Below are 57,671 nucleotides of genomic sequence, written 5' to 3' on the forward strand. Positions count from 1 at the left end.
GATAACGATAAATATAAATTCGACGTTACATTTCGGTTATAATTTTCGCCAGTTAGATAAACAGTCTGAATTGTAATTCCGATTACAAGTAACGAAACTATAAAGACGGATTTTCCTTTTAAATATTCCTTTTTATTTTTCAATCTGGTTTTTTTTCAGCTTGTGGCTAACGTTTTGGCTATGCGCTGTGTCCCGAAGGACATTGCGTATAGGTGTTGTTGTGTATCGTATTTCTATTTTCGGTTAGTGACATTGCAAAGTGAATTCAATTCTCCCTGATTTTTCATCATAAAACACATAAATCAAACCGACATCTCCCCACATAAGTCCTGCATTGTCTTCTGAGTCAATTTGAAATAAAAGTCTCATTGGGTTTCCTTCATTGTCTTTCGGTGTTGATTCTCCTTGACCCCATTTTGGATAACCTCCTAATTGACTTTGATAATCCTGCTCTTCTATTAATTTGGTCACGATTTGGTCATAACTATCCCAAGGTTCATCTTCGTTTAAAACACACGATAATTTGGACGCATTATTTCCAAACAAATCAACTCCTTCCCAGTCCGGTAATGTTTTAGTCTGTTTAAATTCTATTTTGCAAAATTTTGATTTTTCTACTGGTTTAGCAATAAATTCAGTTTTTCCTTTCTCAACTTGTTTATAGGTTTTTACTAACCAACCATTATCGTTAGTCTCCCATGGAAACTCTTCCCAGTCGTAGAAAAATTGAACTAGTTCTATGCTTTTAGGCAACTCCAGTCCAGGTGTATTGAAAACTTGAAAAATGAACTCCAAATGTTTTCCGTTTTTACCTTTAGGCCATTCTTCGCCTTTTTCAAAATAAGGATTCCCTCCAAAGTGAGATTCTAATTGAGAATTTTCTGGTGGTCTTGAGGCAGGTTGAATTTCGAGTTTGGTTGTTTGTCTTATTAATGGTTTAACCAAATTTTCTAAATCTGAAAAGGATTCTAAATTCAATTCATTTAGTTCTTTTCGATATTTATCAAAATGCGATTCAGTTGTAGGTTTGTCAATTTTACCACTAAATATTTTTTTCCAAAAGCTCATTCTTTATGTTCAGTTTTTATATGGTACACAACGTGTTTGTGTATGATTTTTTTGCGGGAAAAGGACGCGAGTACTTTTCCGTTGTTTCGGAAAGATAATTAATAAGATTGAATTTCCGGTGAGGAAATTCGGCCGCAATTAATTATACGCTTTGTTGTATGTTGTTTAATTCAGAGTAAATTTTATTTATATTAATTTCCTTATTCTTATGTCCAGCAGTAGAGATTTTAATTTTCGAATAATTATCAGATATCCAAAAATAGTTTTCAAGCGAAAACCAAGAAACAGGCATATGTCTGATATTAGAGATCCTTATTTCTTTAAAATTCATAACAGTTTCAGTCCCTTTTATTGATGGTCTTATGTGATTTATAATAATTTTTCCATTCTCATTGTCTAAAGAAATTCTCTCCAAGTGATTTCTATAATTATGTTTTAGAAATTCGAATAATTTTAATATCACAAAGATTAATATAAAAATCAATATCTCATTTATATTGGGTTTTGTCCAGGTCAAAATAGATATAAACAAACTAAATATTAAAACAGAGATAATAGCATTAATAAATATATCTTTAATTAATCTATTTGTGTCAATTTTTGCTATATAATTTTCAAATAGTGTTTTCATAGAAATTACATACAACGTTTACTGTATGGTTAGTGGCATGTTAAAATAACCAAACTTTCAGTTAATCACTAATTTTGTTAAAAAGGAAACACTTTTGATTTTATCAATTGATAGCCATTAATTATACAGATTGTTAGGCACTGGTTTTATTTCTTTTCTAACTTCTCTAATCTTTTTTGTAATTCAAGAAGTATTTTATTTTGCAATTTTAATTCTTCAATTTCTTTTTGTTGTTGGATTGTATAAAGTGTTAATTCCTCAATTTTTTGTAATAATTTCGAGTCCATTTTCCCTAAAAATATTCCGTTCTTTTCCACGTCTTTAGCACTTGGAATATCTTTTAAATGACCTTTTTCTTTGATGTGTTTTTCTACTTCTTTAAGTGTTGGTAATTTATAATCATCATAAAACACAAAATCAGACCAACCGGTTTCTACTTTAATTTCTTTTGCTCTTATGTTTCCATTAACAGCTAATTTCCAGATTCCAGGAGTTGTAGTACCAATACCAATATTTCGTGTAGAAAAATTAGTATATATAGCGATGTGATTTGTGTTTTGTGTATTCAGGGGTAAATTTCCTCCACTATATCCAGCGCTTATACCAAATCCGTCAGATAGATTAACTAAATCTGCATATGAACCTCCTCCTGTTGATAATTTTCTTCCAATTCTAATTCCAGTCATTAAGTTTGAAGTTTCATTAGAATGAAATCGACTAATATATTTATTGTCACTATATACAGAGAGTTTCATATCTGGATTTGTTGTTCCAATTCCAACAGATCCCTGATGATTAATCGTCAAACGATATTGATTTGTACCATCTCTTTGGTAAACCCCAAATTTACCTGAAGTCCCAAAATGTCCAATACTCCATATTCTGTTGCCGATAGTAGCATTTGTACTTTCAAAGTCCATCCATGTTCCGTTAGTACTGGTAAATCTCATTAACTGATTGCTAGGTGAGCTAATATGTAATTTAAAAATAGGATTTGTTATTCCTATTCCAACTTTATCTCCTGTATCACTAACTTGTCCCATAATTAAATTGCTTATCCCAATCAATGCAATTAATAAAATTCTTTTTCTCATTATAATTTTGATTTATAGTTATTTATGTTAAATTTTTGTGCTGTCTAGTCCTGAAATATGGCTACAGGTTAAAATTGATTTTTAAGCTGATAATTTATATACCATATTAGGTGTTTTATAGTCTAAAGATAAGTGTAATCTTATTTCGTTGTATAAATTAATTGCATTTTTTGCCGCTCTCTTTGCGTGACTCACGTTATCAAAGGTTTGGTCGAGATAAAATTCATCTTTTAAAATTCCATTTACGCGCTCTGCCATTGCGTTTTCGTAACAATGATTTTCTTGGGTCATACTAATCTCTATCTTTTTTCTTTTAAGTATTTGTGTGTACAGATTACTACAATACTGTATTCCTCTATCCGAGTGATGAATGAGTTGTTTAATGTCTTTAGCTTGATAAATAGCCTTATTAAGAGCTCTTACACATCCTTTTAATTCTAAACTATCACTTAGGTCGTAACCTACTATTTTTCTAGAATGCATATCAGTTATTAAAGCCAAATAGCAAAACCCTTTTACGGTTCTAATGTATGTGATATCAGATACCCAAACTTGGTTATTTCTAGTAACTTCCAGGCCTTTTATGATGTTGTTATATTTATAAAAACGATGATAAGAGTTTGTGGTTCTAGCACTTGTTCTCCTTCTAAGGGTTAACATTTGATGTTTTCTAAGCACATTAAATAAAGTATCTCTACCAACTTTAATATTAGCTTTATTAAAATCTACATTTAACGATTTCACAAGTTTTCTTACACCTTCTCTAGGAAGGGATTTGCGTCTTTTTTTAACGATGTTAATAATCTGTTGTTCTATTTTTAAACGTTTATCAGCTCTAGATTTGTATTTATAATACGCGTCACGTTTATGTCCAAAACAATGGGTTATAGTCTTTAAAGAAGCAAATCCCTTAGCTTTTTCTTTAGCTTTAATTAAGGCTTTATACTTAACTTTTTTTTTAGTTCAGCAATAGATTTGTAACCGAGATCTTCCGCCGCTACTTCAAGATAGGATTCTTCGATCATAGCATCCAGATCTTTTTTAAGTAGTAATTTTTTAAGCTGTTCTATTTCTTTTTGAAGCGCTTTAATTCTAGATATTTCGTCTTTAGTTTCCACTTTTACTCTGGTGTTCATTAAGTCTTTACGGTTGTGTTTTTTAATCCACTCATTTACTGTTGTAGGAGCAATGGAATAGAGTTTACAAAGTTCGCTCTTTGTGTGTTTTCCGATGGTAAGTTCGGCTAAAATTTTTAATTTAAAAGGTTCGCTGTAACGTCTAATTACTTTGTCATTTTTGTACATAATGTTTAAAATTATGTAGCCTTATTTTAGGACGGGTCAAGCTTACACACAACGTGTTTGTGTATGATTTCGTTGCGTGTTTCAGCAACTAATTTAGCAAATACAAACCGAATAGAAAATCCGTAAGGATTTTCGTAAGTAGGCGAGTACTAGCAATGAATTATACACGGTGTTGTGTGTAGTATTATTTATTTTCTATAGTAGGAATTAATCTGACAAGGTTATCTCCAACTGCTCTCATTACACCTACGAATTTCAGAGGCTTATCACTTTTACTTGTAAGTGTAAATTTGATAGCGTACCCAGGTGTAGTTGGTTCAGAGATATGAAAGAATAATCCGTTACATTTATAATCATCAGTAACATCTATATTTTCTAAAAACGCATTAGATGAAGGCATTAGGATTTTATTCGTGCAATCGGCTTTAATTTCATTTTTTTCGTTTTCTACTAATAAAATGTATTTTGAAATGGGTTCTATATAAGATTCTGCTCTAATTTCTAATTCAATTTGTTCATTTGGTGTTTTAACTGTAAAAGAGGCTCGGACATTTTCATAGACCTGATCTTTTAAAATGAATGTGTTTTCATTATTAATAATGTCTATTATCTGACGAAGCCCGTATTCAAGACCCTTACCATAAATGTCTACATAAATTGATTGAAGTAATATTGCAGGCATTAAGCAATCATCAAGTTTTACAGGAATTAGTTTTACTTTATTTTGAGTTACTTTATAAAGAGCATTCTGCCATTCAAGCTTGACCATTTCACTTTGAAGACTGTTTTTAGATACGAAAAAGAAAAAATATTCACATTTTTCTAAACCATCATTCATTCTGTCGATTATACCTTCTCCTGGTTGCATAGACCAACTATCGTAAAAGACTTTATCCATCCCAAAGACTTTTGCTAATTTAATAGCAATGGGTTCTACTATTGGTTTGTCCTTGTAATTATGGCTTAAAAAAATCATTCAATATTGGGTTTTAGATATTACACACAACGTTTACTGTATGGTTAGTGGTGTATTAAAGCTCTATAACTTTCAAGCAAGTAATAAACTTTAAAAAAAGAACTAACTTTAAAATTAGCTCTTTGTAGCCATTAACTATACAAATTGTTATAAGCTGTTGTTCTAGTTTTTCTTTTTTAGTTGTTCTTCAATTTTTGTCAATCTTTCCGCCAATAATTTTAAAGTTTCATTTTCTTTTTCAAGTTTTTCGTTTTTTGACTCAATACTATTCAATCTTTTCTCTTGCTCAATTGTATACAAAGTTAATTCCTCAATTTTTTGAAGTAACTGAATTTGAAAATCTCCAATATTAACTCCATTTTTCTCCATTTCTTTAGCTGAGGCAATTTCAGGTAAATGTTTTTTTTCTTTAATATGTTTCTCAATTGATTTCAAGGTTGGTAAATCATAATCTTCTTCAAAAACGAAATCAGCAGTCGGGGTATTAGTAACTTTTATTTCTTTGGATTCGATTTTACCCAAAACAGCCATGTTATTCGTAAATCTTGTTTTACCATCTTTAAAAATTCTCATAGTTGCACCCAAGGTACTCCCATTCGGATAAAAGTGAAGTCCTGAAGTTGTATTAGCTGCTATGGTTGGAATACCTGTGCCATACTTATTTCCCCAAGATAGATTATGACCATCTTTTATGATTATGCTTCCATTTACGTCTAATCTTTCTTTAGGGCTTGTTGTTCCAATTCCAATATTACCAATATATGAGATTCTCATACTTTCAAAAAACGCACCAGGACCATCTGTTCCTTTTGTGAAAAATGCCATGCCTACGTGATCAGCATCGCTATGTTCCCTTGTTGCAACAATTGACGCTCTTCTTCTACCTCCAGACTCCCATGTTATACCTCCAAAAAACTCATCATTATTTTTATAAGATGAACTTAATAATAGATGGTCTTGTGATTGAAATTCCATATTATTATTAAAAGCGTTTGAATTGTAGAGTTCTAACTTTTGTCTTGGATTACTTGTTCCTATACCTACATTTCCATTATCAGCTATTCGCATCTTTTCAGATAAAGTATTAAACCCGTTAGAGGTTTCAAATACAATATTGGTATAATCAAATGCCGCAACTACTGATTTTCTTGTTTTAACGCCAATAGATGCCATTGGTGAAGTTGTAGTATAGTAATTTATAAAATTAAGCTGACTTACATAACTATCATTATTTTTTTCAGAACCAGTAGCGGAAATATTTCCTCGAACATCTAAAGAACTATAAGGGCTTTTAACCCCTATACCTACTTTATTCTCTTTTGAATAAATTATATTTTGGTTGTCATAATTATGCTGAGCACTTATCCCTAAACTCATCCCTATCATAGCAATGACAGCAATTTTAATTGTTTTCATAATAATTTAAATTTATAATTGTTTTAATTTGTTTTCTTTTATGGCTTATAACGTGTTTGTGTATGATTTCGTTGCGTGTTTCAGCAACTAAATTAGCAAATACAAACCGAATAGAAAATCCGCGAGAATTTTCGTAAGTAGGCGAGTACTAGTAATGAATTATACATTTTGTTGTGGTTAGTTTTTATTTAGTTCTTTCAGTTTTATTAATGAAAACCCAACCATTGCTATTAAAACTAATGTTTGAGAAATTGCAAATCCAAGATTAAACCAGCCATAAAATCTCAAATATTCTCCCATTTCCAAAAGCGTGTTTTCAGAAGCAGATTCGGAATACATTCCAGATAATTTGTTTGTCAAAGGTGTTAGTATAAAAACAACTAAAACCAAAATTATTAACAGTTTCTTTGGAAATTCAGTTAGATAAATTCCAGATGTTTTTGCTATTGATTTTGTTTTGATTCTATTTAAAAGAAATAATGCAGTTAGCGAATAAAAAATCAAAGTTATTATTGGAAAAACGTAAGTCATTATATTATATGAAATTCCAAATTCTGCGAATACAAAATAAAGTAAGTGGATAATGAAGTATAATATTGATTCGACAGCAATGACAAAGACAAAACCAAAAATTATCCACAATATTAACAATATATTTTCTTTATTCATTTAGTATTTTATTTAGTTGTCGAAATTTAGATTATTATCCACTTTTACCATAAATGAGGTTTTGCAAAATATAGCCAACCACACCATAGAGTCCAAAGACAACTAAATAAAAGTCCGATTGTAAAAAATATAATTCGAAACCTTTTTAGTCCAATTTTGTTTTTCAGATAGTACCAATCAAACAATTCTAATAGAGTCCCTAATGAGTAAAAAATATTTGCTCCAATTCCCCATATTATAATTCCGATTGTGTCGTCTATAGTCCAAGAGTATTCTCCTCCTGAAAGGCCATCATAAATTGTAAAAAATCCGAAAAGTCCAACAGCGACATTGTAAATCCATCTTTTAGATTCCCACCATTTAATGTTCGATTTTAGTTCTTCTATTGTCATTTTCTCAAATTAACCACAACGTTTTGGCTATGCGCTGTGTCCCGAAGGACATTGCGTATAGGTGTTGTTGTGTATCGTATTTCTATTTTCGGTTAGTGACATTGCAAAGTGAATTCAATTCTCCCTGATTTTTCATCATAAAACACATAAATCAAACCGACATCTCCCCACATAAGTCCTGCATTGTCTTCTGAGTCAATTTGAAATAAAAGTCTCATTGGGTTTCCTTCATTGTCTTTCGGTGTTGATTCTCCTTGACCCCATTTTGGATAACCTCCTAATTGACTTTGATAATCCTGCTCTTCTATTAATTTGGTCACGATTTGGTCATAACTATCCCAAGGTTCATCTTCGTTTAAAACACACGATAATTTGGACGCATTATTTCCAAACAAATCAACTCCTTCCCAGTCCGGTAATGTTTTAGTCTGTTTAAATTCTATTTTGCAAAATTTTGATTTTTCTACTGGTTTAGCAATAAATTCAGTTTTTCCTTTCTCAACTTGTTTATAGGTTTTTACTAACCAACCATTATCGTTAGTCTCCCATGGAAACTCTTCCCAGTCGTAGAAAAATTGAACTAGTTCTATGCTTTTAGGCAACTCCAGTCCAGGTGTATTGAAAACTTGAAAAATGAACTCCAAATGTTTTCCGTTTTTACCTTTAGGCCATTCTTCGCCTTTTTCAAAATAAGGATTCCCTCCAAAGTGAGATTCTAATTGAGAATTTTCTGGTGGTCTTGAGGCAGGTTGAATTTCGAGTTTGGTTGTTTGTCTTATTAATGGTTTAACCAAATTTTCTAAATCTGAAAAGGATTCTAAATTCAATTCATTTAGTTCTTTTCGATATTTATCAAAATGCGATTCAGTTGTAGGTTTGTCAATTTTACCACTAAATATTTTTTTCCAAAAGCTCATTCTTTATGTTCAGTTTTTATATGGTACACAACGTTTAAGGATATGAAAAGTTGCGAATTTTAGTTCGGAAGTTTTCATAGCTTTTTTGAATATCAAATTTAGGAAAATATTTGAAACCAGTAAGAATGTAGCTATTTTTTATATGCATTGTTACCCTTTTTAGTGCTACACAAACCAAATGTAAAACTAGAGCCATACTAAATACTCTTAAAACCAACCGAGGCAAAACGCTAGCCTTAACTATTTAAACAGAAAACAACTTTAATTTTAAACAATCAAACCTGGAAGATATACTCAACTATAAAGCGTTTAGGTTGGTACATCGTTTTATTCACCACCACCTTTTTTGGAATAAGAACGAGGTAGAACGCTAGCCTATAATTTTTCAATTACAAACTACATATTCAATATTTTCAACATATTTTAAATGGACAAAGAACACTTTGGCGTTTAGTTCCCAAAAAAGGATATTAATCTAATAATTTGCTAAATAAGCGATACTTTTAAAATACTTTCTTGAGCTTTTAAGTAATCTCAAATTTCATTCAGCACTATTAATGGTAACTCGTTATATAGAGAACAAAGTTCTCATTTATTCGATTATTTTTCCGGATAAAAGGAACTTTTCTTCCTTTTTATCCCTATTTGCTAAAGATAATAAAATTGTATCTAAAGGACTTTTTATGTCTAATAAATCTTTTTTAGCCACATGCGTGTATATCATAGTCGTTTCTGGTTTTGAATGCCCTAGTAATTCTTGTATATAGCGTAAACCTATTCCATTTTCAAGTAGATGTGTAGCATAACTATGTCTTAGTGTATGAGGTGTAATTACACGTTTTATATTCGCTAGTTTAGTTGAACGATGTAAAAACTTACGAATGCTACTTGTTGAATATTGTTTGTTAGGTAAGCCTTCTACAAAATACCTTTCAGGAGTATAAGTTTTTATATAGTTTTCTAATAGAGGTAAAAAACTTTTTGCTAAAACTACATATCTATCTTTTCTTCCTTTTCCATTTTTAATAAATAATTGACATCTATTAATATGAATATCTTTTAATTCTAAAGAAATTAATTCACTTATCCTTAAACCAGCAGAATAAATTAATGCTAAAACGGCTCTATGCTTTAGGTTTTTGGTAACCTGTAATAAGGTGATTATTTCTTCTTGAGATAAAATAGAAGGTAAAATTTTACTTTTACTGGGACGTTGTAGTTTTAAATTATCAATTTTACATGAGGGATAAAAAATAACAAATAATTTTATAGCACTTACAAATTGCCTTTGAGAGCTAATACTGTAATTTAAGGGAACAAAAATATTTTCAATAAATAGTTCAACATCTCTATTTATAAGTTTTTTTATAGGTTTTGGTTCTATGTAATTAATAAAATCTGCAACGAAAGTGAAATATGTTTTTATTGTACTTTCACTATATCGTTTACCCTTTAAATATTGAACAAATTGCCTAATAAGTATTTTGTTTTCATAAGAAATATTTCTTTTTTCCTTTTTAGGTTTAATGGTCGGATTAATGGATAATGATGTGTCCAAAACAAAAGAAGCTTCATGTTTTAAAGCATGTTGAATTTCAGCTAGTTTCTTTTCTGAAAAAGAACAGAGCCAGGAATGAAGAGTTTTACTCCAGTAGTAACCATTAAGCTTTTTTAATTTTGAAATGATTAAATCTGAATAAGGAAATACAATAACTAAAACATCTTGTTTTTTATGTAAAACTCTTTTTATGGTAATAGAAATAGGGTAATCAGGTGTTTTTTTCATAGCATTACCAAAAATACGAATATTATATTAATACCATTTACCACTTTCTTTACAGTAAATTTAAATGCTATTATGTTATAATAGTAAAAAAATATTTTTTACTGTTAAAAATAAAACCCTCACAAAATTTGTGAGGGTTTTAGATATCTATAAAAAGGTAATACTTATTACATATTACGTCTATATTGCCCTCCAACTTTAAATAAAGCTTGAGTAATTTGTCCTAATGAACAATACTTAGTAGCTTCCATTAATTTGTCAAATAAATTTTCGTTTTGAATAGCTGCTTCTTGTAAAATAGCTAACTGTTCTTGAACTTTTCCGTCATTAGCTTTGTTAAGTAGCTCTTTTGTTTGAATTTGGAATTGCTTTTCTTCTTCCGTTGCACGAATAACTTCTGCTGGTTGTACGGTTGGAGATCCCTTAGAACTTAAAAATGTATTTACACCAATAATAGGGAACTCACCAGTATGTTTTAAAGTTTCATAATACAAGCTTTCTTCTTGTATTTTTGAACGTTGATACATAGTTTCCATTGCGCCTAAAACTCCACCACGTTCAGTGATTCTATCAAATTCTTCTAAAACTGCAGCTTCAACCAAGTCAGTCAATTCTTCAATAATGAATGATCCTTGTATAGGATTTTCATTTTTAGCTAACCCTAATTCTTTATTAATAATTAATTGAATTGCCATTGCTCTACGTACTGATTCTTCAGTAGGCGTTGTAATTGCTTCATCATATGCATTGGTATGTAATGAATTACAATTATCATATATAGCATATAAAGCTTGTAATGTAGTACGAATATCATTAAAATCAATTTCTTGAGCGTGTAAAGAACGACCAGAAGTTTGAATATGGTACTTTAACATTTGTGCTCTTGGGTTAGCATTGTATTTGTTTTTTAATGCTTTAGCCCATATTTTACGAGCCACACGACCTATTACAGAATATTCAGGATCAATTCCATTAGAGAAAAAGAATGATAAATTTGGTCCAAATTTATTAATATCCATTCCTCTAGATAAATAGTATTCAACATAGGTAAATCCATTGGCTAAGGTTAGCGCTAATTGAGTGATTGGATTAGCACCAGCTTCTGCAATATGGTACCCAGAAATAGAAACAGAATAAAAATTACGAACTTGTTTGTTTATAAAATATTCTTGAACATCTCCCATTAAACGTAAAGCAAATTCTGTAGAAAAAATGCATGTGTTTTGAGCCTGATCTTCTTTTAAAATATCTGCTTGTACTGTACCACGAACTTGTGCTAATGTAGTAGTTTTAATATCAGCATAAACATCGGCAGGTAAAACCATATCACCTGTTAAACCTAATAAAAGTAAACCTAAACCATCATTTCCTTCAGGTAGTTCACCTTGATATTTAGGTCTATCCAATCCTTTAGAATCATAAATTTCTTTAAATTTAGTTTCAACTTGTTTTTCTAGTTTGTTCTCTTTGATGTACTTCTCACAATTCTGATCGATAGCAGCATTCATAAAGAATCCTAATAACATTGGTGCTGGACCATTAATAGTCATAGAAACTGAGGTCATAGCATGACTTAAATCGAAACCTGAGTATAGTTTTTTTTGCATCATCTAAGCAGCAAATTGAAACTCCTGCATTACCAATTTTACCATAAATATCAGGTCTGTGACCAGGGTCATTACCATATAAAGTAACAGAATCAAAAGCAGTAGATAAACGTTTTGCAGGCATACCTAAACTTACATAATGAAAACGTCTATTTGTTCGTTCCGGGCCACCTTCACCAGCAAACATTCTTGTAGGATCTTCACCTGTACGTTTAAAAGGATATAAACCAGATGCATAAGGGAATTCTCCAGGAACATTTTCTTGTAAATTCCAACGTAATAAATCTCCCCAAGCTTGGTATTTTGGAAGTGCTACTTTTGGTATTTGAGAATGAGAAAGAGACTCAGTGTGTGTTGCTATTTTAATTTCTTTATCACGTACTTTAAACGTGTAAATAGGGTTTTTATACTTCTGTACTTTTTCTTGCCAGTTTAAAATGACTTCCCAATTATGAGGGTCAAGATTTAGTTTTACCTTATCAAATTGAGCTATTAAAAGCTTAATGAAATCTTGTTCATCGTTTTGAGTTTCTTGTAAAATTTCATCTTCATTTAATCCTGTTTTAATAATTTTAACATCCGAATTAACTATTGATTCTATAGTTTGATGAATACCATATAATTTTTGAGCAACAATTACTTGACTGTCAACTTTTTTATCATATGCTCTATTGTTTTCAGATATTTCAGATAAATAACGAACTCTACTTGGTGGAATTACAAATATCTTTTCAGACATTTCTTTGGTAATTTCCATATTAGACTTTAAATCTGCTCCAGTTTTTTCAACTAATTTATCCATAATACGTTTGTATAGCGTATTCATTCCAGGATCATTAAATTGAGAGGCAATAGTACCAAAAACAGGCATGTCATCCATATGAACATCCCATAAATTATTATTACGCATGTATTGTTTTTTTACATCACGTATAGCGTCTAAGGCACCACGTTTATCAAATTTATTGATTGCAACCAAATCAGCAAAATCAAGCATGTCAATTTTTTCTAATTGAGTAGCAGCCCCAAATTCAGGAGTCATTACATATAAAGAAGTATCTGAATGTTCAATAATTTCCGTATCAGATTGCCCAATTCCAGAAGTTTCTAAGATGATTAAATCAAATTCAGCAGCTTTTAAAACTTCAACTGCTTCATTTACATATTTTGATAAGGCTAAATTAGATTGACGAGTAGCTAATGATCGCATGTAAACACGGTCATTATTAATAGCATTCATACGAATACGGTCTCCTAATAAAGCTCCACCAGTTTTACGTTTAGAAGGATCTACAGAAATTAATCCTATTGTTTTTTCAGGAAAATCAATTAAAAAACGACGAACTAACTCATCTACTAATGAAGATTTTCCAGCACCACCAGTTCCAGTTATCCCTAAAACAGGTGTTTTAGAATTTTTGTTTTTTTCATGAATGGTATCTAAAGTTTCTTTAGCTACTTCAGGGAAATTCTCAGCAGAAGATATTACACGAGCTATGCTACCAATTTCTTTAGAAGCTAATTTTTTAACCTCTCCATTTAAAACATCACCAATAGCAAAATCAGAAGTTTTTACTAAATCATTAATCATGCCTTGTAAACCTAATTCTCTTCCATCATCAGGAGAATAAATACGAGTTATTCCATAATCCATCAATTCTTTAATCTCTTCAGGAAGAATAACTCCACCACCTCCACCAAAAATTTTGATGTGAGTAGCTCCTTTTTCTTGAAGCAAATCATACATATACTTAAAATACTCATTGTGACCACCTTGGTATGATGTCATTGCTATAGCATTTGCATCTTCTTGAATAGCACAGTTCACTACTTCTTCAACGCTTCTATCATGCCCTAAGTGAATTACTTCAACACCAGTTGATTGTATAATTCTTCTCATGATATTAATAGCAGCATCGTGCCCATCAAAAAGAGAGGCAGCAGTTACAATTCGTACTTTATGTATAGGTTTATAAGGAGTTATTTGTTCCATTCGTAAATTAACTTGAATTATTGGCATGCAATTTACGGAAATATTAAAAAATATTCCGATTTATTAAGAATAATAAGAAGGTAATTATAGGGAGAAAGTAATGAAAACTGTTAAACTTACTATAAAGTCTTTTTAAGGAGGAAATTTTTTAACAAGTTAAACGCTTAAAACTGGGGTTTTGATTTGTAACAAAAATTAAATTAAAACATCTAATATTTATATTTTGTTAAATTAATATGGGAATTTTAGAACAGCTAACAATATTTGTAAGTTTATTAGCCGCATTTGCAGGAGTTATGATTGGTTTTTTGTTTTTAACATTAAAAATAAAAAATCAAGCCAGGAATATTTTTTTAATTCTTTTTTTGTGGAGTTTAAGCATTGATATATTTAATGACTTTTTAAAAGATAAAGAGCTGTTCAATTTATTTAGTCATTTATCTATAAAACTAAATACATATCTATTCATAATTCCATCGTTATTTCTTTATTTGGTTACAATAAGTAAAGATAAAAAGGCTTTATGGTGGTTGCTTTTGTATGTTCCTGGAATATTTTTAAATCTTTTCTCATATAAAGATTCTGAATTAGAAGAGGTTTTATATGAGTTAGTATACTTACTAATAAACATACCTTTACTAATTATTAGTTTTTATAAATTAAGAAAGTTTAAAGAACGGTTAGAGAGTTACTATTCTTATGTAGAAAATAAAACACTTTCATGGATTAAAGTGATAATGATTACAATTGTATGCCTGCATGTATTTATGTTTGTTTGTGGCATGTTATTTATTAATGAAGAGAATCAGTTTTTAGAAAATAGTATAGATTTTATAGTAACTGGAGTTACTTTTTTTATTGTATACTGGGTTGGTTATAATGGTTTTCAACAAATAGCACATGTAGAAGAAGTTTCAGAAATCGAAATTCCAACAGAAATTATTAAAGGAAATATTAAAATTGATGAAAGTTTAGAAGATTTAAAGTATGTAGAACTTTGTAATGAAATACAAAAAGAAAAGTATTTTACGAATCCTAATTTGACCATAAAATTATTATCTGAGTTGTTAGCTTTAAAGGAAAGAGAGTTGTCTAGTTTAATAAATTTATGTGCAAAAAAGAATTTTCATCATTTTATAAACCAGTTTCGTATTACAGAATTTAAAAAATTGATTAATTCTGAAAAAGCAAAGCAATATTCTATACTAGGATTAGCTAAAGAAGCAGGGTTTTCTTCTAAATCAACTTTTTATAAAGCGTTTAAAGATTCAGAATGTGTTACTCCAAGTGAATATAAAAACAAATTAAAATCGGTTGCGGATTTAAATTAAACCTACTTTTATTAAAGACAAAGAAATTTAAATGTCGAATAAGTGATACTTATATCACTTGGATACTCCTTTTTACAGGCTTATCGAAAAAAATCCAGTTTCATCGTTTTAGGTGAAAATATACTTCTATTCCTAAATAGTTTTGTCATATAATTTAAAACTATATAACAAATGAAAATATGTTCAGATGTGTTATTTGATGTATTTACTTTTATAATTCATGTACTACAAAATAGTTATAAAGTAAAGGGGGTTGTTAAAGAGGAAATTTCAATAGAAAACTTATGGAGTGGTAATATAATATTGAATACTTCAAAAGAAATTGCAACATATAACTATGGGTTTTATATTATAAACTTAAAAAAAAGAAATCTATGAGTTATTGGTTACTTATATAGGTGTTAAAGTGTCCGGGTACGTGTTCTCGGACTGATTAAATCCATTTTTTTTATTGATTCAGTGTTTCTTTGCTGACTGTTGATCCTATGTTGTTACTTTAAAATATGCATTAGTAATAAGGAAAAATGAATATTAATTTAATATATAAAAAATGAAAAAAAAAGCAATAGTAATTATCTTGTTATGGTTAGGATGTGGTTCAGCATTTAGCCAAGAAATTTCAACTCAAATCATTGGGAAATGGAAGTTGAAAGAAGTTGGAATGATGGGGCAAAAAGGAAGCCCTTTAGAAGTTTTTGGAGTAGCAGAAGCGTATCAAGAATATACAAAACCAAATAAGTTTACGGGATTTTTAGGTGAAAAAGTTACGGGTAAATTTAAAATAGATAAAGCAGCTAATAAAATTGAAATCGATGTAAATAACGAAAGCACAATTTTTAAAATTAAAACCTTTACTACTAAAAATATGGTTTTGAATTTAAAAACTGAAGAAGGTGTTATTACTTTATATTATGAAAAAGTAACTAAATAATTTACTTCTATTTAGTTCAATCCTAAATTTAAATTACACTAGCTATCGCTATTTTATATAAAAATATAGCGTAGAGAATTATAACTATCAATCAACCAAACTAAATAAGTTATAATCGTATAAAAAACCTACTATGTCAATACTTAATGAAAACCCTTTGGTTTTACAGTTAATCGCCTATGCCTTAATTATTTTTTTCTTTTGGGGCTTAGAGCTGATTTTATTTTCTGAAAAAGTAAAAAAGAAAGCCTTGCATTCTTTGTTAAATGCAAAGTTTATAATTTTTGTGCTACCAGTTCAATTAGCACTTTCTACTATTGTTTTTATTGTTGCAAATTGGACACAAGATAAACAATGGGGGCTTGTTTATCAGTTACCATTAAATGAGTTCTCTATAGCTCATTTTTTGGTGGCTTTTATTTGTATAGATTTTTTTGACTATTGGTATCATGTAATGATGCATAGAGTTCCTTTTTTTTGGAGATTCCATCAAGTACATCATAGCGACATGGATGTAGATATTTCAACAACAGTAAGAGAACACCCAGGTGAAACAACAGTAAGAGTAAGTTTTTTAATAGGTATAGTTTTCATTTTAGGAGTACCAGTACAGTTCTTGTTAATTAAACAGTTTATTCAAAGTTTTATTAATTTAACATCACACTCAAAGGCTAAATTACCAGATCGTTATAATGCGATAATATCATTAATTTTTGTAACCCCAAATACTCATCATATACACCATCATTATGTATTACCACAAACTGATAGTAATTATGGAGACATTTTTTCAATCTGGGATCGTGTTTTTTCTACATTTAGTAAAATGAAACAATCAGAAATTGTTCATGGCATAGATACCAATATGAATGTGGAAGAAAATAAAGATTTCAAAAACTTAATAACTCGTCCATTTGATGGAAACAGGGTTCATTCAACAAATCCTATTTACAAAAAAAACAAATTAAAAACCGTAAAGTAGTTTTATAGTGAAGGGAATATTAACAATAGTATTTGTTCTATTATGTTCAACATTATGGAGCCAAACAAAAGTTAGTGGAGTAGTTTTAGATGAAAATAAAGAGCCTTTACCTTATGTGAATGTTTTTTTTAAAGGATCTACAACTGGTACAACCACGAATGAAGAGGGAGAGTTTTATATACAAAGTTCAAAGAATTTTTCAATAATTTCAATTGTTTTTTTAGGGTTTGAATCACAAGAAATATTATTAAAAAGTAAGATTAATAAAATCAAAGTAGTTTTAAAAGAAGATAGTACTACGTTAGATGAGGTTATTATTGTAAAACAACCTAAAAAAAGACTGAAAAAACAAAAGAACCCAGCTTTTCGTATTTTAAAAGAGATTTGGAGAAGAAAGAAAAAAAACGGACTTTCTTTAGTGAAAGCCTATCAGTATAACCAATACAGTTCAAGAGAATTAGGTTTTGGAAATATGGATAGTTTATTTATGCGTAAAGTTTTACGTAATAAATTTAATAAAATGAAAAACTATGTTCAAAAGAATTATGAAAATAACACCTATTATATTCCAGTAGAGTTAATTGAAAAAAGTGAAAAAGTTTATGGGAATAATTCACTGGGTAAAATACGGAGAGATATTGAAGGAGAACGTAAAATAGGAATCCATCAATTAGGAAAGTATGTAGATAGAGCAACTACTATTTTTAAAGAAATAGATGTGTATAATGACGATATTTATATTTTAGATAAAACATTTGTTAGTCCAATTTCTACATCAGGTTTTGGAAGTTATGATTATGTTTTGTCAGATAGCTCAATAGTAAGTAATAGAAAAAAATATACAATCCATTTTTTTCCTCGACAAAAAGGAGATTTAGTTTTTAAAGGTCACTTAAAAGTAGCCGATAAAAGTTTTGCTCTTACTTCAATTGAAATGGAAATATTAAAAAATGTTAACTTAAATTTCGTTAGAGATTTATCTATTAGAAAAACATTCCTTTTAAAAAATGACAGTATTTACTTACCAAAAACAAACACCTACAAAGGAGAATTTACTTTTTTAACAAAGAACAAAAAAGAAAAGGGAATATATTTAGTGAAGAACGAAAAGTTTTCAAAATATGTTTTTGATCACGAAAAATCAACTGATTTTTATGATGTTAAAATAGTTCAAAAAAGAGCGAATCAATATAAAAAAGAAGCTAGTTATTGGAAAAGAAAACAAGATGAAAAAATTAATAAAACATTTCAACTTGTAAATAAAATAAAGACAAGTGGTAAAATAAAAAAAATTACAGGAACCATTTATACAATATCAGATGGGTATTTTACACCAATTACAGGAATACAATTAGGTAACTTATTCACAACAACAGCAAAAAATGATATTGAAGGTGTACGTTTACGTTTAGGTTTTAGAACTTTTAAAACAAACAATGATTGTTTTAGAATTTTAGGGCATGGGGCTTATGGTTTTAAAGATAAAAAAATAAAGTTTGGTTTAGAAGCAAGGTATTTACTTTCGTCTCAGCCTAGAATTACTGTTGGAGCTGCTTACATAGATGATGTTGAGCAAATGGGTTTTACAAAGTTTAATGAAAGAAACTTAATACCTCAACCAGATAAAGGACCAAAAGCAATTTTTGTAAGAGGTGATAATTATTTTTTAGCAAAAGTTAAAAAGAAAATGTTTCGATTTGATGTAGAAATAGTAAACAACTTTAACATGGGAATTAAGTTTGCTCATGAAAAAATTATTTCAGCTGCCCCTGATCGTTTCTCAATGGCATTTTTTAATCAAAAAAATAACAAAACAATAAACGTAACTAATGATGTTTATTCTGATTTTTACATAAATTATCAACCAGGTAGAGTAACAGAAGGGTTTGGGGTAGATAGACAGCTAGGAACAAAGTTACACCCTAAGTTGTTAATAAATTATAAGAAAGCTTATAAAGGAATTTTTGGAGGGAATGTAGATTATGAAAAATTATCAATATTATATAACCATCCATTGCCTATAGGTAAGTTTGGAGTATTTGACCCAACATTAATTGTAGCTAAAACTTTTGGTAAAACACCACTTTCTGTATTAACAGCAGTACCATCAAATCAAACGTACTTTTTAACACCTAATACTTTTGCTTTACTAGATTATTATGATTTTGTTGCTGATAGTTCAGTTGAAGGTCATTTTGAACAACATTTTAATGGTTTATTGATGAATCGAATTCCACTAATTAAAAAATTAGGGTTGCGTAGTCTGCTTACTTTTAGAACTGTGTATGGCAGTATTTCAAAAAGAAATAAAAAAATAAATAGATCGTCAATTAAATATGTAGCACCAAACAGAAAACCATATTTTGAATACGGCTTTGGTATTGAGAATATTGGGTATGGTAATTTAAGGCCATTACGAGTAGATTTTATTTGGAGAGGAGATTTTAAAAATGTGAATGGTCCAGAGAGTCCAAAATTTGGAATAAGAGTAGGGTTTAAAACTTCATTTTAGAAATATGAAAAATAAAGTAAGTGTAATTTTATGGTTATTGGCTTTATTTATAGGTTGTAACGTGCTCGTAGCTCAAGAATATAAATATGATGTAAACGTTTTTGGAAAAACAATTGGTACTGTTATAGCTAACAGAACTATAAAAGGAACTAAGATAGAATATTCAACAAATTCATTATCAATAATTCGTTTTTTTGGAAAAAAAGAAATAAGTACTATAATGAAAACATTATATGAAAATAATGTTTTAAAAAAGAGTTTTTATGAAGTGAAAAAGAATGGAAAAATACGAGAGAAGTCAACACTAGAATATTTAAATAGTACATATAATATTATTACTAACGGAGAAAAAACAAAACATACAAAACCAATACATTTAAGTACTATTATGTTAACGTATTATAAACCAAAAGACAAAGAAAAAGTATTTGAAGAGGTTGGAGGTTTTTATAAAAAAATAAAAAAAATAAAGGTTAATGAGTTTGAGTTAATAAATCCTAGAAGTAGGCATATAGATACTTACATTTATAATGATGAAGGTATTATGGAAAAATGTATTGTTAGAAAAACATTATTTAATTTTGAAATGATATTAAAGTCAAAGAATAAGCAAAAACTAGTAGGTAAATTATAAATAACTTAAAAAAGCCCATAATTTACGCTCTTCTAAATAATATAAATTAGTTTCATTACAGTAAGCTTCTCGTTCAAAACTTAAGTTTTTATATGCTAAGTGTTTGTTTTTGTATATAATTAACTTAATTAACCATTCAATAGCGTAAAATAAAAAAAAGAAAATAATAAGTAATTCTTGTTGTTGTTTTAGATGAATTTTTTCATGATTTACAAGCTCGTAATTATATCTTAAGTCCTTCCTTTTTAAAAATATAAAAGGGTATAAAGTTAGACCAATAAAGCCTTTAGGTATTATATGTTTTGATATAAAAATCATGGTTGTATTACAACATTTCTTGAGTTTGTAAAAATAATGAATTTTATAATATAGCATAAAAATCTCAAATCATCTATGAAGTTGTTTTTTCAAGAAATGAAGTTACTATAGGATTTCTGTTATTTTTATTCCATATAATAGATAAAGTAGTGCGTTGTGAAATATTGGTAAGTTCAATAAATTTTACACCCATAGCATATCCATGTTGAAGAGATTTAGGAACAATAGATAAGCCAAAATTATTTTCAACTAATTTATATATTGAGGCAGCATGTATGGTATTATGAGAAATAATTGGAGTGAAATCACTATCATCAAAAATTTGCATTACCTTTTCATAATAAGAGGGGCTATAAGAGGGATCAAATAATATAAAAGATTCGTCTTTTAATTGGTTTAAATTTTTAAAAGTATCTGAATTAATTGGATGGTTTTTAGGTAATACTAAGCAGAAAGATTCTTTTAAAATAGGTTTAATAACTAAGCCTCTAGGTACACGATCTAATCTTACAAAACCAACATCAATATCTTGAGATAATAAGCTATCAATTTGTTTATCATTATCCATTTCTTTTAGTCCAAATTGAACATTAGGATGTTCTTTTTTAAAGCGAATTAACAAATTAGGAATAATCTCTTGCATAGCCGAACCTACATATCCAAATTTTAATTGTCCATGTTTACCTTCTTGTAATAGCTTAGCATAGTTTAAAATATAATCAAGGTTTTTTAGGTTCCTAGTTAATTCAGTTTTTAAATACATACCAACAGGGGTTAATTGTACTTTTCTATTGTGCCTAACAAACAGTTGTATGTCTAAATCTTCTTCCATTTGTTTAATTTGTCTGCTTAATCCTGGTTGAGATATAAAAAGGCGTTCGGCAGCTTTCCTAAAGTGTAAATCTTCAGCTACAGCTAAGAAGTAACGAAAATGTCTTAATTCTATTTGATAACTCATGGTTATTATTTAATGATAAAGATGATATTGTTGGTTATCAAAAATAAAAATAACTTTGTAGAAAATGAAATAAAAGACATGTTTAAATACGGAATAGATCAGTTAACGGTAAATAAAGTAATTGCAATTGCCGAAGGAACTTTAAAAGCAGGTATAACAGCAGAAGCTAAGAGCAAAGTAGATGTATGTAGGAAGAAGGTAGATACAATGGCAAATTCTGATGCAGCTATCTATGGTATAAATACAGGTTTTGGACCATTGTGTGATGTGCAAATTACACCTCAAGAAACGAGTAAGTTACAAGAAAATTTACTAATTACACATGCTGTTGGAGTAGGGAATCCAATTGATAAAAAGCTATCTAAGATAATGATGATTTGTAAAGTACAAGCATTATGTCAAGGATTCTCTGGAGTACGTATAGAAATGATTGAACGTATCGTTTATTTTATTGAAAATGATTTATTACCAGTTGTTCCTGAGCAAGGTTCAGTTGGAGCTTCAGGAGATTTAGCGCCATTATCACATCTTTTTTTACCACTATTAGGTGAAGGTGAATTTTGGGTTGAAGATACAATACAACCAGCTAAAGGAGTATTAGCTAAAAATAATTTGGAGCCTTTAGTATTAGAAGCTAAAGAAGGTTTAGGTTTAATAAATGGAACACAATTTATTTTAGCACACGCTATTTTAGGTTTAAAAAAGATGGAATACCTTTTAGATTTAGCTGATGTAGCTGGAGCTATGAGTTTAGAAGGATATTCAGGTAATGTATCACCATTTAAAGAAGAGTTACATCAAATTCGACCATTTAAAGGGAATTTAAAAGTTGCTGAACGTATGCGAATGTTATTAAAAGATTCTCAAAACGTAGAAGATACAAGTTTTCCTAGAGTACAAGACCCATATTCAATCCGTTGTATGCCTCAGGTTCATGGAGCTTCTAGAAATGCATATTTTCATTTAAATGATTTGGCAGAAATAGAGATGAATTCGGTTACAGATAACCCTATAGTTTTAAGTGAAACGGAGGCGATATCTGGAGGGAATTTTCATGGGCAACCTTTAGCAATGGCATTAGATTATGCTTCAATTGCAGCATCTGAATTAGGAAATATAGCAGATAGACGATGTTATCTACTTTTAGAAGGAAAGTATGGATTACCAAGATTACTTACCGAAGCCGGTGGTTTAAATTCAGGTTTTATGATTCCTCAATATACTACAGCAGCTTTAGTAACTGAAAATAAATCATTGTGTTTTCCTCCATCAGCTGATAGTGTTCCAACCTCATTAGGACAAGAAGATCATGTTTCTATGGGGAGTATTTCTGGACGTAAATTCAATCAAATTCTAGGAAACATTGATAAAATATTTGCAATTGAGTTTATGTATGCTGCACAAGCTATGGACTTTAGAAGGCCAAATACATTTTCACCTATCATAGAAGATAATTTTAAGTTAATTAGAAGTGAAGTAGCAAAGTTAGAAGATGATAGAGTATTGAAAGATGATATTAATGCATTAATAAATATGGTTAAAAATCAAAAGTTTAAAGTAGCTTAAAAAAGACATTATGATGACATTTAAAGAACAAATAAAACAAGGAATTCCTAGTGAATTACCAGAAATGCCAATTTATGATTCGTCAATAAATAGAGCACCAAAGCGTAAAGATATTTTAACTGCTGAAGAAAAAAAATTAGCGCTAAAAAATGCATTACGTTATTTTGATAAAAAACATCACGAAGTATTATTACCAGAATTTAAGGAAGAGTTAGAGAAATATGGTCGTATTTATATGTATCGTTTTCGTCCAACATACAAAATGCATGCTCGTGATATTAAAGAGTATCCAGGGAAATCTACTCAGGCAAAGTCAATCATGTTAATGATTCAGAATAATTTGGATTATGCAGTAGCTCAACATCCACATGAATTAATTACTTATGGTGGTAATGGTGCAGTATTTTCTAATTGGGCGCAATACCTATTAACAATGAAATATTTATCGGAAATGACCGATAAACAAACGTTAACTATGTATTCTGGTCACCCTATGGGATTATTTCCCTCTCATAAAGATGCACCTAGAGTAGTTGTTACCAATGGTATGATGATATCGAATTATTCACAACCAGATGATTGGGAAAAGTTTAATGCGTTAGGAGTTACACAATATGGACAAATGACTGCTGGAAGTTATATGTATATTGGTCCTCAAGGTATTGTTCATGGAACAACTATTACTGTATTAAATGGTTTTCGTAAAATAAAAAAAGAACCTAAAGGGAATTTATTTGTAACTGCTGGGTTAGGTGGTATGAGTGGAGCGCAACCTAAAGCAGGAAATATAGCTGGTTGTATTACAGTTTGTGCTGAGGTAAATCCTAAAATTACTCAAGTACGTTTAGATCAAGGGTGGATTGATGAAAAAATTACTGATTTAGATCAATTGGTTTCAAGAGTTCGTTTAGCTAAAGAAAATAAAGAAGTTATTTCAATAGCATATTTAGGTAATATTGTTGAAGTATGGGAAAAATTTGACGAAGAAAATATCCATATTGATTTAGGTTCTGATCAAACATCATTGCATAATCCTTGGGCTGGAGGATATTATCCAGTAGATATTTCATTTGAAGATGCAAATGAAATGATGGCAAATAAACCTGAAGAGTTTAAAGGTAAAGTTCAGTCAACTTTACGTCGTCATGCAGCTGCTATAAATAAGCATACAGAAAAAGGTACTTACTTTTTTGACTATGGAAATGCTTTTTTATTGGAAGCAAGTAGAGCAGGAGCTGATGTTATGAGTTCTAATCCAACAATTGGTCGTGAGTTTAAGTATCCTAGTTATGTACAAGACATTATGGGGCCTATGTGTTTTGATTATGGATTTGGTCCATTCCGTTGGGTATGTACATCAGGAAAGCCAGAAGATTTAGCAAAAACAGACGCTATTGCTTGTAAAGTTTTAGAAAAGATAAAGAAAAAGTCGCCTATTGAAATTCAGCAACAAATGGCTGATAATATTCAGTGGATTAAAGGAGCGCAAGAAAATAAATTAGTAGTAGGTTCGCAAGCACGTATTTTATATGCTGATGCAGAAGGAAGAATGAAAATAGCAGAAGCCTTTAATAAAGCTATTAAAAAAGGAAAAATAGGGGCAGTTGTATTGGGGCGTGATCATCATGATGTATCAGGTACTGATTCTCCGTACCGAGAAACTTCAAATATTTATGATGGGTCTCGTTTTACAGCTGATATGGCAATACAGAATGTAATTGGAGATAGTTTTAGAGGAGCTACTTGGGTATCAATCCACAATGGAGGTGGTGTTGGCTGGGGTGAAGTAATAAATGGAGGTTTTGGCATGCTTCTTGATGGTTCTAAGGAAGCATCACGTCGTTTACAATCTATGCTTTTTTGGGATGTAAATAATGGAATAGCAAGAAGGAGTTGGGCAAGAAATGATGAAGCTATTTTTGCAATTAAAAGAGCTATGGAAGTTGAGAAAAAATTACAAGTAACGCTTCCAAATATAGTAGATGACGCACTGTTTGAAAATATGTAACAGTTTCAAGAATTAGAGTTTCAAGTTAAGCAATTTTAACTAATGAATGCTATAATGCTTGAAACTCTAAATTCTATAAAAAATGAAACTATCTAAATTACTATTCTTACCTATCATAGCTTTACTAGCTGTTTCTTGTGTCTCAGTAAGAGTTACTACAGATTACGATACCAAAGTAGATTTTTCTAAATACAAAACATTTGCTTTTTATAAAAAAGGTATTGATAAAGCACCAATTTCTGATCTTGATAAAAAACGTATAATGCGTGCTATTGAAGCTGAATTAATAGCGAAAGGAATGAAGAAATCATCTTCACCAGATGTTCTAGTTAGTTTATTTACAAAATCAAGAGAACGAATTAATGTAAATGATAATCGTTTTGGAGGATTTTGGTATCCATGGTATTATGGACCAAGTCCAATGAGGGTATCACAACACACTGAAGGAACTTTATTTATAGATTTATTAGACGCGGGTAAGAAAGAGTTGGTTTGGCAGGGTATTGGTACTGGAGCTTTAAGTGTAAGTAACGTAGAGCGAAAAGAAGCTCGAATTAAAGAATTTGTAAAAGAAATAATGGCTAAATATCCACCAGGAAGCCAAAATAAATAATTTTTTTTAGGGGATGAAAGAGGAGTTTTGAAATGTTTCAAACTCCTCTTTTTAATTTTAAATTAATAGTTAACCTCTAATGAGTACATACTTAATACTTGTAAGTAATCCATTGTTTTTTTACACTTTATAGAATTTGGTTCAAAAATCATTGCGTAATAATTAATTCCTCCAGTATAAGGGTCACAGCAAGGAATACATCTCCAAATAGTGTTACAAGTATCATTTGCTAATTTTTGCATTTGTTGGGTATATGTATTCATTTTATCACTTCCACATATAAATGAATAATAACCATTACATCCATTTGGTAAATCGATGTAAGTTTGTTGCATCATATTATTTTGTGCAAAAGCAAAGGTTTCATTACCGTCATTAACAATCAATTCATTGTAATGTTTTTCGTCATTGATTACAAATGAAGCAATAGACGTTTTATCATCTTTAATAGTTATAATGTTTCCTTGTTTTTTTCTTGTAGCAATAGCTATTATTGCAATAACAACATCTGATTTAGATGCGTAATAACTTTCATAAGGCTCTTTTGATTTTTCAGTAAGCTTATTAAAGTTATCAATACCTATTAGCTTAATAGCTTCTTCTTTGTTAACCTTCTCTAACTTATTATTGTTTGCATCGTAGCTTTTTGCTAATACAGGAAATCCGTTTTCTTTCCATGTATCATAATTTTTTAATGCTGAAACTGGTATTCCAAAATGAAGTTTTGGTAATTGTTTTAAAATAGTTGTGTAATTAATATTGTCTTCAGGATAAAGAGAACTATAAGTATTAATAAATACCTCCTTTAACGATGATTTAGGTAAAACATCATCTTTTATCGTTTCTGCTCTGAAGATGATATCATCTTCAATTACCAATTTGGCATTCATTATAAAATGATCTTCAAAAACATTGTTACTTTTAAGTATAACATGATCTTCAGTAACAAAAGCTTGTATTTTTTTCCAGGCCTCTTCGTTTTGAACAACTTTATTAAAAGTGGCAGAAACCTTTCTTATAAGAGGAATGTTTTCTGATCGTTGTTGAACAGTTAATGTTTCTTTTTTTTCGTTATCCAAAACATCAGAGTCTGTTGTTTGGCATCCCATTATTAACATACAGTAAATAAAAGGTAATAGAAATAATTTTTTCATAATAGTATATTTTATTTGCTACGAATATTCCATTTTTAAATAAAACCTAAAGGATATTGTTTCCGTATGAATAAAAATTTTTTCCGAAAAGAGCTTTTTTTTTGTAACAAAATAGCTTTTAAAGCTTCTAACATAGAAACTGAATAAAACCAACTAAATCAGATAATTATGAGATTAGTTATAAAAAACTTAACTAAAACCTATAAAAACGGGGTAAAAGCTATTGATAATTTAAATTTAGAGATAGGAACAGGGATGTTTGGTCTTTTAGGGCCTAATGGAGCTGGAAAATCATCATTAATGAGAACAATAGCAACATTGCAAATTCCAGATTCTGGAAGTATTTCTTTTGATGGAATTAATGTGTTAGAAAATCAAATGGCATTTAGAAAAATGTTAGGGTACTTACCACAGTCTTTTGGAGTATACCCTAAAATGTCAGCTGAAGATTTGTTAGATTATTTTGCAACGTTAAAAGGAATTAGTTCAAAATCTGATAGACAAAAAATTGTTAAAGAGGTTTTAGAAATAACTAATTTATATGAGGTAAGGAAAAAATACGTAGCAGGATATTCAGGAGGAATGAAGCAACGATTTGGAATTGCTCAATTATTATTAAACAATCCTAAGTTAATTATTGTTGATGAGCCTACAGCAGGTTTAGATCCAGCTGAACGTCATCGATTTTTAAATGTGTTAAGAGAGGTAGGAACGAATTGTACTGTTATTTTTTCTACACATATTGTAGAAGACGTAAAAGAGTTATGTAAAGAGATGGCAATTTTAAATGGTGGGCGTATTTTAAAACATACAACACCTGCAGCCGCAACAAAAGTAATAGAAGGGAAAATTTGGACTAAGATTATTGATAGAGATGATTTAGAAAGTAATGAAGCTACTTTTAATGTTCTTTCATCTAATTATAATCAAGATGATACATTAAATGTACGTGTGTATGCAGATGAAAAGCCTACAGAAGATTTTAAGCAAGCAGAACCACAACTTGACGATGTATATTTTATTGCATTAAAAGATGATCAGCCAGTAATGGCGTAACTATTTAACGAAATCATTTTTTAACTCAAAAAATAAAAGTACATGTTTTTTACAATATTTAAGCACGAATTAACATACTGGTTTAAGAAGCCAGCAATATACATATATGCAGCAATCTTCTTTTTGCTGGCATTAGTCTTATCAGCAAGTTCAGCAGGTATTTTTGATTCTTTAACAGTGACTACGGGGTCATCTAAAATAGTAAATTCTCCTTCGGCAATTAACGGAATGTTTAACACATTGGCTATTTTCTTATTCTTTTTATTTCCATCTATTATTGGTAGTTCGGTATATAGAGATTATAAGAGTAATATGCATTCAATTTTGTATTCGTATCCTTTTAATAAAGCTAATTATTTATCAGCAAAATTTTTAAGTTCTTTTTTAATAGTGCTATTAATTATTTTAATAGCTGGTTTAGGTTTGTTTTTTGGTTTTCGATTACCAGGAACAAACTCAGAGATAGTAGGTGCGTTTAATTTTTCAGCATATTTACATTCTTACTTAATATATATTATACCTAATGTATTGTTATTTGGAGTAATCGTTTTTGGAGTAGTTACCTTTTCAAGAAACATTGCTGCAGGTTTTATAACGGTATTATTATTAATGTTTGTACAAGGTGTTGCAGATAGTCTTTTATCGAATCCAGATAATCGTTTTTGGTCAGCTTTATTTGACCCTTTTGGAGGACAGGCAGCAAATTATTATACACGTTATTGGACAGTCGCAGAGCAAAACGAATTAATACTTCCGTTTAAAGGTGTAATAATTTATAATAGACTATTATGGTTAGGAATTGCTAGTTTAATATTAGCAGGGGTATATAAATTATTCTCATTTAGTCAGAATGCATTCACATTTAGTTTTAAAAAGAGTAAAGGAGAGCGTATTATTAAGCAAAATTTTGGAGGAATTACTCGTATTGAACTACCAAAAGTAAATTACGATTACTCATTCATAAATGATATTAAAACTACTTGGAAATTATCAAATATAGACTTTAAGTATATAATAACAAGCTTACCATTTATCAGTATTTTATTGGTAGGGTTAATATTTATTTTACTTACAGCTATGGGGGCGGGAGAATTATTCGGAACTAAAACATATCCTACCACTTGGCAAATGTTATTAATTCCAGGAAATACATTTAGTTTATTTATAAATTTAATGACATTCTTGTATGCAGGTATGTTAGTTCATAGAGCGAGCATTGCAGGAGCAAATCATATTATTGATGTTACGCCGGTAAAAAACTGGGCTTTGTTATTATCTAAATTTGCAGCCTTATTAAAAATGCAATTGGTAATGCTAGCAGTAATAGTTGTTGCTGGGGTGTTATTTCAAATTTATAAAGGGTATTATAATTTTGAATTAGGACACTATTTCTTTGAGGTATATGCGTTAAAGTTTATTCATTTTGTAATTTGGGCTATGCTAGCTTTGTTTATCCAATCGTTATTTAGAAATCCATACTTAGGTTTATTTGTATTGTTGGTAATAGCAATAGGAATACAGTTTTTAGGTTTGGCAGGAATAGAGCAGTCAATATTTAAATACAATCAAGGGCCTAGTTATTCATATTCAGACATGAATGAATATGGAGCTTCATTTAGTAGGTATTATACGTATAAAATTTATTGGTTTTTAGGAGGTTTAGTGGCTTTAATTTTAGCAGGTTTATTTTGGGTACGTGGTTTACCTCATTCTTTTAAAGAAAGGTTATCAATTTTAAAAGAAAGATTAACCATTAAATTAGTTTTAGGAATTGTAGTTTTATTGCTAGGCTTTTTTAGTCTCGGTAGTAGAATTTATTACGAAAATAACGTATTAAATATACGTAAATCATCAAAAGAGAGAGAGCAATTACGAGTTACTTGGGAAAAAGAATATAAAAAGTACGAAGGAAAAGCACAGCCTAGAATAGTAGCCGTTAATGTTGATATGAATATTTTCCCAAAGACAAGAGATTTTAAATCTTCGGGAACATATAAAATGATTAATAAAACTAACGAAACTATTGATAGTATTTTCTTAAATCATAATGATTACCCAAGTACATTTGAGTTTAATAAATTAAACAAATTGGTGTTAGAGGATACAATTCAGAATTTTGATATCTATAAATTTAATACGCCAATACAACCGGGAGATAGTTTAGAACTAAAATTTACAGTTCATAATAAACCAAATACATTTTTACGTAGTCATTCACCAGTATTGGCTAATGGAACGTTTATAAATAGTGGTATTTATCCATCATTAGGGTATTCTTCTGCAGGAGAACTAAGGGATGATAAAACGAGAGAAAAATTTGATTTACCAAAAAATAAATTACGTCCACATCCATCAGATAGCACTGCTTTAGGAAATACCTATATTTCTGGAGATAGTGATTGGATTGATTTTGAAGCTACTGTTAGTACAGATGAAGATCAAATAGCCATTGCTCCTGGCTATTTGCAAAAAGAATGGGTAAAAGACGGGCGTAAGTATTTTCATTATAAAATGGATAGTAAGATTTTGAATTTTTATGCTTTTAATTCTGCTAGATTTGAAGTGAAAAGAGATACATGGAAAGATGTTAATTTAGAGATTTATTATCATAAAGGACATGAATTTAATTTAGAAAGAATGATGGAAGGAATTAAAGCTTCTTTAGATTATAATTCAAAAAACTTTAGTCCTTATCAACATAGGCAAGTTAGAATTATTGAATTTCCAAGAACTGAAGGAAGTTTTGCTCAGGCATTTCCAAATACGATACCATTTTCAGAAGCAATAGGTTTTATTGCTGATGTAGATGATACCAATGAAGGTGGAGTAGACTATCCGTTTGCAATTACAGTTCATGAGTTAGCACACCAATGGTGGGCACATCAAGTTATTGGTGCTGATGTTTTAGGAGCTACAATGTTATCGGAAAGTTTATCGGAATATGTGTCTTTAAAAGTATTAGAGCATGAATACGGGAAATCTAAAATGCGTAAGTTTTTAAAGAAAAGTTTAGATGGATATTTGCAGTCACGTACTTTTGAGCGTAAACGTGAAAAACCATTAATGTATAATGATGGACAAGGATATATACGTTACCAAAAAGGATCTTTAGTATTTTATGCATTGAGTGATTATATTGGTGAAGAAAAATTAAACAATGCCTTAAAAGAGTATGTCGAAAAGGTTAAGTTTCAAGATGCTCCATATACAACATCAATAGAAATGGTTGATTATATAAAAAAAGCTACACCGGATAGCTTACAATATGTAATTAAAGATATGTTTGAAACCATTACGTTGTATAAAAACAGAATAACTAAAGTAACATCTAAGAAATTAGAGAACGGTAAATATCAAGTAGATATAGATTTTGAAGTTTCTAAATATCGTAATGATGAAAAAGGGAAGCGTTATTATGGTGAACAAGTAGGTGATACTTTATCATACAAGACAGAAAAAATGAAAAAACCTGTATTATCGGTTAAGTTAGCAGATTATGTTGATATCGGTATTTTTGGAGAAGAAGAAGTAGATGGAAAGAAAAAAGAAGTTGAATTATACTTACAAAAACATAAAGTAACTCAGATAAATAATAGAGTATCTATTATAGTTGATAAAAAACCTGTTGAAGTAGGTGTAGATCCATACAATAAATTAATTGATACAAAATCTGACGATAACCGAAGGAAGTTGTAAGTTTTAATTGATTTAGTAATTTTAGCAAGTGATGATTTTAAATTGTCACTTGTTTTTTTATTATCAATTTGCTACCCATTCTTTTAAGTCGTTAATGTCGTTGAAAATTAGATTAACGGATAAATCAACAGAGTCAATTTCTATTTTTGAGTACTTATCTGGCATTAATGCTGTAAACGCGCCTTTTGTTGGATGATTGAAATTATAATGTATTCCGCTTAAAAGGGTATCATAAGCTACATATTCAAAAGATAATTTTTTAAGAGTAAAATCAGTAATCATAATATTATTTTTTAAGTTTCTTATTGTAAAATTAAAAAAGGAAGATGGTTGTTATGTAGGAGATTAGATGGATTCCCTTAAAGTATAGATGAATGAAAATTAAAATAGATTAAATGTTGATTTTTAATTGTTTAGTGGTTTTTGAAAAAGGTTATAAAATACTTTACAACCTTTTTTATTGTTAGTTTACATGAATCTTTTTGTTGATAGACCCGTTTTTAGAGGTTATTTTGATAAGGTAGATTCCAGAAGTTATTTTTGGTATACCAATAATTATTTTACCATTAGATTTGAATTTTTTTTCAATTATTTTTTTACCAAGTATAGTATATAGACTTAAAGAAGCTTTATCAGACTGTAATCCAGTTATTGTTATTTCGTTTTTAGAAGATTGGTAAGTACTTACATTTTCTAATATTTGGTTATTATTACTAGAACTTAATTTTTGAGAAGTAGTATGAATGTAAAATTGTCCAATACCATCGACATTATTTTTAAGGGTACTAGTATAATTTTCTTTAGATAAGTTAGTAAAAGTATTATGAATTCTATCTTCTAAATATACTTGAATATTAGAAGGTAAGTTAGTAGACTTGGCAGAAAATTCTATTGTTTTTCCTGCATCAAATTTTAAACCAATAGGAACAATTATCGTTTCTAAATTATTAATAGGTAAGGATTGAATAGCAAAATTTTTGCCTTTATTATTGCTAACTAATTGAGAATAGATTGCAAAACTTGAAGAAATACCATTAAACATTGTACCGTCATAACCATTATCAAAACCAGTAGTTGCTTCATTTAAATAGAACAATTTGGTTGACTTAGTATTTTTGTTTTCTGTTACTGTTACATTAATTTCTGTTTTTGTATTTCGTTGGAAGGTATCAGATTGATGACTTTGATTAGTTTTACTAAAGGTAATATTGGTATTACGATTAGCACTAACAAAAAAACCTTGAGTAGGTGATATTTGAAAGCTACCATCTATACCGCCCATTTTTAAATCATAACTATTAGTTGCTTGATTCCATAGCCAAATTGTTTCCTCAGATAAAGCAGTTGAATTATCAGTAAAGAAAGTACTAAGATTAATGTAAGATGTAAATGGATTTCCTATTAAATTAAAATTATTGGTAGCTTGGGTAATAGGATAAGTAATGGTGCCTGTATTTATTTCACCAGTAAATTTTAAATCGCTAGGAACATTTAATTTAACAGAATACCCTTTTCCAGAAGTAATTACTCCAGTTGAGTTGTTTGATAGATAGTTCCAGGCTGATCCATCATTTTTATATGGAGCAATGCCGATATTTTTATTTGGACCAGTAGCAAAATCATTATAAGCAATTAAGTTTTCAATAGTTTCTGATTTTAATGGAGAAGCGACTAAATACCAATTATTAGTAGCTAAACTTCTTCTATAAGTTATGTCTCCATTTAAGTGTGCATTCGCAATTAATGAAGCCCCAGAAGCTAAGGTTACTTTTTTTATAGATGTAGAAGAGTTAACTGTAGGCTGATTTGTAGTTTTTAAAATTAAAACTTCATCAGAAGTTGATGGAATTTTATCTGTACTCCAGTTTGAAGAAGTATTCCAGTTTGAATCAACAGCACCTTTCCACGTTATTGTAGAAAAAGGTAAATCTGTGGTGTTATATTTACCGGGTGTAGCCTTTTGCGGATTGGAGGTAATTAATGAATGTTTTACAAAGTTGCCAGTTAAATCATCATTTCTGCCAATGGATTGATCTGCATTTGCTTCACTTCCGTAGGTATATGTTGTAATTATTACACCGTTGTTGTTTTTTAAAGTTACTGTATCTCCAGTATTATTTAAACTAATACGTCCTGTTGAAGCAGCTAATGATATTCCAGAAATATTAGTAGGAGCACCTCCACCAAAAATAACTACAGATCCACCAGCTGGTATTGTTATATTTCCAAAAGTATGTCTAATAGAACTATTGTCAGAAATGGTGTAGTCTGTAAGAATGTGAGGGGTAACGTCAGTGTTAACTAATTCAATAAACTCGTCTTGTGAAGTACTAATTGTACCATCTCCATTTGCATCAATTCCAGTTGGATCAGCTAAAATTTCATTAATAATAATTTTAGATAAATCGTCATCTATTATAACTAAAGTATGAGTGCTAATATTTATATCGGCAACTCCATTAGTAATAGTTAATTTTAAAATGATTGTTTCATTGTCCATATCAAGGTCATTATTAATATCTAAAGAGATATTTTTAGTTCCGTTAGAAGTAAAAATTAATGAAGATGTATTTAATGAATAGTCTGTTGCTTCTGCCGTACTATTACTGTCAATTGTAATATTAATTGTAGCGTTGGATGTATAATTGGAAAATGAGAGAGGTATTTGTTTATTGAAAGTGGTGTTTGTTTCATTAATAGAACTAGTACTGGTTTTAAAACTTACAGTAGGATTAGTTGATGGAGTTTTACCTTCAACTAATATGTCATCGATCCATAATAAACCAGCTCTAGACTTAGTGTATTGAAAATAAATTCCAAAATAGTTTTTTATAATATAATCATTGTTAGTAACACTTCCTTTAAGATCTAAAGAATCAAATCCTCCGTTTTCGTCAATAAATAATTTCCATAAACCATTTGTGCTTCGTGTAACTTTAATACCTTTAATTTCATTAGCATCCCAATCAATAGCGGTAGTAATTATAGATGTATCTACTGTTCCGTTTGTTACTTTCCATAAGGTTAAAATGTCTGAAGTACCGGTTAAGTTAACCCCAATTGCATATCCGTTTATGGTTGATGAACTTAAGTTTGATTCACTAGCAGTTAAATAAATCCAAAATTTATTACCCCCAGATGGGTCCCAATTCCCATTTTTTAAGTTGAATTGCCAAGTTATATCTTGTGTAGTTAGATCTAAACTGGAAATACTTTTACTGATATAACTTTTTCCAGCTGTATTTGATAGATTATGTTTTAATGAATGAGAACCATTAATTGGAGAGGTTGTAGAACTTGTCCAGTGACCATTTGTTCCTTGAGTCCAACCTGTAATGGCACCATTGTCAAAATTATCATTAATTTGTTGACTATAGGTTGAAGTGATTAAAAAATAGGGCAATAGAAGAGCTATCGCATAAGCGAGACAATTTTTTCTTTTCATGATTTTTCTTTTTCAGATTCTAAACTTAGAAAAAAAATAATTAGTAGAAAAATATTATTTGATATTTTTTTTATTTAATTTACTGATTCATAGGTGGTAATGGGGTTTTTTGGTTTGAGATAAGAGATATAAAAAAACCTCAAGAAATTTCTTGAGGCTTTTTTATGTATGCTGGTTTAAAATTAAAACCCTGGTGCTTCAGGACTTTGTGCCTGCGCTTTTTTAGGGTTTAATAATATATAGGTTCCTAAGGCTGTTAGGGCTGTATATTTACCATAATTTCCTATTTTTTTAAGAGCTTCTTTACGAGTTATATCGGTGTCGTTATTTTTAACTTGTTTTTTCATGGTCATACTTTTTAATTATTGAACTATAATTTTCTTACTTAACTTTCCTAATTCAGTTGATAGCTCTACTACATATACTCCTGATGCAATTTCAGGAAGGGAAATAGTTGAAACACCATTAGTTCTGAATTTTTTAGTAGTAATTTTTTTACCAAGTATAGAGTAAACAGTTAAAGAAGCTTTTTCTGATTGTAATCCAGCTACTGTTAATTCATTTTTAGAAGATTTGTATATACTTACGTTTTCTAATAATTGATTAGTATCACTAGTACTTAACTTTTGAGAAGTTGTATGAATATAAAATTGACCTATACCTTCAGCATCACTTTTAAGGCTAATAGTGTAGTTTTCTTTAGATAAATTAGTAAAAACATTGTTTGTTCTATCTTCTAAATACATGTCAATACCGCTAGGTAAATTAGTACCTTTAGCAGAGATTTCTATCGATTTTCCAGCTTTAGCTTTTAAACCAATAGGAACAACTATGTTTTCATAATCTTTATTTGGTAAAGCTTGAATAGCAAAATCAATACCTTTACTATCACTAACTAAATGAGTAAATGTTTTAAAGGTAGCGTTTGTACCTGTAAAAGTACCAACATCTGATCCTGGATCTAAACCTTTAGTTTTGTTTTCTATATATCTAATTTTTGTTGAAGATGTGTTTTTATCTTCAGTTACATTTAAAATTATCTCAGGATAACTTACAGAGTTACCTTTTAAAAATACATTACCAGTTTGATGTGTTTCCATAGCTTCCGTAAAGCTTACAGAAGTTCCACCTGCATCAGGAGCATGAACAAAAAATGCTTGTCCTGGTGCAATATAAAAAGCAGCATCATCAACAGTTTTTTCTACATAAGCCGAACCGTTCCATAAGTATAAACCAGCTCTTGAAGGATCAAGGTTACCAGCATCAATGTTTACTTTCAAAAAGTTATTAGTAGCATCAGCTGCATTACTAGCATGTAATGATGCAGTAAATGGGTTACCTACTAAATTCCATCTGTTTCCAGCTGGATTATCACCACCATCCGTAATTAGGAAAGTTTTGTCAGTAGTATTTAGAGTACCTGAAAAATTTATGGTACCACCTGTACTTTTTTGTATTGAATACCCCTTACCAACAGTAAATGTTCCTGCACTTGCAATATCATTTGATCCAGCTGCTGTAGTGTAGTGATTCCAACGAGAAGCGCTTACAACATTATTTACATAAGGAGCAATAGCATATTTGTTACCACTAGTACTTACATTTCCTGAAAAATCATTAATGTTTTTACCAGAAATTGGAGAAGCAACTAAATGCCAATTGGTAGATAAATATCGGTGATAATCAACATTGCTAATTCCCGTATGGTTTCCTTTAACAATTAAAGAACCATTGTTAGAAGCGTTAGATAATATGTTTAATGTACCATTTTGGTTAAGGTTTCCCTCAACTGTAATAGATTGACCGCTTAATATATTAAAAGATCCACCGATACTTATACTTAAATCGTTTATGGTAACATTACTAACATCTAAATTAATAGTATTTGTGCCTACATTAACATTATCAGTACTAATAGGTAGCCTACCTAATGACCAGTTACTTGGTACAGACCAATTTCCGCTAGCAACAGCATATGCATTTGTTTGATTTGATTCTGATGTAAAGTTCAAAGAAGTAGCATCAGAAATACCAGCATAATTATTATTAGCTGCATCTTTAAAAGCTGTATTAGCTATTTGAATATAATACCCAGTATTTAAATCAAAATCAGAACTAGGATTAATTGTGGCAGTATTCGTACTTATAGTAACAGAAGCAGTTGTAACGTCTATCGTTTCAACAGTACTATTGTCTAATGATTTTTTGATAAGTATGTTACCAGTACCTTTGCTAATGTTTTCATTAAATGTTAATACTATATTTTGCGAAATAACAACTCCAGTAGCATCATCTGCTGGATTAGAGGATGTTAAATTAGGAGTAACTCCATCAATAACAATTGCTTTATTAGCACCTAATGAGTTAGCAGCACCAGGACTAGGTAATGTTAAAGAAGCATTATTCCCAGAAGCATCTTGAATACTAGTACCGGCAGTTAATGAATTTGTAGCTACATAATCTAAATCAGCAGTTACATCACCAGCTTGAACAGTATATGTAAATTGTAAAGTATTGGTTCCACTACCAGTTCCATTATAGTTTACAGTTCTATCGGTAGTTCCAGTTTCTAAAGTTATTTGAGGAGTTCCAGTAACAGTAACAACTTCTGAGAAAGTAACAGTAACTATAATATTATCTCCAGCTTTATAAGTTCCATTAGCTGTTGAAGAACTTACACTCGTTACAGTAGGAACAACTCCATCAATAACTAATGCTTTATTAGCACCTAAAGAATTTGCAGCTCCAGGGCTAGGTAAAGTTAAGGTAGCATCTTTACTACCAGAATCTTGAATACTAGTACCGGCAGTTAATGAATTTGTAGCAACATAATCTAAATCAGCACTTAAATCCCCAGCTTGAACAGTATACGTAAACTGTATCGTATTTGTTCCACTACCAGTTCCGTTGTAATTTACAGTTCTATCTGTAGTTCCAGTTTCTAAGGTTATTTGAGGAGTACCAGTAACAGTAACTATTTCAGAGAAAGTAACGGTAACTATTACATTATCGCCAACTTTATAGGTACCATTGGCAGTTGAAGAACTTATACTTGTAACAGTTGGTGCTACTGCATTTGAAATTACTGTAGTTGTATTGTTAGTATCTGTATCTGTATTATCATTTATAACTACAGTAAAAGTAGTTGTTTCAGATGTACTTGTTCTATTATCAGTAGGATTAAAAGATAAAGCTCTAAGTTTTGCTTGCAAGTCAGCAGGTGAAGTACTAGCAATAGCATAAGGACCAGTACCAGTTAATCCAGTACCAGATAAAACACCTTTAGCATTAGTATCTAAAGTAATAGTTGCTGAAAGATTATCTCCGTCTGCATCTGTAGTTGTTATAGCAGAAAAAGGAGATACTGTAGCATTATCATTTACCGTTTGACCTGCAGACGTACCTGCTATTACTGGAGCTGTGTTTGAGACTGCAGCTACTATAACCATGCTATCTAATGACCAGCCTCCAATAAAGGGAGATGAAGGTGTTAATATTAATTCATCAATATCTGCAAAAGATCCTGTTGTTGGATTTGTTAAATCTACATTTATTAATGTATTGTGCCCTACTGTAATAGTTTTTGTTCCAACTTCTATTCCATCTTTTTTTCCTGATGCTGTAAATGATTGAGTTGTAGCTCCTGAGTTATATTCGTATGCAAAATCAAAACTTGTAATACCAATTTCACCACCAGAATCTGTAGATAAAGTTGATGAATTAGTTGTTCCTGAAGAATCACCTCCAAAAAATAAAGAAGCTTCTGCTCCTCCAGCTGTAGAATTTGTACCAGCTCCATTTCCTGATAATGCAAAAGCAATAATTCTTGAATTTGAAGAGGTCATAGATACATCAAATCCATTTAATAAAGCATTAGCACTTTGATCAGCACTTGGGTTTAAAGTATTGGCGAGAACTGTAGTTGAAGTTCCAAATTCCATAGTTCCTGGAGTTTGTCCATACAGTTGTTTTGATAATACAAACAGAAGGATTAATAGAAGTTTTAAGTAATAATGTTTCATTATTTATTATGTGTTTGGTTAAGTTTTTTAAATATAATAAAAACTATTTGATATATAGTAACTTAGAATTAATTTATAAGAGATTTTTGTGTAAAAACTCTAATGAAAATTCATTAGAGTCTTAGTTTGAAAAAAAATATAAATTTAACTTTTTAATTTCTTGAAGGAAACACACCTTGAAGAGCTATAATATAATTTGTTGTTAAATATGGTTGCATATTATTGTGTGCTTGGTTTCCTCCATTGTTTAAAATGTTTAAACCAGCATTCCCACTTAAGGTTTGCCCGTTTACAACATTTCCTGCAGTAGGTGGGCCAAAAGATTTTACTTTTGTAGCACTTAGACCACTACCATATTCAGCGGCAGCAGGGACATCTCCAGCTTGAGGAGTTTCGTTTACTGCAGCACTAGTACTTAATTGTACATGTTGGTCAGTTGCTCCGTTGTTACTTGTTAAGTGATTATGCGAAGGCATTTCAAGAGTTGTTAACGTATGTACTTCTTGACCACTTCTTGATCCTAATCTACGATCAGATAATCCTGGTCCACGACCTGAACTAATTGCAGCTCTACCACGTAAATCTGGTAATGCAAATGTTGTCCTTCCATCTCCTCCATAAATTGTTCCTAAAATAGAAAATAAAGCAGAGTTTTGTGCTATGGGTAATAATTGACCTTCACATAAAGCCCAACCTCTTGGAGCAAAATTTCCTCCGAATAATACGATTTGTCCTAAAAATGGATCCATAATAATAAAATTTAGTAGTTAATATTTAATTTAAAATTGTTAATACCATACAGAGACAAATTATAATAGGTTGTCCTGCTAATCATAATCCATACAAAAAGGTATAGATTTTAAGAGTCTTATTTAAAGTGAGTTATTTAGTTTTCTTATCTCAAATGTAGGAATAGACTTTTCTAATTTTTGCAAATAAGACCTAAGTGATATTTATTGAGGCGTAAGTGTATTATTTTTTGGAATATGTGTGATTTCATGTTTTTTGCTTTAAGCAAAGGAAGAAATTTTCAAAGCAAATTTTTATTTTTTGTGAAGTTTGAGCTCTTTTTTGTGAAGTTGTATAACATTAAACTATTTCTGTGTTATTATAAGGAATTAAGAAAGTGTTTAATTTATAAAAACATCTTGTATTTATTGAGGTTTAAGCTCCATGCTATTGAATAACAATTAATAAAAGAGTTGAATGATATTAATAAAAAGGGAAAGGCGTATTAGTTTTTTCTCCAGAAAAAAGGAGTTAATAATATTAAAACTGTAAAAAGTTCTAAACGACCAATAAGCATTAAAAATGAACAGAACCATTTTGCACCAACTGATAAATGAGAAAAATTATCAACAGGGCTAACAGAGCCAATAGCAGGCCCTATGTTCCCCAAAGAAGAAGCACAAGCACCTAAGGCAGATTTAATATCTAAGCCTAAAAATGCTAGAATAACTGTTCCTAGAATAAAAATTAGCATGTATAAAACAAAGAAAGATAGAATGTTGAATACAATGGTCTGACTAACTGCTTTACCATCATAACGAACAGGTATAATGGCATTTGGGTGTAATGATTTTTTAAATTCTAAAAAGCTACTTTTAAGTAGAATAATATGACGTACTATTTTTACACCACCAGAAGTTGATCCGGCAGACCCTCCTAAGAAAAATAACGAAAAGAATATTGCCGTAATAAAAAAGTTCCACATGGTAAAATCGGCAGTTACAAAACCTGTAGTTGTAATTACTGAAATAACAGAGAAAAATGAATGACGAAAAGCACTTTCTACTTTTCCAAATACCATTGGGTGTTCAATACTAGTATTTAAATTATGATCTTGAAAAAAGATGATAGTTACTGCAATAATTGTTGAAATACCTATTACACTAAATAAATAATATTTGAATTCTTCGTTTTGTAAAACTTTTTGAATTTTTCCTTTTAAAGCAAAATAAGTAAGTACAAAGTTAGTACCAGCTATAAACATAAATATAGCTATAATGTATTGTATAATAGGCATGTTATTATAATAAGCTACACTAGAGTTCTTTGTTGAAAAACCTCCAGTACTTACAGTAGCCATGGCATGGTTAATGGCATCAAACCAAGTCATACCAGCAACTTTTAATAATATAAATTCAACAAATGTTAAAAGAACATAAATTAACCACAAGCGTTTAGCTGTATCAGTTATTCTAGGGTGTAATTTATCAGCAGAAGGACCAGGAGCTTCAGCCATAAATAATTGCATTCCTCCTATACCCAATAGCGGAAGAATAGCTATGGTAAGTACTATAATTCCCATACCACCAATCCAATGTGTTGCACTTCGCCAAAAAAGAATTCCTTTTGGCATAGATTCAATGTCTGTTAATATGGAAGATCCAGTTGTTGAATACCCAGAAATAGTTTCAAAAAAAGCATCAGGAATTGACGAAATAGCACCAGATAATAAGTAAGGAAGCATTCCAGTACATGACAATGTTAACCATCCTAAAGTAACAATTAGATATCCTTCTTTTTTTTGAATTTTTTTTGAATTAGGCTTGTTAAAGAAAAAAAGTAAAAGCCCAATTGCAACGGTTATTATTCCTGCATTTAAAATTCCTAAAACAGCATTTTCATTATGGTATAAGCTAAAAGGGATGGCAAGCCACATAAACAAGCCATTTAAAACAGCAGTTATACCTAAAAAACGATAAATAAGTTTAAAGTTAAGATTTTCCATTAGTTGAATAAATCTTCTACAATTGATATTGCTTCTGGTAAACAAAACACAATAGCTTTGTCACCACTTTTTAGTTGAAAATCACCAAAAGACATTAACGCTTTTCCATCTCTAATTACACCTCCAATAATGGCTTCTCTAGGGAAACGTAGCTCTTTTACTACTTTTCTTGTAACTCTTGCATTTGGTTGAACTTCAAATTCAAAAACTTCCGCATCAATATTATGTAAATTAGCTAATGCTAAAATTTCACCTTTACGGATATGGCGAAAAATATTACTAGCCGCAATTAATTTTTTATTAATTAGTGTGTCAATACCAATAGTTTGAGAAATATTAATATAATCCATATTTTCAACTAAAGCCACTGTCTTTTTTACTCCTTTTGATTTAGCTACTAAACAAGACATGATATTTGTTTCAGAATCACCAGTAACAGCAACAAAAGCATCCATTTCTCGAATGTTTTCTTCTTCAAGGAGTTCTAAATCTCTTCCATCTCCATTAATAACAAGTGTGTTTCTAAGATTTTCAGCTAATTGTAAAGCTTTTTCTTTTTTACGCTCAATTAATTTTACTTTAAAATTATCAATACATAAATTCCTTGCTGTTTTTTCTCCAATACTACTACCACCAAGAATCATTACATTATTAATATCAACATGTTCTTTTCCTATAATAGGATGTAACTTTTCAATACTATAGCTGGGTACAGAAAAATAAACTTGATCATTCATTTTATATACAGTATCACCACGAGGAATAATAGTTTGTGCTATTCCTTCTCTTTTTATGGCAATAGTAATAAAATCAACTAGGCAATATTTCTCTTTAACTTCTTTAACTGTTAAATCTAAAATAGGAGACTTATAACCTAAAGTTGTTCCCATTATATTGAAAACACCATTTTCAAAAGCTACTGTGTCATTAAAAGAAGATTGATTTAAAAGAAGTTTAATTTCTTTAGCAGCCAACTCCTCAGGAGAAATCATAAAGTCTACACCATAATCTTTAAAGTTGATAACATCATTATTTAAAAATTCTGGGTTGTTTATTCTAGCAATAGTTTTTTTAACGCCTAAGGCTTTACCAATAACAGAGATTGTAAAATTTGTATTTTGACTTTCAGTTACAGCTAATAAAAGATCTGCAGAGTTGATACCAATCTCTTTCAGTAATTTAATAGAAGTAGCATCACCTTTTTTGGTAATAACATCTAAATGATTATTGATGTAATTAAGTTTGTCTCCGTCAAAATCGATTACATAAGTATCTTGAGACTCATAAGAAAGTAATTTAGCCAAATGAAAACCTACGTCTCCAGCCCCGGCTATGATAATCTTCATATTTAAAATTAAAAAAGATAGAGTACAAAGATACTGTGCTTGGTTGGGTTGTGCAAAAAATGATTTATATTTATCATTAAAAAGAAAAATTGCACAATGAAAAAATTAGCTATAAAATCTTGGTCTCAAGATGATAGACCTCGTGAAAAACTATTGTTAAAAGGAAAAAATACATTATCAGATGCTGAGCTTATTGCGATATTAATAAGTTCTGGTAATAGAGAAGAAAGCGCAGTAGATTTATCTAAAAGAATATTACAATCAGTAGGGAATAATCTCAATAATTTATCAAAATTATCCATTGAAGAGTTAATGCACTTTAAAGGAATAGGGGAGGCAAAAGCTACAACTATTGTTACTGCATTAGAATTTGGTAAAAGAAAACAATTTGAAAAAAAACAACAAATAAGTAAAATAACATCTTCATTTGATGTTGCAAAAATAATGCAACCTATAATAGGAGATTTGGAACACGAAGAATTTTGGGTGTTGTATTTAAATAATTCAAATAAAATTTTAGCAAACCATCAAATAAGCAAAGGTGGGTTAACTGCTACTTTAGTTGATGTTCGAATTATATTTAAAAAAGCATTGGAACTTTTTGCCGTTGGGTTAATATTGTGTCATAATCATCCGTCAGGTAAATTAATACCAAGCAATTCAGATATTGAATTAACAAAAAAAATAAAGAAAGCAACTTTTACATTAGACTTAAAATTATTAGATCATTTAATAATTACTGAAAAAGCGTATTTTAGCTTTGCAGATGAGGGAGTTTTATAAAAAACTTAAAACTTTGCTACTTATAAAATTATAAAAATGCTTTTAATTTATACGCATAAGATTACTCCTAGGGTTAGATATACTTTTAAACACATCATAACCCGTGTATTACAAATACCTATAAGTTTTACAAATAAAGTTGAAGAATTTGTAGCACATAATGGACCTAAATTTTCATACACTAAAGTAGCATTAGGAAAAGAATTTTTTATTAAAAGTCACGATTTACTTTTTCAGCAAGGAATAAGAGATGTAGAAATACACATGCAAAAATGGAAAGGAGTTCCTTGTTTTTTCTTACAAGGAGACAAATCAAATATACCTTTTGATATATTTTCAGCAAGCTTTTATTTAATTACTCGTTATGAAGAATATTTACCTCATATAAAAGATAAACATGGACGGTTTGAAGCAGCAGAAAGTATAGCTTTTAAATATAAGTTTTTAGAAAAACCACTTATTGATATTTGGTCGTACATGTTTTTAGAAGAATTGAAACAACGTTTTCCTGAATATAAATATAGTTCAAGAAAATATAGTTTCATTTCTACAATTGACGTTGATAATGCTTTTGCATATAAACATAAAAGTTTTGTTAGAACTGTAGGTGGTTTTTTTAAAGATGCATATCAGTTAAAAGTTTTTAATTTATGGGATAGGTTTAGTATTCGTTTTAATATTAAAAAAGATCCATTTGATACATTTCAGAAAATTATTGATTTAAAAAAACAACATGATATAAGAACGCTTTTCTTTTTTTTAATAGCTGATTATACAACATTTGACACTAATGTTTCTGCTTCAAAAACTAAATTTAAATTATTAATTAAAAACATGGTAGACTATGCAAGAGTAGGTTTGCATCCTTCCTATTATACAATGAATGATTTAGCGATGCTAAAAAAAGAAAAAGAACGATTGGAAGCTATAACCAATATGCCTATTAAACGATCAAGGCAACATTATTTACGTTTTTCATTGCCTGATACTTACCAGAAACTAATTGATTTAGAAATAGAGGAAGATTATTCAATGGGGTATGCAAGCCATGCAGGATTTAGAGCAAGTACTTGTACACCATTTTATTTTTACGATATTGATTTTGAAATACAAACACCATTAAAAGTTTTTCCTTTTGCTGTTATGGATACTACGTTAAATGATTATATGAAATTAACTCCTAAACAAGCTCTAGGTAAAATTAGAGATTTAAAAAATGAAGTAAAAAGAGTAAATGGTGTTTTTATAACATTGTTTCATAATGAAAGTTTAAGTGGGTATCAACGTTGGAGAGGGTGGAGTAGGTTGTATGATTCTATGTTAAAAATAGTAAAAGCTTAATGATTTCATTCGTAAAGAGAAAAGATCTAGAGATAGAAAAGTATAATGATTGTATTATTAATTCTCTACAATCAAATGTATTCGGGTTTTCTTGGTATCTAGATATAATAGCTGATGATTGGAGTGTTTTAGTATTGAATGATTATGAAGCTGTAATGCCGTTGCCTTTTAGAAAAAAAGCTTTTATTAAGTATGTTTATCCACCTTTTTGGTTAATTCAACTAGGTATATATTCAAATGAGGTTGAAGATGAAAACGAGTTTTTAATAGAACTCTTTGAAAACTTTAAATTTGTCGAATTACGTATGAATTCCATGAATTCGTTTAGCATGTTTTCTGTTTTTCAACAAGAAAAAAGAATACAAGTTTTATCGTTAAAACAAGATTATGAGATTATTTATACTAATTACAATAGAAATAGAAAAAGAGAATTAAAAAAAGCTGTGATTCATGACTTAAACGAATGTTGGAGTGATTGCCCAACAGTTTTAATTAACTTATTTAAAGAAAACGTAGGTAAACGTGTAAAAAAAATTTCTGAAAAAGATTATGATAGATTACTATCATTAATGCAGGTTTGTATTCGTAAAAAAGTAGGTGAGCTTTTAACTGTTTATGATATGGATAATAGAATTGTTTCTGGAGCTTTTTTTTTAAAACATAAAAAAAGAGTAACTGAATTGGTTTGTTCTTCTGATTTTAAAAATCGGAAAAATGGGGCTAATACATTTATGAATGATAGAGCAATCTATAAATATTCAAGAAATTTTGATGTTTTTGATTTTGGAGGTTCTTCTATGAAAAACATTGCTAATTACTATAAAAGTTTTGGAGCAGTTGATGAGAAATACATTCAATTGTATTATAATGACTTACCCAAATTTATTAAGTTTTTTAAACGGTGAAATTGTTTCTTTTATAATAATAAACAAAAGTAAGAAAGGAAGTTATTCCTGTAAACCACATTAATAAGGCTGAAGTTATTGCTGCTCCTTTAATACCTAATTTGGGTATTAAATAATAATTAGAAATTATATTTATACATAGTGCAGTTAAAGTTATATAATAGTTTGCTTTTATTTTTCCAATAGAAGATAAAAGGTTACCAAAAAGACCTCTAAATATCAAAATTCCACATACACCTATATTCAAAATAAAAAAACTCTCCCTGTATTGAGTAAAACTTGCATCAAAAAAAGTTAAAGTTATTTCATCAAAAAGATGAAAAAAGATAACAAAACCTATACTAATGACTGAAAATAATAACATATAACTTTTTATATAGTTATAAATGTATTTTTTTTGAGTGATTTTTTCAGTAAAAGAAACAAAGTCTGTAGTAATAAAAACTCTAGGTAAAAATAAAATACTAAAAGGTATTAAGGATATATATCTATAAGCAGTAATGCTTTCTGGTTCTTCTAAAAGATAACCAACTAATAAAATATCAATAGCAAAAAGTAACATGGTAGCTACATTAGCTAACCCTCCAAAAAAACCGTATTTCCAAAACTCTTTATTAATAAAAGAAGGTTTTTCTATTCTTGTTTTTAATTGAATATTTATTTCTTTTCGGAATACAAAAACAGTAATGATAGGTGTAGTTATTAAGGCAGTGATATATCCATTCTCTTGAAAAAAGTAGCAAAATAAACTTACAGTAACTATTAAAAGTGAATTGTATATGATTTCGCAATAAGCAACTACTTTATTTCTATGTTCCAAACGTGCTTTTATTTTAATGACTTCAAATAAAAAGAGAGGAATGAAAATTAAAGAAAAAATACTTAAGTAATGCCCTGTTTTAAATAATTTAAAAGGAAACAAAAAACCTATAGAAGCAATTATAATTGAAAGAACTCCAGAAGCAATAACACCTTTTTTTAATACATAATAGAGGAGGGATTTTTTGTCTTTGTTATTATTTGTTAGTGCTCCATAACGTATATAACTTTGATGCAATCCAAAACCTATAAATGGAATTAAAAAAGTAATAATATTCCAAGAAAATAATACTAAACCTAGCTCTTTGTTTGGTATTAACTGTAAAGCAATCCAAGAGGTTAAAAAAGAGAATATTCTTGCTATTATAGTTGCTGTAAATATATAGCCACCTGAACGATTTAAAAAACTTTGTATGTAGGTTCTAATTAAATTCAATTTAATGCTTTTTCATATAGTTTAGAGAATTGATTAGCAATACTGTTATTACTGAAGTTTTCTTGAGCATATTTATACATTTTTTCTGTATTGTTTTTTGGAAAACGGTATATATATATTAATTTTTCTAGTAATTGATCTTCGTTTTTTGGTTCAATTAAAAATCCGAATTTATTGGGGAAATACTCAGAAATACCACCAACATTTGTACTAATTACTGGAGTAGCACAAGCAAAACTTTCCAGAATAACGCATGGTAAGTTTTCATAGTTGCTGAATAATACAAAAACGTCAGCTTGTTGTATGTAGTTTATAACCTTAAAATGAGGAATATGATCAATAAAATCTATTTTATGACTAATTTTTAATTTATCAGCTAGATCTTTATATTTTAAAGAATTTTCTCCAATTAAAATTAATTTGAAGTCAGTAACCGTCTTATTTAATTCAGTGATGGTTTTTATAATACCTGACACATTTTTATGTGAATCGAGCATGTTTGAAATATGAACAATAGTAAATTGTTTAGTTGCTATTTTTAATGGGAAAAATAAATTAGTATTAACTACATTAGGTACTTTTAGATACTTTCCTATTAAATTTAAGTTTAACATTGAATGTTTTAAATCATCAGAAACTGGACAAATATAAGAGGCCTGTTTTGCTATAATTTTAGATAAAAATAATTCAATATTTGAAATTTTTTTTGCTAAAGGCATATGATAGCCTGTCCAATGCTCAGAAATAACAAACTGCTTTTTTTTAACCCATTTTAAATACAATGCTAATATTCCGAAAGGAAATAGTTTGTTGAGGTGTACTATGTCAAAAGTACCAATTCTCTTTAATAAAATTATGAAAGCATTATAATATCGAATTATTTTTATAATAGGATTTTTACTGGGTTTTATATAAGCTATGTGTGTGTGAATTTCATTAATCGATTCTGAGAAAATTTCAATATTTTTATTTAGAGATGCGTCTGAAATAATGTGTAAAACAGAAACTTGATGTTTTAAGCTCACAGCTTCTGCATGTCGCTGAATAAAATCACCATTATTAGGCAGAACCCTTGAGGGGTACCATCCACATAAAAAAAGGATATGAAGTTTACTTTTTGTCAAAATTTTACAGTAAAATTTATGCTAAAATAGTTTTTTTAATCATAAAACCCTTTAAATTTGAAGCATGACGAATATTAAGCATCTTTTTTTTGATTTAGATCATACATTATGGGATTTTGAAAAAAATTCTGAGTTAACTTTTAAGCAAATATTTAAAGAACAAAGTATAACCCTTGATTTTACAGAGTTTATTAAAATATATTCTCCTATAAATTTTAGTTACTGGAGATTATATAGAGATGAAAAAATTTCAAAATCTAGTTTGAGATATAAAAGACTCAAAGATACTTTTGATGCTTTAAATTATGTGATTACTGATGAATTGATTAATTTAATAGCAGAAGATTATATTAAATATTTACCAAACTTTAGTCATTTGTTTGAAGGAACAATTGAAACGTTAGAATATTTAAAAAAACAATATCAATTACATATTATAACTAATGGCTTTGAAGAAGTTCAACAATTAAAGATGAAAAAATCAGGTATTTCTAAATATTTTGATATCATTGTAACTTCAGAAAGTGTTGGTGTTAAAAAACCAAATCCTAAAGTTTTTAAATTTGCTTTATCTGAAGCAGAAGCTTTACCACAAGAGTCTATTATGATTGGAGATAGTTATGAAGCTGATATAATGGGAGCATTGAATACAGGGATGAATGCAATACATTTTACTGAAGAAAAATCCAAAGGAAATGATGTAACTAGTGTTAGTTCATTATTAGATTTAAAGCAATATTTATAAAAAAATAACGTTGAAGTTTAACCTACTATACTAATTATGATGAAACAAAGTTTGTTTAAAGTTATTAGCTGTGCATTACTTATTTTTTTTACATCTTGTGTAAAAGATTTAGATTTTGATCAAGCACAGAATTTTGAAATATCACCAACATTTGTAGCTTCATTGGCGTATACAAAATTGGAGCAAACTACTTTTGTAAGCCCAACAGGTACAGAAATTACACGCATAACTGATACTTCGAATTTTTTCGTTTTTGAAAATTCTGTAACTGACGATTTAGTAAAGATAGATGTTGATTTTGAAATTGACAATCCTTTTAATAGAAGGTTTACATTAGATTTTAGGTTTTTGGATGGTGCAGGTACTGAAACATTTAGATTACGACAAGTAGCTGTTCCTGAAAATACTCTAAATTATAAGTATAAAGAAGAAATTGACTTGAGTGTTAATAACAGTATTTTAAACTCTAAAAGGATAGAAGTAATATTAGAATTGCTTCCAAGTTCAGATGGGTCTATTATAAATATCAACGAGCGTAAAGTTTTTACTTTTAAATCAGCAGGAACCTTTTATTTTAAAATAAACTAATGAAAAAGTTATTAATTATTTTAATAACTCTTTTTGGAGTTATGTCTAATTCTTATGGTCAAAACAAACAAATCTTGTACGGTTTTGATGAAATCCCTCAAACATTATTACTAAACCCAGGGGCAGTAACAAATTATAAGTACCATGTTGGAATTCCATTAATGTCAAATATATCAGCCAATGTTGGTATAACAGGTGTTACTTTAGCTGATGTATTTAGAAATGACGGTGTTGATTTTACTACTAAATATAGAAATGCTCTTAATAAACTATCAGAGAATGACTATATACAAGTAAATTCTCAAATAGAAGTTTTAAATGGAGGGTATAAATTAAATGAAAGAGATTATATTACAGCAGGTTTTTATACTGAAATGGATGCTTTTGCTACTATACCTAAAGATATTTTGAGTTTAATAAACGAAGGAAATGCTTCAAATGTAAATAGAAGTTTTTTGTTATCTCAAGCATCTGTAAAAGCTGAGTTTATTGGGGTTTTACATTTTGGTATTTCAAGAACCTTAAATAAAAAACTAACAGTTGGAACTAGATTGAAAATTTATTCTGGAGCAGTAAATGTAACTTCTACTGGTAATACTGGAAGCTTTACAACTAGATTAGGGCAAAATAATATTTATTCTCATTATTTAAATAATATAAATATATCAGGAAATAGTTCTGGTATTTATGATGAGAATAATGAATCAAATCTTTCTGCTGGTACATTATTAGGTAGAACTTTCTTTGGAGGAAATTTAGGATTAGGAGTAGATATTGGATTTACTTATAAACTAAATGATCAAACAGAAATCACTGCAAGTTTACTAGATTTAGGATTTATCAGTTATTCTCAAGATGTAAGAAATGGAACAATGATAGGTGATTTTGTTTTTTCTGGAATTGAATTTCAATACGATGCTACAAATCCTGATTATTGGGGAGATATAGACAATGAGTTTAGACAACAAGTTCCAAGAGCAGAAAATAAAGAGTCATATACAGTAGCAAGACCTATAAAATTTAATAGTTCTATTAAACATAGTTGGGGTAAATCTAGAAGAGAAGAAAATTGCCATGATATATCATATAATGACTATTTTGATAATGCTATTGGTGCTCATATTTTTTCTGTTATAAGGCCAAATGGACCTAAGTTTGCTTTAACAGGTTTTCTTGAAAAAAGACTATTTGAAAGTATAAAAGGTAAAGTAACATATACTATTGATGATTTTTCTTATAGTAATTTAGGAGTAGGGCTTTCTGCAAAATTAGGAAAAGTTAATGTATTTGGAATGGTAGATAATTTGTTTAAAATTACCGATATTGCTGATGCTAATCAAGCTTCATTTCAAGTTGGAGTAAATTTAATTTTTAAGTAATGAAAAAAGTATTTTTTGTTTTATTTTTAGTAACAACAACAGTATTTTGTCAAAAAAAGGTGAATAATTACAAATATGTAATAGTTCCTACTAGGTTTGATTTTTTAAAAAAAGAAGATCAGTACAAAGCGAATTCCTTGACAAAATTTTTATTCAAAAAATATGGTTTTACTGTTTTCTTAGATAATGAGAAACTACCTAAAGAATTAGGAGATAACAGATGTTTAGCATTAACAGGTACTATTAAAGATGATTCAGGAATGTTTACTGTTAAGAGTATTGTTCAGTTAAAAGATTGTTATAATAATATTGTGTTTTCTTCAAAAGTAGGGAAGAGCAAGTTAAAAGATTATAAAAAAGGATATCATGAAGCTATCAGAGATGCTTTTAAGTCTGTTCAAGCTTTAAAATACAAATACAATTCTGAAGCAATTAAGGTAGTAGATATTTCTAAAAAAGAAGTAGTAACTCCAATTGTTAAAGAAGTAAAAGTTGTTGATGCAGTTAAAACAATAAATATTGAAAATAACGTTTTATATGCCCAGCCTATAAATAATGGTTTTCAATTAGTGAATACAAAACCTGAAAGGGTTTATGAAATTTTAAATACGAGTGTTAAGGATGTTTTTGTTTTAAAAAATAAAAAAGGTATTCTATTTAAAAATAAAGACAAATGGATAGTTGAGTACTATGAAGATACTACTAAAGTAGTTAAATACTATTCGATTAAGTTTTAAGGTTAGAGTTTTCTAATATTTATACTTGTCCTTCCAACGTTGTTTTAATAATTCTCTAAATTGATTTTCACGAGAATTATTACCAGGTTCATATAATTTAGTGCCTTTTATTTCATCAGGTAAAAATTCTTGGTTTACAAAGTTTCCTTGATAGTTATGGGAGTACTGATAATCTTTACCATAATTTAAATCTTTCATTAACTTAGTTGGAGCATTTCTTAAATGTAAAGGAACAGATAAGTCACCAGTTGTTTTAACTAAGTTTTGAGCTTCACCAATAGCCATATATGAAGCATTACTTTTAGTCGAGTTGGCTAAGTATACTGCACATTGACTTAAAATAATTCGAGACTCAGGGTTTCCTATAATTGAAACAGCTTGAAAAGTATTGTTGGCTAAAATTAAGGCAGTTGGGTTTGCGTTTCCTATATCTTCTGATGCAAGTATTAATAATCTACGAGCAATAAACTTTACATCTTCACCACCTTCTATCATTCTTGCTAGCCAATAAACAGCAGCGTTTGGATCACTACCTCTGATTGATTTTATAAATGCTGAAATAATGTCATAATGTTGTTCCCCTGTTTTATCGTATTTAGCAGTGTTTTTTTGAATGTTTTTTAAAACTAATTCATTTGTAATCTCAATTTTATCTTCTGCAGCAACGAGTAATTCAAATATGTTTAATAGTTTTCTTGCATCTCCTCCAGAAACTTGCAATAAAGCATCCATCTCTTTAAGGGTAATTTCTTTACTAGAAATGAGATCATCTTCTACCATCGCTCTTTTTAATAAAGAAATTAAATCATCTTTATCAAATGAATTTAAAATATAAACTTGACATCTTGATAATAGGGCAGGTATAACTTCAAAGCTAGGGTTTTCAGTAGTTGCTCCAATAAGGGTAACCCAACCTTTTTCTACAGCAGCTAACAAAGAGTCTTGTTGAGATTTACTAAAACGATGAATTTCATCAATAAATAGAATAGGATTTTTTTGAGTGAATAGACCACCACTTTTTTTTGCTTTTTCAATTACTTCACGTACATCTTTAACCCCAGAACTAATAGCGCTTAAGGTATAAAAAGGCCTTCCAGATTCATTAGCTATAATATTTGCTAGAGTAGTTTTTCCAATTCCTGGGGGTCCCCATAGAATTAAAGAAGGTATTATTCCTTGTTTTATATGGTTAGTTAAAATACCTTGTTTACCTACTAAATGTTGTTGGCTGATGTAATCATTCAGTGATTTTGGTCTTATGCGTTCTGCTAATGGCTGGATCATTATAGAAGTTTCCTATTTAATTTCAAAGTTAACAATATTTGTAATAATTTGATTGGTTCGATTTAATTATAATAATTACTATTATATGTCATTATTTCAGGTATGTTTATTTGGAAGTGTTTTTGCTATTTTTATGATATGAATGATAAAGATGAATTAAAAGGCTCAAATAGTTTATTTTTAATCCCATTAAGTTTTGTAATCTTAATATGGCTTGTCTATTGGGTTGAAATTAAATTTGGTTTTAATTTTAATAAGTATGGTGTTTTTCCAAGAACCTTAAAAGGTGTTAGGGGGGTAATACTATCTCCATTTATACATAGCGATACAAGTCATCTATTTAATAATTCAATACCTTTATTTGTATTATCATCAATACTTTTTTTCTTTTATAATAAAGTTGCTGACAAAGTTTTAATTTATGGTGGTTTACTTACAGGTATTCTCACATGGTTAATAGCAAGAGAAGCACATCATATAGGAGCTAGTGGTATTGTTTATTTACTTTTTAGTTTTACTTTTTTTAGTGGTATAATAAAAAAACATTTTAGATTAATAGCAGTATCCCTAGTTATTATTTTTCTATATGGTAGTATGGTTTGGTATGTCTTACCAATTAAAGAAGGAATGTCATGGGAAGGACATTTATCAGGTTTTTTAATAGGAAGTATTTTTTCATTTATTTTTAGGAAAGAAGGTATTGTTAAAGAAAATTTTCAGTTTTCTAAAACTGAATTTGATGAAATGTTTGACGATGAAGGTAATTATTTACCACCTGAAATTATTGATCAAGAAGAAATAGAAAGCTTAAAAGAAATTAACTATAAATATATTTACATAGAAGAAGAATAAAATAAAAGCGTTATCAGAAATAAAAAACAACCTTAATTCGTTCAATTAAGGTTGTTTTTTATTTCTGATAATTAGGTTACATACTTTATAAACGTTGTCTTACAGTTTCATATAAAAACGCACCACAAGCAACAGATACATTCAGTGATTCTATTTCACCTAGTAATGGTAATTTCGCTTTATAATCTGAAAGTTTTAGAACAGAATTACTAACTCCTTTATGTTCTGATCCCATTATAATAGCTAATGGTTGATTAAAATTGATGTCATAAATAGAATCTTCTGTTTTTTCAGTAGCAGAAACTATTTTAATATCTGCAGCTTTTAATTGAAAAATAGCATCTTTAATATGATCAACCTTACAAATAGGTATCTTAAATGCTGCTCCAGCTGAAGTTTTTATTGTTTCGGCATTCACAGGTGCACTACCTCCTTTTTGAATTATTATTCCATGAACACCTGTACATTCAGCAGTTCTAATAATAGCTCCGAAATTTCTTACATCTGAAACTTGATCTAACAATAGAAATAAAGGTTTATCTGTATTTTCAAGAGTAGTTTCTATTAAGTTTTCTAGATCATGGAATTCTACAGGTGAAATTTTTGCAACAGCACCCTGATGATTACTATGTTTAGAAAGTCGGTCTAACTTTTCATTAGGCACAACACTAGTAGAAATTTTATTCTTTTTTACTAATTTTTCTAATTGAAAAAATAGATCACCTCTTAATCCTTTTTGAAGGTATACCTTATTTATTGATGAACCACTTTCAATTGCTTCAATAATTGCTCTAATTCCAAAAATTACTGTGTTTTCTTCCATGGTGCAAATGTAGTTAATTTATAGTATAAAAAAACCACCTCTTTTAAGAGGTGGTTTTATTTATTTTAAAAGATAAAAAGGATTATCTGTTCGTGTTAACACTATCATCGATAGCATCATTTGCATCGATTTCAGCCTGAGGAACTTTTAAGAAAAATCTTTTATCATCAGCAGTTAAAGAAGCTGAAGTCATAATTCTTTGGTTACCAGTTCTTGTAATACCTTTTCTGTATCTTTTTGCATCGAACCATTCAACACCTATCTCAGCATATAACTCTTTTCTTCTTTCAACAAGAATTTCATCAAGTAAAGCTTGTCCAGTATTAGATGATTTAACAGCTAAAGGATCTCTTTGAGATTGTAAAGCAAATAATAAATTGTGAGCTCCGGTTGGGTCACTATTATGGTATTTAGCTTCAGCTTCAACTAATAACATTTCAGCTGTTCTAATAATTGGGTGATCAGAATCAAACTTGAAAGTAAACTTTCTAGTTACGTAGTTTCTATAATCAGTAGCTGGAACACCATAAGCTCTAACAAATATGTTTCTAACATCACTTGGGCTAAATAAAGCAACAAAATCGTTGTTTATGAAAGTACCAGAATATGATAATACATAATGATCAGCATGTGCGTGAGGAGCTCCCCAATAATAGTTAGATTGGTCAGTACTTTGTGCGCTACCCCAAATCCACTCAGAATTTGAAATATCGTTAAATCCAGCATTATAGCTACCATTTAAAACACTAGCAGGAGAACCACCACCATAAGCCATTCTAGCTGCATTTTCTGCACCAGTCCAGTTATTCATAGTTTGGTATACTCTCGCTAAAATACCATAAGCAGTATTCTGGTTGATATAAGATTTAGCTAACCTACTTGCATCTAAGTTTTGAGTAGCATATACTAAATCATCAACAATTATTTTATACATATCTTCTAAAGTACTCATTGGTTTACCTACAGTAGATAAGTCTGTATAAATAGGAGGTGCTGGTAAAGTTTTGTCATACGTATAAGTATGTTGAAACTCCATAGCTAATTGAAAGTAAAAGAAAGCTCTAATTGCTCTACCTTGACCAACGATTTGCTTTTTATCTGTTGCAGATAAATTTGAAGCATTAGCTCCATTAATTAAAGCGTTAGCTTGGTTAATCATGTAAAAAGGATATTGCCAAGCAAAACGAGTTCTTCTGTATGTAGGCTCTCTGTTATCGTTTTCATAATCAAATGTAAACCAGGTGTTACGTTGAATAATATCATTACCTTTTACAGTTCTTGCATAGTAAATAGAGTTAACTCCAGCAGCATCAGTTGAAGTAAATTGCCCTCTAAATCTTCTCATGATACCAGAAACAAACGCATCTGCTCCAGCTCTTGAACCAAATACTACTTCATTAGTTACCGAAGCAGTTGGTTTAGGGTCATTTAAAAAATCATCATTACAGCTAACCATAGCAACCGCTACTACCAGTAATGTGACGAAACGTGTTAAATTTTTTTTCATCTTTTTAATGTTTTTATAATTCTAAATTAATTCCAAAAGAATAAATTCTTTGATTAAAAGATCTACTATTTGTTGTACCCGCTAAACTTTGTTCAGGGTCAATACCTTTATGACTCTGGAAAGTTAGTAAATTGTCCCCTTGGAAATAAATTCTGAATCTACTTAATCCAGCTCTTTCTACAACATCTGTTGGCAAAGAGTATCCAAGTGTTAAAGCTTTAACTCTTAAATAGTCGTTTTTAAATAAAAACCTATCAGATTGAGCACTAAAATCATTATTACTAGCTTGTAAACGAGGAATGTCAGTAACATCTCCAGGGTTTTGCCAACGATTTACTAAGTCAGGTGACGCAGCTCTACCTAAGTTTTCAAAACCACCCATTAAACCAGCGTAAGTTGAGTCATATACATAACTACCTAAACTAAAGTTCATTAAAATGTTTAAATCCCAGTTTTTATATTTAAAAGAGTTTGTTAAACCACCAACGATATCTGGTAAAGATTCTTTACCTGTTTGATACCTTGTAGCAACACTATAATCATTTGTAGTTACTTTGTTACCATTAGCATCATCTCTGTACCATAAAGCTTCTCCAGTAGCAGGATCAACACCAGCATATTCACGGATAAAGAATTCATATAGAGAATTTCCTACTTTCCATAATTTTGTTCCGTTAATGAATTGATCTTGAGTTAATTCAAGTATTTCATTTTTCTGGAATGTTAAGTTTAAGTTTGTATTCCACTCAAAATTGTCATTAACAATATTTTGAGAGTTCAAGTTAACCTCAACCCCTGAGTTACCAATAGAACCAGCATTAGTTCTAATGCTTGAGTTACCAGTAGAGAAAGGTAATGGAACATCATATATTAAATCGATAGATTTTTTGTTGTAATATTCAACACTACCATTAATTCTGTTGTTAAGTATACCAAAATCTAAACCAATATTTGATAAAGAAGTTTTCTCCCAAGTTAATACAGGATCAGATACAGAACCTAAAACAACTCCTGTGTTAGCTAATTCATTCCATCCAGTATTAAATAACGATAAATATGGGAAATTTCCAATACCTCTATTGTTACCTAATTCACCATAAGAACCTTTTAATTTTAAGTAGTTAATAATATCATTACCCTCTAAGAAAGATTCGTTTGATAATATCCATGAACCACCAACAGAGAAGAA

49 protein-coding genes (2 of these 49 running past the window's edge) are annotated in these 57,671 nt (G+C 29.5%); 19 read left to right on the forward strand and 30 right to left on the reverse strand.

Features of this window, described 5'->3' with window-relative positions:
• The 14 genes from BLV71_RS10910 to BLV71_RS19045 all read right to left on the reverse strand — a co-directional run.
• Window positions 1-143, reverse strand: partial view of a hypothetical protein gene (locus BLV71_RS10910; protein WP_093870581.1) — the 5' portion only. 436 nt of this gene lie to the left of the window's left edge; the window shows 143 of its 579 coding nt (coding positions 1-143); its start codon is at window positions 141-143; its stop codon lies off the left edge, out of view.
• A 100-nt stretch (window positions 144-243) separates the two neighbouring features.
• Entirely contained in the window at window positions 244-1,068 is an 825-nt protein-coding gene (locus BLV71_RS10915; RefSeq protein WP_093870582.1) for a DUF1963 domain-containing protein, read from the reverse strand.
• Window positions 1,069-1,210: 142 nt separating this feature from the next.
• Window positions 1,211-1,483 carry a hypothetical protein gene (locus tag BLV71_RS18375; protein WP_143032779.1) on the reverse strand — a complete coding sequence of 91 codons (273 nt, stop codon included), beginning with the start codon at window positions 1,481-1,483 and terminating at the stop codon, window positions 1,211-1,213.
• Window positions 1,484-1,845: 362 nt separating this feature from the next.
• Window positions 1,846-2,793, reverse strand: a complete 948-nt coding sequence (locus BLV71_RS10925) for a hypothetical protein (RefSeq protein WP_093870584.1) — start codon at window positions 2,791-2,793, stop codon at window positions 1,846-1,848.
• A gap of 81 nt (window positions 2,794-2,874) precedes the next feature.
• Window positions 2,875-3,726 carry an IS3 family transposase gene (locus BLV71_RS10930; protein ID WP_143032775.1) on the reverse strand — a complete coding sequence of 284 codons (852 nt, stop codon included), beginning with the start codon at window positions 3,724-3,726 and terminating at the stop codon, window positions 2,875-2,877.
• Window positions 3,726-4,097, reverse strand: coding sequence for a transposase (locus BLV71_RS10935; protein WP_093870585.1), 372 nt, complete (start codon window positions 4,095-4,097; stop codon window positions 3,726-3,728). The genes BLV71_RS10930 and BLV71_RS10935 overlap by 1 nt, the downstream gene beginning before the upstream one ends.
• A gap of 184 nt (window positions 4,098-4,281) precedes the next feature.
• A complete protein-coding gene (locus BLV71_RS10940; protein WP_093870586.1) occupies window positions 4,282-5,073 on the reverse strand; it encodes a toll/interleukin-1 receptor domain-containing protein in 792 nt (263 codons plus the stop codon).
• A gap of 162 nt (window positions 5,074-5,235) precedes the next feature.
• Complete coding sequence (locus BLV71_RS18870) at window positions 5,236-6,489, reverse strand: coiled-coil domain-containing protein 30 (protein WP_255405158.1); 1,254 nt, start codon at window positions 6,487-6,489, stop codon at window positions 5,236-5,238.
• Window positions 6,490-6,666: 177 nt separating this feature from the next.
• Window positions 6,667-7,158, reverse strand: a complete 492-nt coding sequence (locus tag BLV71_RS10950; RefSeq protein WP_143032780.1) for a hypothetical protein — start codon at window positions 7,156-7,158, stop codon at window positions 6,667-6,669.
• Between the two features lie 44 nt (window positions 7,159-7,202).
• A complete protein-coding gene (locus BLV71_RS10955) occupies window positions 7,203-7,550 on the reverse strand; it encodes a hypothetical protein (protein ID WP_093870588.1) in 348 nt (115 codons plus the stop codon).
• 92 nt (window positions 7,551-7,642) lie between these two features.
• Complete coding sequence (locus BLV71_RS10960) at window positions 7,643-8,467, reverse strand: DUF1963 domain-containing protein (protein WP_093870582.1); 825 nt, start codon at window positions 8,465-8,467, stop codon at window positions 7,643-7,645.
• 592 nt (window positions 8,468-9,059) lie between these two features.
• A complete protein-coding gene (locus BLV71_RS10965; RefSeq protein WP_093870589.1) occupies window positions 9,060-10,253 on the reverse strand; it encodes a tyrosine-type recombinase/integrase in 1,194 nt (397 codons plus the stop codon).
• A gap of 167 nt (window positions 10,254-10,420) precedes the next feature.
• Window positions 10,421-11,863, reverse strand: coding sequence for a methylmalonyl-CoA mutase family protein (locus BLV71_RS19040; RefSeq protein WP_369813915.1), 1,443 nt, complete (start codon window positions 11,861-11,863; stop codon window positions 10,421-10,423).
• The gene (locus tag BLV71_RS19045) at window positions 11,793-13,853 is read right to left on the reverse strand and encodes a methylmalonyl-CoA mutase family protein (protein WP_369813936.1); all 2,061 of its coding nucleotides are present in this window, start codon (window positions 13,851-13,853) and stop codon (window positions 11,793-11,795) included. Before BLV71_RS19045 ends, BLV71_RS19040 begins: the two co-directional genes overlap by 71 nt.
• A gap of 236 nt (window positions 13,854-14,089) precedes the next feature.
• On the opposite strand from BLV71_RS19045, the gene BLV71_RS10975 reads away from it, so the two are divergent.
• From BLV71_RS10975 to BLV71_RS11000, 6 genes are all read left to right on the forward strand, one after another.
• Window positions 14,090-15,184 carry a helix-turn-helix domain-containing protein gene (locus BLV71_RS10975; RefSeq protein WP_093870590.1) on the forward strand — a complete coding sequence of 365 codons (1,095 nt, stop codon included), beginning with the start codon at window positions 14,090-14,092 and terminating at the stop codon, window positions 15,182-15,184.
• Between the two features lie 171 nt (window positions 15,185-15,355).
• Window positions 15,356-15,562: a hypothetical protein gene (locus tag BLV71_RS10980; RefSeq protein ID WP_093870591.1), complete on the forward strand. Its 207-nt coding sequence runs from the start codon at window positions 15,356-15,358 to the stop codon at window positions 15,560-15,562.
• A 172-nt stretch (window positions 15,563-15,734) separates the two neighbouring features.
• Window positions 15,735-16,115: a hypothetical protein gene (locus BLV71_RS10985; protein ID WP_093870592.1), complete on the forward strand. Its 381-nt coding sequence runs from the start codon at window positions 15,735-15,737 to the stop codon at window positions 16,113-16,115.
• 133 nt (window positions 16,116-16,248) lie between these two features.
• Entirely contained in the window at window positions 16,249-17,097 is an 849-nt protein-coding gene (locus BLV71_RS10990) for a sterol desaturase family protein (protein ID WP_093870593.1), read from the forward strand.
• A gap of 7 nt (window positions 17,098-17,104) precedes the next feature.
• Window positions 17,105-19,609, forward strand: coding sequence for a DUF5686 family protein (locus BLV71_RS10995; RefSeq protein WP_176974389.1), 2,505 nt, complete (start codon window positions 17,105-17,107; stop codon window positions 19,607-19,609).
• A gap of 4 nt (window positions 19,610-19,613) precedes the next feature.
• Window positions 19,614-20,243, forward strand: coding sequence for a DUF6134 family protein (locus tag BLV71_RS11000; RefSeq protein WP_093870595.1), 630 nt, complete (start codon window positions 19,614-19,616; stop codon window positions 20,241-20,243).
• On the opposite strand, the gene BLV71_RS11005 is transcribed toward BLV71_RS11000, so the two are convergent.
• A complete protein-coding gene (locus BLV71_RS11005; RefSeq protein ID WP_093870596.1) occupies window positions 20,238-20,561 on the reverse strand; it encodes a hypothetical protein in 324 nt (107 codons plus the stop codon). The two genes, BLV71_RS11000 and BLV71_RS11005, sit on opposite strands and share 6 nt — an antisense overlap.
• A 73-nt stretch (window positions 20,562-20,634) precedes the next feature.
• Window positions 20,635-21,519, reverse strand: a complete 885-nt coding sequence (locus BLV71_RS11010; protein WP_093870597.1) for a LysR family transcriptional regulator — start codon at window positions 21,517-21,519, stop codon at window positions 20,635-20,637.
• Window positions 21,520-21,597: 78 nt separating this feature from the next.
• Here BLV71_RS11010 and hutH point away from each other — a divergent pair, with 78 nt between their 5' ends.
• The 3 genes from hutH to BLV71_RS11025 all read left to right on the forward strand — a co-directional run bounded on the left by hutH (window position 21,598) and on the right by BLV71_RS11025 (window position 25,706).
• Complete coding sequence (gene hutH / locus BLV71_RS11015) at window positions 21,598-23,085, forward strand: histidine ammonia-lyase (RefSeq protein ID WP_093872010.1); 1,488 nt, start codon at window positions 21,598-21,600, stop codon at window positions 23,083-23,085.
• Between the two features lie 13 nt (window positions 23,086-23,098).
• Window positions 23,099-25,093: a urocanate hydratase gene (locus BLV71_RS11020; RefSeq protein WP_093870598.1), complete on the forward strand. Its 1,995-nt coding sequence runs from the start codon at window positions 23,099-23,101 to the stop codon at window positions 25,091-25,093.
• An 82-nt stretch (window positions 25,094-25,175) separates the two neighbouring features.
• Window positions 25,176-25,706, forward strand: a complete 531-nt coding sequence (locus BLV71_RS11025) for a DUF4136 domain-containing protein (RefSeq protein WP_093870599.1) — start codon at window positions 25,176-25,178, stop codon at window positions 25,704-25,706.
• A gap of 62 nt (window positions 25,707-25,768) precedes the next feature.
• On the opposite strand, the gene BLV71_RS11030 is transcribed toward BLV71_RS11025, so the two are convergent.
• Window positions 25,769-26,860 carry a hypothetical protein gene (locus tag BLV71_RS11030; RefSeq protein ID WP_143032781.1) on the reverse strand — a complete coding sequence of 364 codons (1,092 nt, stop codon included), beginning with the start codon at window positions 26,858-26,860 and terminating at the stop codon, window positions 25,769-25,771.
• 168 nt (window positions 26,861-27,028) lie between these two features.
• Between BLV71_RS11030 and BLV71_RS11035 the strand changes: the two genes are divergently transcribed.
• Window positions 27,029-27,916: an ABC transporter ATP-binding protein gene (locus tag BLV71_RS11035; RefSeq protein ID WP_093870601.1), complete on the forward strand. Its 888-nt coding sequence runs from the start codon at window positions 27,029-27,031 to the stop codon at window positions 27,914-27,916.
• Between the two features lie 42 nt (window positions 27,917-27,958).
• Window positions 27,959-31,612 (forward strand): ABC transporter permease/M1 family aminopeptidase, encoded by a 3,654-nt coding sequence (locus BLV71_RS11040; protein WP_093870602.1) that lies wholly within the window; start codon window positions 27,959-27,961, stop codon window positions 31,610-31,612.
• A gap of 63 nt (window positions 31,613-31,675) precedes the next feature.
• On the opposite strand, the gene BLV71_RS11045 is transcribed toward BLV71_RS11040, so the two are convergent.
• The 7 genes from BLV71_RS11045 to trkA form a co-directional block, all read right to left on the reverse strand.
• Window positions 31,676-31,894 carry a hypothetical protein gene (locus BLV71_RS11045; protein WP_093870603.1) on the reverse strand — a complete coding sequence of 73 codons (219 nt, stop codon included), beginning with the start codon at window positions 31,892-31,894 and terminating at the stop codon, window positions 31,676-31,678.
• Window positions 31,895-32,075: 181 nt separating this feature from the next.
• Window positions 32,076-35,057: a lamin tail domain-containing protein gene (locus BLV71_RS11050; RefSeq protein WP_093870604.1), complete on the reverse strand. Its 2,982-nt coding sequence runs from the start codon at window positions 35,055-35,057 to the stop codon at window positions 32,076-32,078.
• 182 nt (window positions 35,058-35,239) lie between these two features.
• A complete protein-coding gene (locus BLV71_RS18585; protein ID WP_176974390.1) occupies window positions 35,240-35,404 on the reverse strand; it encodes a hypothetical protein in 165 nt (54 codons plus the stop codon).
• 15 nt (window positions 35,405-35,419) lie between these two features.
• Window positions 35,420-39,079, reverse strand: coding sequence for an Ig-like domain-containing protein (locus tag BLV71_RS11055; protein WP_093870605.1), 3,660 nt, complete (start codon window positions 39,077-39,079; stop codon window positions 35,420-35,422).
• A gap of 152 nt (window positions 39,080-39,231) precedes the next feature.
• Window positions 39,232-39,828 (reverse strand): phage tail protein, encoded by a 597-nt coding sequence (locus BLV71_RS11060; RefSeq protein ID WP_093870606.1) that lies wholly within the window; start codon window positions 39,826-39,828, stop codon window positions 39,232-39,234.
• 485 nt (window positions 39,829-40,313) lie between these two features.
• A complete protein-coding gene (locus tag BLV71_RS11065) occupies window positions 40,314-41,813 on the reverse strand; it encodes a TrkH family potassium uptake protein (RefSeq protein ID WP_093870607.1) in 1,500 nt (499 codons plus the stop codon).
• Complete coding sequence (gene trkA, locus BLV71_RS11070; RefSeq protein ID WP_093870608.1) at window positions 41,813-43,159, reverse strand: Trk system potassium transporter TrkA; 1,347 nt, start codon at window positions 43,157-43,159, stop codon at window positions 41,813-41,815. Before trkA ends, BLV71_RS11065 begins: the two co-directional genes overlap by 1 nt.
• A gap of 96 nt (window positions 43,160-43,255) precedes the next feature.
• Here trkA and radC point away from each other — a divergent pair, with 96 nt between their 5' ends.
• Genes radC through BLV71_RS11085 form a run of 3 tightly spaced genes read left to right on the forward strand, consistent with a single transcriptional unit; the run spans window position 43,256 to window position 46,188 of the window.
• Complete coding sequence (gene radC / locus BLV71_RS11075; RefSeq protein WP_093870609.1) at window positions 43,256-43,942, forward strand: RadC family protein; 687 nt, start codon at window positions 43,256-43,258, stop codon at window positions 43,940-43,942.
• A 36-nt stretch (window positions 43,943-43,978) separates the two neighbouring features.
• Window positions 43,979-45,283, forward strand: a complete 1,305-nt coding sequence (locus tag BLV71_RS11080; protein WP_093870610.1) for a polysaccharide deacetylase family protein — start codon at window positions 43,979-43,981, stop codon at window positions 45,281-45,283.
• Window positions 45,283-46,188, forward strand: a complete 906-nt coding sequence (locus BLV71_RS11085; protein ID WP_093870611.1) for a hypothetical protein — start codon at window positions 45,283-45,285, stop codon at window positions 46,186-46,188. Before BLV71_RS11080 ends, BLV71_RS11085 begins: the two co-directional genes overlap by 1 nt.
• On the opposite strand, the gene BLV71_RS11090 is transcribed toward BLV71_RS11085, so the two are convergent.
• Window positions 46,178-47,443: an MATE family efflux transporter gene (locus tag BLV71_RS11090; protein ID WP_093870612.1), complete on the reverse strand. Its 1,266-nt coding sequence runs from the start codon at window positions 47,441-47,443 to the stop codon at window positions 46,178-46,180. The genes BLV71_RS11085 and BLV71_RS11090 overlap by 11 nt on opposite strands.
• Window positions 47,440-48,567: a glycosyltransferase family 4 protein gene (locus BLV71_RS11095; RefSeq protein WP_093870613.1), complete on the reverse strand. Its 1,128-nt coding sequence runs from the start codon at window positions 48,565-48,567 to the stop codon at window positions 47,440-47,442. Before BLV71_RS11095 ends, BLV71_RS11090 begins: the two co-directional genes overlap by 4 nt.
• A 64-nt stretch (window positions 48,568-48,631) precedes the next feature.
• Between BLV71_RS11095 and BLV71_RS11100 the strand changes: the two genes are divergently transcribed.
• Genes BLV71_RS11100 through BLV71_RS11115 form a run of 4 tightly spaced genes read left to right on the forward strand, consistent with a single transcriptional unit; the run spans window position 48,632 to window position 52,016 of the window.
• Window positions 48,632-49,312 (forward strand): YjjG family noncanonical pyrimidine nucleotidase, encoded by a 681-nt coding sequence (locus BLV71_RS11100; RefSeq protein WP_093870614.1) that lies wholly within the window; start codon window positions 48,632-48,634, stop codon window positions 49,310-49,312.
• 36 nt (window positions 49,313-49,348) lie between these two features.
• Window positions 49,349-49,900, forward strand: coding sequence for a hypothetical protein (locus BLV71_RS11105; RefSeq protein WP_093870615.1), 552 nt, complete (start codon window positions 49,349-49,351; stop codon window positions 49,898-49,900).
• Window positions 49,900-51,279 carry a DUF5723 family protein gene (locus BLV71_RS11110; RefSeq protein WP_093870616.1) on the forward strand — a complete coding sequence of 460 codons (1,380 nt, stop codon included), beginning with the start codon at window positions 49,900-49,902 and terminating at the stop codon, window positions 51,277-51,279. Before BLV71_RS11105 ends, BLV71_RS11110 begins: the two co-directional genes overlap by 1 nt.
• Window positions 51,279-52,016, forward strand: coding sequence for a hypothetical protein (locus tag BLV71_RS11115; protein ID WP_093870617.1), 738 nt, complete (start codon window positions 51,279-51,281; stop codon window positions 52,014-52,016). Before BLV71_RS11110 ends, BLV71_RS11115 begins: the two co-directional genes overlap by 1 nt.
• 12 nt (window positions 52,017-52,028) lie before the next feature.
• Here the strand turns inward: BLV71_RS11115 and BLV71_RS11120 are convergent, their stop codons facing one another.
• Window positions 52,029-53,300, reverse strand: coding sequence for a replication-associated recombination protein A (locus tag BLV71_RS11120; protein ID WP_093870618.1), 1,272 nt, complete (start codon window positions 53,298-53,300; stop codon window positions 52,029-52,031).
• Window positions 53,301-53,438: 138 nt separating this feature from the next.
• Here BLV71_RS11120 and BLV71_RS11125 point away from each other — a divergent pair, with 138 nt between their 5' ends.
• Complete coding sequence (locus BLV71_RS11125) at window positions 53,439-54,152, forward strand: rhomboid family intramembrane serine protease (protein ID WP_093870619.1); 714 nt, start codon at window positions 53,439-53,441, stop codon at window positions 54,150-54,152.
• A gap of 85 nt (window positions 54,153-54,237) precedes the next feature.
• Here BLV71_RS11125 and rlmB read toward each other — a convergent pair whose 3' ends face one another.
• The 3 genes from rlmB to BLV71_RS11140 form a co-directional block, all read right to left on the reverse strand.
• Window positions 54,238-54,975 (reverse strand): 23S rRNA (guanosine(2251)-2'-O)-methyltransferase RlmB, encoded by a 738-nt coding sequence (gene rlmB, locus BLV71_RS11130; RefSeq protein WP_093870620.1) that lies wholly within the window; start codon window positions 54,973-54,975, stop codon window positions 54,238-54,240.
• A gap of 82 nt (window positions 54,976-55,057) precedes the next feature.
• The gene (locus tag BLV71_RS11135) at window positions 55,058-56,482 is read right to left on the reverse strand and encodes a RagB/SusD family nutrient uptake outer membrane protein (protein WP_093870621.1); all 1,425 of its coding nucleotides are present in this window, start codon (window positions 56,480-56,482) and stop codon (window positions 55,058-55,060) included.
• A gap of 13 nt (window positions 56,483-56,495) precedes the next feature.
• Window positions 56,496-57,671, reverse strand: partial view of a SusC/RagA family TonB-linked outer membrane protein gene (locus tag BLV71_RS11140; protein WP_093870622.1) — the 3' end only. Its footprint extends 1,926 nt past the window's final position; only the last 1,176 of its 3,102 coding nucleotides appear in the window; the start codon falls outside the window, past its right edge — the gene reads right to left on this strand; it ends in the stop codon at window positions 56,496-56,498.

Source organism: Tenacibaculum sp. MAR_2010_89, from assembly GCF_900105985.1.
Lineage (GTDB): Bacteria > Bacteroidota > Bacteroidia > Flavobacteriales > Flavobacteriaceae > Polaribacter > Polaribacter halocynthiae.

Bases quoted from the DNA above. Each gene is read 5' to 3' on its own strand.
- BLV71_RS11110 (WP_093870616.1), top strand. From the start codon at position 49,900: ATGAAAAAGTTATTAATTATTTTAATAACTCTTTTTGGAGTTATGTCT.
- BLV71_RS11080 (WP_093870610.1), top strand. From the start codon at position 43,979: ATGCTTTTAATTTATACGCATAAGATTACTCCTAGGGTTAGATATACT.
- trkA (WP_093870608.1), bottom strand. From the start codon at position 43,159: ATGAAGATTATCATAGCCGGGGCTGGAGACGTAGGTTTTCATTTGGCT.
- BLV71_RS11035 (WP_093870601.1), top strand. From the start codon at position 27,029: ATGAGATTAGTTATAAAAAACTTAACTAAAACCTATAAAAACGGGGTA.
- BLV71_RS10915 (WP_093870582.1), bottom strand. From the start codon at position 1,068: ATGAGCTTTTGGAAAAAAATATTTAGTGGTAAAATTGACAAACCTACA.
- BLV71_RS11025 (WP_093870599.1), top strand. From the start codon at position 25,176: ATGAAACTATCTAAATTACTATTCTTACCTATCATAGCTTTACTAGCT.
- BLV71_RS18585 (WP_176974390.1), bottom strand. From the start codon at position 35,404: ATGAAAAAACAAGTTAAAAATAACGACACCGATATAACTCGTAAAGAA.
- BLV71_RS19045 (WP_369813936.1), bottom strand. From the start codon at position 13,853: ATGGAACAAATAACTCCTTATAAACCTATACATAAAGTACGAATTGTA.
- BLV71_RS10975 (WP_093870590.1), top strand. From the start codon at position 14,090: ATGGGAATTTTAGAACAGCTAACAATATTTGTAAGTTTATTAGCCGCA.
- BLV71_RS10960 (WP_093870582.1), bottom strand. From the start codon at position 8,467: ATGAGCTTTTGGAAAAAAATATTTAGTGGTAAAATTGACAAACCTACA.
- BLV71_RS10950 (WP_143032780.1), bottom strand. From the start codon at position 7,158: ATGAATAAAGAAAATATATTGTTAATATTGTGGATAATTTTTGGTTTT.
- BLV71_RS11020 (WP_093870598.1), top strand. From the start codon at position 23,099: ATGACATTTAAAGAACAAATAAAACAAGGAATTCCTAGTGAATTACCA.
- BLV71_RS11115 (WP_093870617.1), top strand. From the start codon at position 51,279: ATGAAAAAAGTATTTTTTGTTTTATTTTTAGTAACAACAACAGTATTT.
- BLV71_RS11045 (WP_093870603.1), bottom strand. From the start codon at position 31,894: ATGATTACTGATTTTACTCTTAAAAAATTATCTTTTGAATATGTAGCT.
- BLV71_RS11105 (WP_093870615.1), top strand. From the start codon at position 49,349: ATGATGAAACAAAGTTTGTTTAAAGTTATTAGCTGTGCATTACTTATT.
- BLV71_RS11050 (WP_093870604.1), bottom strand. From the start codon at position 35,057: ATGAAAAGAAAAAATTGTCTCGCTTATGCGATAGCTCTTCTATTGCCC.
- rlmB (WP_093870620.1), bottom strand. From the start codon at position 54,975: ATGGAAGAAAACACAGTAATTTTTGGAATTAGAGCAATTATTGAAGCA.
- BLV71_RS10925 (WP_093870584.1), bottom strand. From the start codon at position 2,793: ATGAGAAAAAGAATTTTATTAATTGCATTGATTGGGATAAGCAATTTA.
- BLV71_RS11100 (WP_093870614.1), top strand. From the start codon at position 48,632: ATGACGAATATTAAGCATCTTTTTTTTGATTTAGATCATACATTATGG.
- BLV71_RS18870 (WP_255405158.1), bottom strand. From the start codon at position 6,489: ATGAAAACAATTAAAATTGCTGTCATTGCTATGATAGGGATGAGTTTA.
- hutH (WP_093872010.1), top strand. From the start codon at position 21,598: ATGTTTAAATACGGAATAGATCAGTTAACGGTAAATAAAGTAATTGCA.
- BLV71_RS11085 (WP_093870611.1), top strand. From the start codon at position 45,283: ATGATTTCATTCGTAAAGAGAAAAGATCTAGAGATAGAAAAGTATAAT.
- BLV71_RS10935 (WP_093870585.1), bottom strand. From the start codon at position 4,097: ATGTACAAAAATGACAAAGTAATTAGACGTTACAGCGAACCTTTTAAA.
- BLV71_RS11000 (WP_093870595.1), top strand. From the start codon at position 19,614: ATGAAAAATAAAGTAAGTGTAATTTTATGGTTATTGGCTTTATTTATA.
- BLV71_RS11030 (WP_143032781.1), bottom strand. From the start codon at position 26,860: ATGAAAAAATTATTTCTATTACCTTTTATTTACTGTATGTTAATAATG.
- BLV71_RS11060 (WP_093870606.1), bottom strand. From the start codon at position 39,828: ATGGATCCATTTTTAGGACAAATCGTATTATTCGGAGGAAATTTTGCT.
- BLV71_RS11010 (WP_093870597.1), bottom strand. From the start codon at position 21,519: ATGAGTTATCAAATAGAATTAAGACATTTTCGTTACTTCTTAGCTGTA.
- BLV71_RS10955 (WP_093870588.1), bottom strand. From the start codon at position 7,550: ATGACAATAGAAGAACTAAAATCGAACATTAAATGGTGGGAATCTAAA.
- BLV71_RS11005 (WP_093870596.1), bottom strand. From the start codon at position 20,561: ATGATTTTTATATCAAAACATATAATACCTAAAGGCTTTATTGGTCTA.
- BLV71_RS10990 (WP_093870593.1), top strand. From the start codon at position 16,249: ATGTCAATACTTAATGAAAACCCTTTGGTTTTACAGTTAATCGCCTAT.
- BLV71_RS10985 (WP_093870592.1), top strand. From the start codon at position 15,735: ATGAAAAAAAAAGCAATAGTAATTATCTTGTTATGGTTAGGATGTGGT.
- BLV71_RS10940 (WP_093870586.1), bottom strand. From the start codon at position 5,073: ATGATTTTTTTAAGCCATAATTACAAGGACAAACCAATAGTAGAACCC.
- BLV71_RS10980 (WP_093870591.1), top strand. From the start codon at position 15,356: ATGAAAATATGTTCAGATGTGTTATTTGATGTATTTACTTTTATAATT.
- BLV71_RS11040 (WP_093870602.1), top strand. From the start codon at position 27,959: ATGTTTTTTACAATATTTAAGCACGAATTAACATACTGGTTTAAGAAG.
- BLV71_RS11120 (WP_093870618.1), bottom strand. From the start codon at position 53,300: ATGATCCAGCCATTAGCAGAACGCATAAGACCAAAATCACTGAATGAT.
- BLV71_RS11065 (WP_093870607.1), bottom strand. From the start codon at position 41,813: ATGGAAAATCTTAACTTTAAACTTATTTATCGTTTTTTAGGTATAACT.
- BLV71_RS10965 (WP_093870589.1), bottom strand. From the start codon at position 10,253: ATGAAAAAAACACCTGATTACCCTATTTCTATTACCATAAAAAGAGTT.
- BLV71_RS11055 (WP_093870605.1), bottom strand. From the start codon at position 39,079: ATGAAACATTATTACTTAAAACTTCTATTAATCCTTCTGTTTGTATTA.
- radC (WP_093870609.1), top strand. From the start codon at position 43,256: ATGAAAAAATTAGCTATAAAATCTTGGTCTCAAGATGATAGACCTCGT.
- BLV71_RS11125 (WP_093870619.1), top strand. From the start codon at position 53,439: ATGAATGATAAAGATGAATTAAAAGGCTCAAATAGTTTATTTTTAATC.
- BLV71_RS11135 (WP_093870621.1), bottom strand. From the start codon at position 56,482: ATGAAAAAAAATTTAACACGTTTCGTCACATTACTGGTAGTAGCGGTT.
- BLV71_RS19040 (WP_369813915.1), bottom strand. From the start codon at position 11,863: ATGATGCAAAAAAAACTATACTCAGGTTTCGATTTAAGTCATGCTATG.